59 protein-coding genes, 11 tRNA genes and 1 other annotated feature (1 of these 71 running past the window's edge) are annotated in these 57,671 nt (G+C 29.4%); of the genes, 51 read left to right on the top strand and 19 right to left on the bottom strand.

Going from position 1 to position 57,671, the window contains the following annotated elements:
* Window positions 1-400: 400 nt before the first annotated feature.
* The 7 genes from gyrA to dnaA all read right to left on the bottom strand — a co-directional run bounded on the left by gyrA (window position 401) and on the right by dnaA (window position 9,359).
* Complete coding sequence (gene gyrA / locus TY07_RS06825; RefSeq protein ID WP_042397177.1) at window positions 401-2,947, bottom strand: DNA gyrase subunit A; 2,547 nt, start codon at window positions 2,945-2,947, stop codon at window positions 401-403.
* A gap of 33 nt (window positions 2,948-2,980) precedes the next feature.
* Complete coding sequence (gene gyrB, locus TY07_RS06830; protein ID WP_172676195.1) at window positions 2,981-4,897, bottom strand: DNA topoisomerase (ATP-hydrolyzing) subunit B; 1,917 nt, start codon at window positions 4,895-4,897, stop codon at window positions 2,981-2,983.
* A gap of 53 nt (window positions 4,898-4,950) precedes the next feature.
* Window positions 4,951-5,211, bottom strand: a complete 261-nt coding sequence (remB, locus tag TY07_RS06835) for an extracellular matrix regulator RemB (protein WP_042397179.1) — start codon at window positions 5,209-5,211, stop codon at window positions 4,951-4,953.
* Between the two features lie 13 nt (window positions 5,212-5,224).
* Window positions 5,225-6,310 (bottom strand): DNA replication/repair protein RecF, encoded by a 1,086-nt coding sequence (recF, locus tag TY07_RS06840; RefSeq protein ID WP_042397181.1) that lies wholly within the window; start codon window positions 6,308-6,310, stop codon window positions 5,225-5,227.
* Between the two features lie 65 nt (window positions 6,311-6,375).
* Window positions 6,376-6,582 (bottom strand): RNA-binding S4 domain-containing protein, encoded by a 207-nt coding sequence (locus TY07_RS06845; RefSeq protein WP_042397456.1) that lies wholly within the window; start codon window positions 6,580-6,582, stop codon window positions 6,376-6,378.
* Between the two features lie 42 nt (window positions 6,583-6,624).
* A complete protein-coding gene (gene dnaN, locus TY07_RS06850; RefSeq protein WP_042397184.1) occupies window positions 6,625-7,725 on the bottom strand; it encodes a DNA polymerase III subunit beta in 1,101 nt (366 codons plus the stop codon).
* A 272-nt stretch (window positions 7,726-7,997) separates the two neighbouring features.
* Entirely contained in the window at window positions 7,998-9,359 is a 1,362-nt protein-coding gene (gene dnaA / locus TY07_RS06855; RefSeq protein ID WP_042397186.1) for a chromosomal replication initiator protein DnaA, read from the bottom strand.
* A gap of 523 nt (window positions 9,360-9,882) precedes the next feature.
* On the opposite strand from dnaA, the gene rpmH reads away from it, so the two are divergent.
* The 12 genes from rpmH to TY07_RS06915 all read left to right on the top strand — a co-directional run bounded on the left by rpmH (window position 9,883) and on the right by TY07_RS06915 (window position 19,561).
* A complete protein-coding gene (rpmH, locus tag TY07_RS06860) occupies window positions 9,883-10,017 on the top strand; it encodes a 50S ribosomal protein L34 (RefSeq protein ID WP_032116814.1) in 135 nt (44 codons plus the stop codon).
* A 64-nt stretch (window positions 10,018-10,081) separates the two neighbouring features.
* A complete protein-coding gene (gene rnpA, locus TY07_RS06865) occupies window positions 10,082-10,435 on the top strand; it encodes a ribonuclease P protein component (protein ID WP_042397193.1) in 354 nt (117 codons plus the stop codon).
* Window positions 10,432-10,644, top strand: a complete 213-nt coding sequence (gene yidD, locus TY07_RS06870; protein WP_042397196.1) for a membrane protein insertion efficiency factor YidD — start codon at window positions 10,432-10,434, stop codon at window positions 10,642-10,644. The genes rnpA and yidD overlap by 4 nt, the downstream gene beginning before the upstream one ends.
* Window positions 10,645-10,657: 13 nt before the next feature.
* Window positions 10,658-11,425, top strand: coding sequence for a membrane protein insertase YidC (gene yidC / locus TY07_RS06875; protein ID WP_042397200.1), 768 nt, complete (start codon window positions 10,658-10,660; stop codon window positions 11,423-11,425).
* 30 nt (window positions 11,426-11,455) lie between these two features.
* Window positions 11,456-12,079, top strand: coding sequence for an RNA-binding cell elongation regulator Jag/EloR (gene jag, locus TY07_RS06880; protein WP_042397204.1), 624 nt, complete (start codon window positions 11,456-11,458; stop codon window positions 12,077-12,079).
* A 132-nt stretch (window positions 12,080-12,211) separates the two neighbouring features.
* Window positions 12,212-13,591 carry a tRNA uridine-5-carboxymethylaminomethyl(34) synthesis GTPase MnmE gene (gene mnmE, locus TY07_RS06885; RefSeq protein WP_042397208.1) on the top strand — a complete coding sequence of 460 codons (1,380 nt, stop codon included), beginning with the start codon at window positions 12,212-12,214 and terminating at the stop codon, window positions 13,589-13,591.
* A 10-nt stretch (window positions 13,592-13,601) separates the two neighbouring features.
* Window positions 13,602-15,491 (top strand): tRNA uridine-5-carboxymethylaminomethyl(34) synthesis enzyme MnmG, encoded by a 1,890-nt coding sequence (mnmG, locus tag TY07_RS06890; RefSeq protein ID WP_172676196.1) that lies wholly within the window; start codon window positions 13,602-13,604, stop codon window positions 15,489-15,491.
* A gap of 1 nt (window position 15,492) precedes the next feature.
* Complete coding sequence (gene rsmG, locus TY07_RS06895) at window positions 15,493-16,209, top strand: 16S rRNA (guanine(527)-N(7))-methyltransferase RsmG (protein ID WP_042397213.1); 717 nt, start codon at window positions 15,493-15,495, stop codon at window positions 16,207-16,209.
* 168 nt (window positions 16,210-16,377) lie between these two features.
* Window positions 16,378-17,148: a nucleoid occlusion protein gene (noc, locus tag TY07_RS06900; protein WP_042397216.1), complete on the top strand. Its 771-nt coding sequence runs from the start codon at window positions 16,378-16,380 to the stop codon at window positions 17,146-17,148.
* A gap of 216 nt (window positions 17,149-17,364) precedes the next feature.
* Complete coding sequence (locus TY07_RS06905; protein ID WP_042397219.1) at window positions 17,365-18,126, top strand: ParA family protein; 762 nt, start codon at window positions 17,365-17,367, stop codon at window positions 18,124-18,126.
* A 14-nt stretch (window positions 18,127-18,140) separates the two neighbouring features.
* Window positions 18,141-19,019, top strand: coding sequence for a ParB/RepB/Spo0J family partition protein (locus TY07_RS06910; protein WP_042397221.1), 879 nt, complete (start codon window positions 18,141-18,143; stop codon window positions 19,017-19,019).
* 38 nt (window positions 19,020-19,057) lie between these two features.
* Window positions 19,058-19,561, top strand: coding sequence for a DUF4446 family protein (locus tag TY07_RS06915; protein WP_042397225.1), 504 nt, complete (start codon window positions 19,058-19,060; stop codon window positions 19,559-19,561).
* A 66-nt stretch (window positions 19,562-19,627) separates the two neighbouring features.
* Here the strand turns inward: TY07_RS06915 and yyaC are convergent, their stop codons facing one another.
* On the bottom strand, window positions 19,628-20,200 hold the full coding sequence (gene yyaC, locus TY07_RS06920) for a spore protease YyaC (RefSeq protein ID WP_042397229.1): 573 nt from the start codon (window positions 20,198-20,200) through the stop codon (window positions 19,628-19,630).
* A 63-nt stretch (window positions 20,201-20,263) separates the two neighbouring features.
* Window positions 20,264-21,421, bottom strand: a complete 1,158-nt coding sequence (locus TY07_RS06925) for an aminotransferase class V-fold PLP-dependent enzyme (protein ID WP_042397232.1) — start codon at window positions 21,419-21,421, stop codon at window positions 20,264-20,266.
* Window positions 21,422-21,626: 205 nt separating this feature from the next.
* Between TY07_RS06925 and TY07_RS06930 the strand changes: the two genes are divergently transcribed.
* The 13 genes from TY07_RS06930 (at window position 21,627) to argS (ending at window position 33,646) form a co-directional block, all read left to right on the top strand.
* Window positions 21,627-21,866 carry a putative Se/S carrier protein gene (locus TY07_RS06930; protein ID WP_042397234.1) on the top strand — a complete coding sequence of 80 codons (240 nt, stop codon included), beginning with the start codon at window positions 21,627-21,629 and terminating at the stop codon, window positions 21,864-21,866.
* Between the two features lie 18 nt (window positions 21,867-21,884).
* The gene (locus TY07_RS06935) at window positions 21,885-22,754 is read left to right on the top strand and encodes a mechanosensitive ion channel family protein (RefSeq protein WP_052330634.1); all 870 of its coding nucleotides are present in this window, start codon (window positions 21,885-21,887) and stop codon (window positions 22,752-22,754) included.
* 166 nt (window positions 22,755-22,920) lie between these two features.
* Window positions 22,921-23,112: a DUF951 domain-containing protein gene (locus TY07_RS06940; RefSeq protein WP_042397236.1), complete on the top strand. Its 192-nt coding sequence runs from the start codon at window positions 22,921-22,923 to the stop codon at window positions 23,110-23,112.
* Window positions 23,113-23,215: 103 nt separating this feature from the next.
* Complete coding sequence (gene rpsF, locus TY07_RS06945) at window positions 23,216-23,503, top strand: 30S ribosomal protein S6 (protein WP_042397239.1); 288 nt, start codon at window positions 23,216-23,218, stop codon at window positions 23,501-23,503.
* 13 nt (window positions 23,504-23,516) lie between these two features.
* Window positions 23,517-23,948 carry a single-stranded DNA-binding protein gene (locus TY07_RS06950; protein ID WP_042397243.1) on the top strand — a complete coding sequence of 144 codons (432 nt, stop codon included), beginning with the start codon at window positions 23,517-23,519 and terminating at the stop codon, window positions 23,946-23,948.
* A 34-nt stretch (window positions 23,949-23,982) separates the two neighbouring features.
* The gene (gene rpsR / locus TY07_RS06955) at window positions 23,983-24,225 is read left to right on the top strand and encodes a 30S ribosomal protein S18 (RefSeq protein ID WP_005209834.1); all 243 of its coding nucleotides are present in this window, start codon (window positions 23,983-23,985) and stop codon (window positions 24,223-24,225) included.
* Window positions 24,226-24,405: 180 nt separating this feature from the next.
* Window positions 24,406-24,699 carry a MazG-like family protein gene (locus tag TY07_RS06960; RefSeq protein WP_042397463.1) on the top strand — a complete coding sequence of 98 codons (294 nt, stop codon included), beginning with the start codon at window positions 24,406-24,408 and terminating at the stop codon, window positions 24,697-24,699.
* 21 nt (window positions 24,700-24,720) lie between these two features.
* Window positions 24,721-26,673: a DHH family phosphoesterase gene (locus tag TY07_RS06965; protein ID WP_042397248.1), complete on the top strand. Its 1,953-nt coding sequence runs from the start codon at window positions 24,721-24,723 to the stop codon at window positions 26,671-26,673.
* A gap of 24 nt (window positions 26,674-26,697) precedes the next feature.
* Window positions 26,698-27,144, top strand: coding sequence for a 50S ribosomal protein L9 (gene rplI / locus TY07_RS06970; protein WP_042397251.1), 447 nt, complete (start codon window positions 26,698-26,700; stop codon window positions 27,142-27,144).
* 12 nt (window positions 27,145-27,156) lie between these two features.
* Window positions 27,157-29,055 (top strand): Lon family ATP-dependent protease, encoded by a 1,899-nt coding sequence (gene lonC / locus TY07_RS06975; protein WP_042397255.1) that lies wholly within the window; start codon window positions 27,157-27,159, stop codon window positions 29,053-29,055.
* Window positions 29,056-29,215: 160 nt separating this feature from the next.
* A complete protein-coding gene (locus TY07_RS06980; RefSeq protein ID WP_042397260.1) occupies window positions 29,216-30,553 on the top strand; it encodes a replicative DNA helicase in 1,338 nt (445 codons plus the stop codon).
* A gap of 156 nt (window positions 30,554-30,709) precedes the next feature.
* The gene (proC, locus tag TY07_RS06985; RefSeq protein WP_042397264.1) at window positions 30,710-31,510 is read left to right on the top strand and encodes a pyrroline-5-carboxylate reductase; all 801 of its coding nucleotides are present in this window, start codon (window positions 30,710-30,712) and stop codon (window positions 31,508-31,510) included.
* A 102-nt stretch (window positions 31,511-31,612) separates the two neighbouring features.
* Window positions 31,613-31,836: a binding site (T-box leader), on the top strand.
* A gap of 52 nt (window positions 31,837-31,888) precedes the next feature.
* Window positions 31,889-33,646: an arginine--tRNA ligase gene (gene argS / locus TY07_RS06990; protein WP_042397267.1), complete on the top strand. Its 1,758-nt coding sequence runs from the start codon at window positions 31,889-31,891 to the stop codon at window positions 33,644-33,646.
* A 162-nt stretch (window positions 33,647-33,808) separates the two neighbouring features.
* On the opposite strand, the gene TY07_RS06995 is transcribed toward argS, so the two are convergent.
* Entirely contained in the window at window positions 33,809-34,981 is a 1,173-nt protein-coding gene (locus TY07_RS06995; RefSeq protein WP_042397270.1) for an NAD(P)-dependent malic enzyme, read from the bottom strand.
* A gap of 172 nt (window positions 34,982-35,153) precedes the next feature.
* Between TY07_RS06995 and TY07_RS07000 the strand changes: the two genes are divergently transcribed.
* From TY07_RS07000 to TY07_RS07015, 4 genes are all read left to right on the top strand, one after another.
* Window positions 35,154-36,440: an adenylosuccinate synthase gene (locus tag TY07_RS07000; RefSeq protein ID WP_042397273.1), complete on the top strand. Its 1,287-nt coding sequence runs from the start codon at window positions 35,154-35,156 to the stop codon at window positions 36,438-36,440.
* A gap of 113 nt (window positions 36,441-36,553) precedes the next feature.
* Window positions 36,554-36,754 (top strand): hypothetical protein, encoded by a 201-nt coding sequence (locus tag TY07_RS07005; protein ID WP_042397276.1) that lies wholly within the window; start codon window positions 36,554-36,556, stop codon window positions 36,752-36,754.
* 79 nt (window positions 36,755-36,833) lie between these two features.
* The gene (locus tag TY07_RS07010) at window positions 36,834-37,016 is read left to right on the top strand and encodes a DUF1858 domain-containing protein (RefSeq protein ID WP_042397278.1); all 183 of its coding nucleotides are present in this window, start codon (window positions 36,834-36,836) and stop codon (window positions 37,014-37,016) included.
* Window positions 37,017-37,095: 79 nt separating this feature from the next.
* A complete protein-coding gene (locus TY07_RS07015; protein WP_042397281.1) occupies window positions 37,096-37,848 on the top strand; it encodes an acyl-[acyl-carrier-protein] thioesterase in 753 nt (250 codons plus the stop codon).
* Between the two features lie 13 nt (window positions 37,849-37,861).
* On the opposite strand, the gene TY07_RS07020 is transcribed toward TY07_RS07015, so the two are convergent.
* Window positions 37,862-39,106, bottom strand: coding sequence for a BaiN/RdsA family NAD(P)/FAD-dependent oxidoreductase (locus tag TY07_RS07020; protein WP_042397285.1), 1,245 nt, complete (start codon window positions 39,104-39,106; stop codon window positions 37,862-37,864).
* Window positions 39,107-39,374: 268 nt separating this feature from the next.
* On the opposite strand from TY07_RS07020, the gene TY07_RS07025 reads away from it, so the two are divergent.
* The 12 genes from TY07_RS07025 (at window position 39,375) to TY07_RS07080 (ending at window position 41,054) form a co-directional block, all read left to right on the top strand.
* On the top strand, window positions 39,375-39,956 hold the full coding sequence (locus TY07_RS07025; RefSeq protein ID WP_042397288.1) for a hypothetical protein: 582 nt from the start codon (window positions 39,375-39,377) through the stop codon (window positions 39,954-39,956).
* Between the two features lie 125 nt (window positions 39,957-40,081).
* Window positions 40,082-40,156, top strand: a tRNA-Glu gene (locus TY07_RS07030).
* Window positions 40,157-40,163: 7 nt separating this feature from the next.
* A tRNA-Val gene (locus TY07_RS07035) sits at window positions 40,164-40,239 on the top strand.
* Between the two features lie 5 nt (window positions 40,240-40,244).
* Window positions 40,245-40,321: transfer RNA gene (locus TY07_RS07040), tRNA-Asp, on the top strand.
* A gap of 32 nt (window positions 40,322-40,353) precedes the next feature.
* Window positions 40,354-40,428 (top strand) — tRNA-Thr (locus tag TY07_RS07045).
* 6 nt (window positions 40,429-40,434) lie between these two features.
* Window positions 40,435-40,509, top strand: a tRNA-Glu gene (locus tag TY07_RS07050).
* A gap of 6 nt (window positions 40,510-40,515) precedes the next feature.
* Window positions 40,516-40,591, top strand: a tRNA-Val gene (locus TY07_RS07055).
* A gap of 5 nt (window positions 40,592-40,596) precedes the next feature.
* Window positions 40,597-40,673, top strand: a tRNA-Asp gene (locus tag TY07_RS07060).
* A 56-nt stretch (window positions 40,674-40,729) separates the two neighbouring features.
* Window positions 40,730-40,804: transfer RNA gene (locus TY07_RS07065), tRNA-Glu, on the top strand.
* A gap of 7 nt (window positions 40,805-40,811) precedes the next feature.
* A tRNA-Val gene (locus TY07_RS07070) sits at window positions 40,812-40,887 on the top strand.
* Window positions 40,888-40,893: 6 nt separating this feature from the next.
* A tRNA-Asp gene (locus TY07_RS07075) sits at window positions 40,894-40,970 on the top strand.
* 9 nt (window positions 40,971-40,979) lie between these two features.
* Window positions 40,980-41,054: transfer RNA gene (locus TY07_RS07080), tRNA-Thr, on the top strand.
* A gap of 172 nt (window positions 41,055-41,226) precedes the next feature.
* Here the strand turns inward: TY07_RS07080 and TY07_RS07085 are convergent.
* Window positions 41,227-42,207: an ATP-binding protein gene (locus TY07_RS07085; RefSeq protein ID WP_042397291.1), complete on the bottom strand. Its 981-nt coding sequence runs from the start codon at window positions 42,205-42,207 to the stop codon at window positions 41,227-41,229.
* Window positions 42,200-43,198, bottom strand: coding sequence for a DnaD domain protein (locus TY07_RS07090; protein WP_042397293.1), 999 nt, complete (start codon window positions 43,196-43,198; stop codon window positions 42,200-42,202). The genes TY07_RS07085 and TY07_RS07090 overlap by 8 nt, the downstream gene beginning before the upstream one ends.
* Before the next feature lie 244 nt (window positions 43,199-43,442).
* Between TY07_RS07090 and TY07_RS07095 the strand changes: the two genes are divergently transcribed.
* The gene (locus TY07_RS07095; protein WP_042397296.1) at window positions 43,443-44,570 is read left to right on the top strand and encodes a peptidoglycan DD-metalloendopeptidase family protein; all 1,128 of its coding nucleotides are present in this window, start codon (window positions 43,443-43,445) and stop codon (window positions 44,568-44,570) included.
* Window positions 44,571-44,600: 30 nt separating this feature from the next.
* Here TY07_RS07095 and TY07_RS07100 read toward each other — a convergent pair whose 3' ends face one another.
* The 4 genes from TY07_RS07100 to TY07_RS07115 form a co-directional block, all read right to left on the bottom strand.
* Window positions 44,601-45,800: a S8 family serine peptidase gene (locus TY07_RS07100; protein ID WP_042397299.1), complete on the bottom strand. Its 1,200-nt coding sequence runs from the start codon at window positions 45,798-45,800 to the stop codon at window positions 44,601-44,603.
* Between the two features lie 69 nt (window positions 45,801-45,869).
* Window positions 45,870-46,301 carry a DMT family transporter gene (locus tag TY07_RS07105; protein ID WP_042397300.1) on the bottom strand — a complete coding sequence of 144 codons (432 nt, stop codon included), beginning with the start codon at window positions 46,299-46,301 and terminating at the stop codon, window positions 45,870-45,872.
* Between the two features lie 111 nt (window positions 46,302-46,412).
* A complete protein-coding gene (locus tag TY07_RS07110) occupies window positions 46,413-46,865 on the bottom strand; it encodes a dUTP diphosphatase (RefSeq protein WP_042397303.1) in 453 nt (150 codons plus the stop codon).
* A gap of 175 nt (window positions 46,866-47,040) precedes the next feature.
* Entirely contained in the window at window positions 47,041-47,568 is a 528-nt protein-coding gene (locus tag TY07_RS07115) for a hypothetical protein (protein ID WP_042397308.1), read from the bottom strand.
* Between the two features lie 294 nt (window positions 47,569-47,862).
* Here TY07_RS07115 and TY07_RS07120 point away from each other — a divergent pair, with 294 nt between their 5' ends.
* From TY07_RS07120 to rlmH, 6 genes are all read left to right on the top strand, one after another.
* The gene (locus TY07_RS07120) at window positions 47,863-49,122 is read left to right on the top strand and encodes a UDP-N-acetylglucosamine 1-carboxyvinyltransferase (RefSeq protein ID WP_042397311.1); all 1,260 of its coding nucleotides are present in this window, start codon (window positions 47,863-47,865) and stop codon (window positions 49,120-49,122) included.
* Between the two features lie 17 nt (window positions 49,123-49,139).
* Window positions 49,140-49,931 (top strand): MBL fold metallo-hydrolase, encoded by a 792-nt coding sequence (locus TY07_RS07125; protein ID WP_042397313.1) that lies wholly within the window; start codon window positions 49,140-49,142, stop codon window positions 49,929-49,931.
* Between the two features lie 33 nt (window positions 49,932-49,964).
* Window positions 49,965-50,117, top strand: a complete 153-nt coding sequence (locus TY07_RS17590; RefSeq protein WP_070098843.1) for a CxxH/CxxC protein — start codon at window positions 49,965-49,967, stop codon at window positions 50,115-50,117.
* A gap of 78 nt (window positions 50,118-50,195) precedes the next feature.
* Window positions 50,196-50,693 (top strand): SEC-C metal-binding domain-containing protein, encoded by a 498-nt coding sequence (locus TY07_RS07130; protein ID WP_042397318.1) that lies wholly within the window; start codon window positions 50,196-50,198, stop codon window positions 50,691-50,693.
* Window positions 50,694-50,823: 130 nt separating this feature from the next.
* The gene (locus tag TY07_RS07135) at window positions 50,824-51,309 is read left to right on the top strand and encodes an Hsp20 family protein (protein WP_042397321.1); all 486 of its coding nucleotides are present in this window, start codon (window positions 50,824-50,826) and stop codon (window positions 51,307-51,309) included.
* Between the two features lie 40 nt (window positions 51,310-51,349).
* The gene (rlmH, locus tag TY07_RS07140; protein ID WP_042397323.1) at window positions 51,350-51,829 is read left to right on the top strand and encodes a 23S rRNA (pseudouridine(1915)-N(3))-methyltransferase RlmH; all 480 of its coding nucleotides are present in this window, start codon (window positions 51,350-51,352) and stop codon (window positions 51,827-51,829) included.
* A gap of 137 nt (window positions 51,830-51,966) precedes the next feature.
* Here the strand turns inward: rlmH and TY07_RS07145 are convergent, their stop codons facing one another.
* Window positions 51,967-53,913 carry an NAD(P)/FAD-dependent oxidoreductase gene (locus TY07_RS07145; RefSeq protein WP_042397328.1) on the bottom strand — a complete coding sequence of 649 codons (1,947 nt, stop codon included), beginning with the start codon at window positions 53,911-53,913 and terminating at the stop codon, window positions 51,967-51,969.
* 180 nt (window positions 53,914-54,093) lie between these two features.
* Window positions 54,094-55,161: a helix-turn-helix transcriptional regulator gene (locus TY07_RS07150; RefSeq protein ID WP_042397331.1), complete on the bottom strand. Its 1,068-nt coding sequence runs from the start codon at window positions 55,159-55,161 to the stop codon at window positions 54,094-54,096.
* A gap of 126 nt (window positions 55,162-55,287) precedes the next feature.
* Between TY07_RS07150 and TY07_RS17805 the strand changes: the two genes are divergently transcribed.
* The 3 genes from TY07_RS17805 to TY07_RS07160 all read left to right on the top strand — a co-directional run.
* Window positions 55,288-55,461 carry a DNA/RNA helicase domain-containing protein gene (locus TY07_RS17805; RefSeq protein WP_078061306.1) on the top strand — a complete coding sequence of 58 codons (174 nt, stop codon included), beginning with the start codon at window positions 55,288-55,290 and terminating at the stop codon, window positions 55,459-55,461.
* Window positions 55,462-55,817: 356 nt separating this feature from the next.
* A complete protein-coding gene (locus tag TY07_RS07155; protein ID WP_042397335.1) occupies window positions 55,818-56,483 on the top strand; it encodes a response regulator transcription factor in 666 nt (221 codons plus the stop codon).
* Window positions 56,480-57,671: the 5' portion of a sensor histidine kinase gene (locus tag TY07_RS07160; protein ID WP_005211996.1), read on the top strand. 254 nt of this gene lie beyond the right edge of the window; the window shows 1,192 of its 1,446 coding nt (coding positions 1-1,192); the start codon lies at window positions 56,480-56,482; its stop codon lies off the right edge, out of view. Before TY07_RS07155 ends, TY07_RS07160 begins: the two co-directional genes overlap by 4 nt.

Raw genomic sequence — 57,671 nt, forward strand, 5'->3', positions numbered from 1 at the left:
CCTCAAGCGACTTCTTTATCTTATCACTACTCTTTTTCCTTGTCAACAACTTTTTTTAAAAAAGTTTTTTTGACATTTTATTGGGTAATGAATTATTTATTGTCACTTCAAAATAAACTCATTCAACAACTTTCGTTTGTTTTGTTCATTTGTCATCAGCGACGTGTTTTATCTTAACATTAACATAAATATTAATCTTTTATTTTTTTTGATTTAAATTAAATTATATTTATTTTTCTCTTATTTTATTTATTTTACTTTATTTTTCTACTATTGATACACTAGGCACAGAGTACATATATTTTTTTGCATTATGTTCTACTTTATATAAAAAAAGTGATAAATTACAAATCTATTATTTGTAATTTATCACTTAACATAATTAAATATATTTAATATTTTATTCTTCTATATCTTCTTTTTGAGCTTCTTCTACTAATCTATCTAAACTAGTATCATTGTTTTCTTCAATCACTTCATTATCTGCACATGCTTCTAATGTTAATTGTTCATCACTTTCTTCTTCTCCATTACTTGCTATCTTAGCAACAGCAACTACTTTTTCTTCTTCAGTAGTTCTCATTAAAGTAACTCCCATAGCAGATCTACTGGTTACTGATATATCAGATACATTTATTCTAATTGCAATTCCACTTGTATTTATAAGCATTAATTCATCTTCTGGCTTACAAACAGTAGCACCTACAACCTTACCTGTCTTTTCACTTATCTTATAAGTAATAAGACCTACTCCACCTCTATTTTGTCTCTTATATTCAGTTAATGGAGTTCTCTTACCAAATCCATTCTCACTAATTACTAATAAATCTTCTTCATCAACTGCTATATCCATACAAACAGCTATATCATTTTCTCTTAAGTTCATAGACTTAACTCCTGATGCTGTTCTTCCCATAGGTCTTACATCTTGTTCATTGAACTTAATTGCATTACCCTCTTGAGAAACTATTATAATATCAGCATCTCCTCTTGTAACCTTAACCTTAAGAAGTTCATCACCTTCTCTTAAGTTAATAGCTATTAGTCCACTCTTTCTTAAGTTCTTAAATTCTGATAAAGGTGTTTTCTTAACTAATCCATGCTTAGTTGCCATGAATAAATATCCTTCATCAATATTATCTCTAACAGTTAATACAGTTTCTATTTTTTCATCTTGTTCTATTTGAATAAGATTTATTATATTAGTTCCTTTTGCTGTTCTTCCAGCATCAGGAATTTCATATGCTCTCTTCTTATATACTCTACCTCTATTAGTAAAGAATAATACATCTGAATGAGTCGAAGTAACTAAAACATGTTCTACGAAATCATCTTCTTTTGTAGACATTGCTTGAATACCTCTTCCCCCTCTTCTTTGAGCAGAATATGTATCAGCTGATATTCTCTTAATATATCCTGAGTTAGTTAGTGTAATAACAGTTTCTTCTTCTTGAATTAAATCTTCTATATCAATGTCATTAACAACTTTTTCTATTTGAGTTCTTCTTTCATCGTTATATCTTGCCTTTATTTCAAGTAATTCTTCTTTAATTACACCTAATAATTTTTCTTCACTTGCAAGAATTGAATTTAAATAGCCAATAAGTTTCATTAACTCAGCATACTCTTCTTCAATTTTATCTCTTTCTAAGCCTGTTAATCTTCTTAATCTCATTTCTAAGATAGCAACAGCTTGTTTTTCAGATAATCCAAATCTTTCGATTAATGTATTCTTAGCTATTTCACTAGTTTTTGATCCTCTAATAATATTAATTACTTCATCAATATTATCTAAAGCTATTCTTAATCCTTCAAGAATATGAGCTCTCGCTTGTGCTTTTTCTAATTCAAATATTGTTCTTCTAGTAACAACTTCTTTTTGGAAACTAATATAGTTACTTAATATTTCTTTTAAATTTAAGACTTGAGGCTCATTATTTACTAAAGCTAACATAATGATACCAAAAGTATCCTGCATCTTTGTATGCTTAAATAATAGATTTAAAACAACATTTGGATTTGCATCCTTCTTTAATTCTATTACTATTCTCATACCGTCTCTGTCAGATTCATCTCTTAAATCTGAAATTCCAACAATCTTTTTATCTTTAACTAAGTCAGCAATGCTTTCTATAAGTTTAGCCTTATTAACTTGGTATGGAATTTCTGTAACTATTATTCTATGTCTTCCATTTTCCTCTTCAATTTCAGTTTTAGATCTAACTACAATTTTCCCTTTTCCAGTTTCATATGCAGCTCTTATACCTGATTTACCCATTATTATTCCACCTGTTGGGAAGTCAGGTCCCTTTATACATGTCATAATATCTAATCCTGTAGCTTCAGGATTATCTATTAACATTATAGTTCCATCAATAACTTCACCTAAGTTATGAGGAGGAATATTTGTTGCCATACCAACTGCTATACCTGAAGATCCATTAACTAAAAGGTTTGGATATCTTGAAGGTAACACTACTGGTTCTTGTTCCTCACCATCAAAGTTTGGCATGAAATCAACAGTATTCTTATTAATATCTCTAAGCATTTCAATTGCAATTTTATTCATTTTAGCTTCTGTATATCTCATTGCCGCTGCACTGTCTCCATCAACAGAACCGAAGTTACCGTGACCGTCAACAAGCATATATCTCATTGAGAAATCTTGAGCCATTCTTACTAATGCATCATAAACTGATGAATCACCATGTGGATGATATTTACCTAAAACTTCACCAACTATTCTGGCACATTTTCTGTATCCCTTATTAGGCTCTAAGCCCAACTCTTGCATTGCATAAAGAATTCTTCTATGAACTGGTTTAAGACCATCTCTTACGTCTGGAAGAGCACGCCCAACAATTACGCTCATCGCATAATCAATGTAGCATCTTTTCATTTCTTTATTTATATCTACATGTATAAATTTTCCCTCGTTTAAGTTCATGTACTCACCTCAACTAATACTAAATATTTAGTACTATATATCTAAATTGCTAACTTTATTAGCATTCTTTTGAATAAATTCTCTTCTTGGTTCAACCTTATCTCCCATTAATATAGTGAATATTTCATCAGCAGCAATAGCATCTTCTACAGTTGCTTTTAAAAGAATTCTATGTTCTGGGTCCATTGTTGTATCCCATAATTGATTAGCATTCATTTCTCCAAGACCTTTGTATCTTTGAATGTTTATTGAGTTATCTTTTCCACCAAACTCTTCTAAAATCTTATCAAGATCTTCATCCGTATATGCATACTCTTCTCTCTTACCTTTGCTAACTTTATATAATGGTGGTTGTGCTATATAAACATGACCTCCATCTATAAGTGGTCTCATATATCTATAGAAGAATGTTAATAATAAAGTTCTTATATGAGCACCATCAACATCGGCATCGGTCATTATTATTATTCTATTGTATCTTAATTTTGCTTCATCAAAATCTTTTCCTATTCCTGCACCAAATGCAGTAATCATAGATCTGATTGTGTCTGAATTAAGTATTCTATCTAATCTTTGTTTTTCAACATTTAATATTTTACCTCTTAAAGGTAAAATAGCTTGGAATTTTCTATTTCTTCCTTGCTTTGCTGAACCCCCGGCTGAATCCCCTTCGACTATATAAATTTCACATTCCATTGGATCCTTAGATGAACAATCTGCTAATTTACCTGGAAGTGTAGATCTTTCAAGAACTGATTTTCTTGTAAGTTCTCTAGCTTTTCTAGCTGCATCTCTAGCTCTTGCTGCCATTAATGCTTTATCTATTATAATCTTACCTACTGCAGGATTTTCTTCTAAGAAAATACTTACACCTTCAGCAACTATTGAATCAACAACACCTCTAACTTCTGAATTTCCTAACTTAGTTTTAGTTTGACCTTCAAATTGAGGCTCAGATATCTTAACAGAAACAACAGCTGTAAGACCTTCTCTTGCATCATCACCAGATAGATTCTTATCATTATCTTTAATATGACCAAATCTCTTAGCATAATCGTTTATTGCTCTTGTTAAAGCACTTTTAAATCCAGCTAAATGAGTTCCCCCTTCAATAGTATCTATATTGTTAGCAAAAGAATATAGATTTTCATTATATCCATCGTTATATTGAAGGGCAATTTCAGCTATTATTCCATCTTTTTCACCTTCAACATAAATAGGAGACTCATGTAAAACTTCTTTATTTCTATTTAAGTAAGAAACGAATTCTTTTATCCCACCTTCATAGTGGAATTTTTCAACTCTTTCTTCACCTTCTCTTTTATCAGTTAAAGTAATTGCAATTCCTTTGTTAAGAAATGCTAATTCTCTTAATCTACTTGCTAATACTTCAAAATCAAATACAGTGTCTTCAAAAATTTCATGATCTGGTTTAAATAATACCTTAGTTCCATGTTCATCAGATTCACCAATCTTCGTTAAATCACATAAAACATTTCCTCTTGAGTATTTTTGTTGCCATATGAAACCTTCTCTTTTAACTGTAACTTCGCAGTATTCAGATAATGCATTAACTACTGAAGCACCAACTCCATGAAGACCACCAGATACTTTATATCCACCGCCTCCAAATTTTCCTCCAGCATGTAAAACAGTCATTATAACTTCAACTGTAGCTTTACCCATTTTAGGGTGAATTCCAACTGGCATACCTCTACCATCATCAACTACAGTAATTGAATTATCTTCATTTATTGCAACTTCTATATTTTTACAGAATCCAGCTAATGCCTCATCTATACTGTTATCAACTATTTCATATACTAAATGATGAAGACCCCTAGAACTCGTGCTACCTATGTACATACCAGGTCTTTTTCTTACAGCCTCTAAGCCTTCTAAAACCTGAATCTGACTTTCATCATAACTTTGCTTATTCTCTTCCAACATAAATTCCTCCTTATACTTTTAATTTTTTTAACTATGAAGGCTAAATATTGGACTTATGGATTATAATCAATATTTGTTCTCTTAGTTAAAGTAGATGATGAAATAGGTGATAAATACACCTTACTCATTTTATTAACTTCCGCTATAACAAATGATTTAGGACTTTCCTTTGAAATTCTTTCAACAAATCCGTCTTCTTCAGCCATTCTCAAAAATGATATTGTATCTGAACTATACATTGATGTTTGTAAGTCAAATATACCAATTACATCTTTTATTGGTACTACTACATTTTCCCCTAAGTGTAAAAACATAAGAACTCCTCCTTTAGTTAAGAATTTCTCCATCCTTAACTTTAAAAACTTTAGATTTATCATCCAAATACTCATATAAATCTTCAATTCCAGTACATGTAATAATTGTTTGGATATCTCCTATTGTACTTAATATATATCTCTTCCTACTAAAATCTAATTCAGAAAGTACATCATCTAAAAGTAAAACTGGGTGTTCTCCTGTAAGCTCCTTAATGATTTTTAAAGATGCAAATTTAATAGTTAAAACAGCAGTTCTTTGTTGTCCTTGAGACCCATAGCTTTTTGTGTCAATATCATTAATTAAGACTATAAAATCGTCTCTATGTGGTCCTACAGAGGTAATTCCTCTCTCGCTATCTCTAACTCTATTTTTTTCTAATAGTGCATAAAAATTATCTTTTATATTTTCTAAATCTTTAATAGTACTAGTATATCTAAATTCAATTTTTTCTTTTCCTGAAGTTATGTCTGAATGTATTTTTTCAGAATACTTATTTAGCTTTTTAATGTATTCTAATCTCTCCATTATTATATTATATCCAAATTCAACCAATTGCATATCATATACCTCTAAAATATCTTTATTTATATTTCGATTTCTTAATATGCTGTTTCTTTCATTCAAAACTTTATTGTATTGAACAAGATTATAATAATATTTAGGATTTAATTGACACAACTCCATATCTATGAATTTTCTTCTTACACCGGGAGAATCCTTAATTATCTTTAAATCTTCCGGAGAAAACATAACAACATTAAAATTTCCGAATAATTCACCGATCTTTTTAATTTTAATCTTGTTAATTTGTATTGCTTTTTTTCCGTCCTTAAGAATGCTTATATCTATTCTCTTATCCAATCTCTCTCTACCAACAGAAACACTTAAAAGTGCATTATCAGCATTCCAATTAATAAGTTCCCTGTCTTTTGATGTCCTATGAGACCTTGCAAAAGCACAATAGTATATACCCTCTAATATATTAGTTTTTCCTTGAGCATTATCGCCCATAAAAACATTAACATGTGGACCTAAGCTTATATCCAATACATTATAATTTCTGTAATTAAGCATTTGCAATCTTTTAATAAACATCTTAAACACCTTTAATTATAACATATTAAACTTAATAAGGTTAAGCACTCTGGGAAAAATAGTCTTTAGACTACTTCGTAACTTTCCCCATTAAATTCAACTATGTCACCTTTATATAATTTTTTTCCTCTTTGAGTGCAAATTTCATTATTAACTTTAACAAGCTCATCTAAAATTAACATTTTAGCTTCTGAACCCATAGATACTGCACCTGAAAATTTTAAAAATGAATCTAATTTAATAAACTCTGTTGTAATTTCTATTTTATTCATAACGCTTCTTGTATAATTATTCAAGTTTTATACAAGTTCCTCCTATCTTACTAGTCTTACTGGTAAAACTAAGTATTTAGCATTATTGCTATTTTTTCCTTTTATTACACATGGACTAACACTTGAAGTCATTTCAATAACCACATCATCTTCTTCCATATTCTTCAATACATCTAATAAGTATCTTGAATTAAATGCAATTTGTATTCCTTCACCTTGCAGATTTATGTTAACTTCTTCTCTTACCTTTCCCAATTGAGAATTAGAAGTGATAACTAAAGTATCTTCTTGTACATCTAATCTTATTAAATTGCTATTTCCGTCTTTCGCCATTAGTGATGCTCTTTCAATACCTTGTTGAAGTTCTTGTTTTTTAACATTCACTAATAATTTATATTCTTGAGGTAAAAGAGAAATATAATTTACAAATTTACCATCTAATAATCTAGATATAATTTTTGTATTATTAATATTAAATAAAATATGATTGTTAGTAAAAGTGATTTTTACAATATCAGCATTATCTTCTAATATTTTTGAAACTTCATTTAAAGTTTTTCCTGGTATAACAACTTCGATGTTATCATCAACATCTAGCAATTCACTTCTAACAGCTAATCTATATCCATCTAATGCAACTAAATTAAGCTCTTTATTTTTAACTTCAAAAAGTATCCCTTGTAATATTGGTCTAGCTTCATCTAGAGCTATTGCAAAAGAAGTTCCTTTTATCATATTTTTTAATAAGTTTTGTGGTACTTCTACATTAAGGTCTTCATTGATGCTTGGTAACGCTGGATAATCAGTTGCATTCATATAAACAACATTGAAAACAGACTTTTCACAAGTAATTTGAACTAAATCATTTTCAGCTATTTCTATTTTTACATCTGAATTTGGTAATTTTCTTATTATTTCAGAGAAAATCTTAGAATCAATTACAATACTACCTTCTGTTAATACTTCAGCTTCTACTTTTGTTTCGATACTAACATCCATATCAGATCCTATTAATGTTAGACCTTCTTTAGTGGCTTGAATGTAAATACCTTCTAATACAGGCATAGTAGTTTTTCCTGTTATAGCTTTTGTAACGATAGAAATTCCATCTTGTAATTTTTGCTTTGAGCATATTATGTTCATAATCTTACCTCCTAAGTTATACACAGTTATGCACATAGAATTATGCAATTTAAATAGATAATATATATATAATAAATATAATAATAGTAGTAGTAAGGGATGTGGATATGTGGATAAGTACCTCCAGCCCTTATTTTTCAATAAAATTCATGCAAAAAATACTGTGGATAAGTCGGTAACAAAATCATACTCTTATCCACAGTATTCACAGCCAAAGACGAATAAATGACTTATCCACAAACTATTCACTAGTTATTATGTACAGTTGTTGATTATTTTTGAGTTAACTTTTTTGTTATATCATTTATTGTGTGTTCTAAGCTCTCGTCTTTATTTAGGCTTTCTGATATTTTTTCATAAGCATGAATTACAGTAGTATGGTCACGTCCACCAAATTCCTCGCCAATTTTAGGTAATGACATGTCTGTAAGTTTTCTGCTTAAATACATAGCTATCTGTCTTGGATATGCTACGTTTCTTGTTCTTCTCTGTGATTTCAAGTCCTCAACTCTTAAATTAAAGTAAGCAGCTACAACATCTTGAATAAGATCTATAGTAATGCTTTTATTTTGTTTATTTGAAATTATATCTTTTAAAGCTTCAGTAGCTAAATCAACAGTAATTTCACGATTTGTTAAAGATGAATATGCTACAATTCTAATTAATGCACCTTCAAGTTCTCTAATGTTAGACTTTATCTTAGTAGCTATGTATACCATAACTTCATTAGGAACATTTAGCTTTTCTACATCAGCCTTTTTCTTTAAAATAGCCATTCTTGTTTCAAAGTCAGGTGCTTGAATATCAGCAATAAGACCCCATTCAAATCTTGAACGTAATCTATCCTCTAAAGTAGGAATTTCTTTAGGGGGCCTATCTGATGATAGAATTATTTGTTTATTTGCTTCATGCAATGTATTAAAAGTGTGGAAAAACTCTTCTTGAGTTCTTTCCTTGCCAGCGATAAATTGAATATCGTCTATTAATAAGACATCAACGCTTCTGTATTTAGTTCTAAATTCTTCATTTTTATCATCTTTTATTGCATTTATCAGTTCGTTAGTAAATTTCTCAGATGAAACATAAACAACTTTTGCATTTGGATTATTTTGAAGAATATAATGTCCAATTGCATGCATTAAGTGTGTTTTCCCTAGTCCCACGCCTCCATAAATGAAAAGAGGATTATAAGCTTTAGCTGGAGATTCAGCAACAGCAAGAGATGCAGCATGAGCAAATCTATTACTATTACCTATTACAAATGAATCAAAAGTATATTTTGGATTTAATGTACTAGACATTTCGTCATTTACAGTAACAGCAATTCCATCATTTTTATTAGTATTTTTATTTGTTTCATTTTTTTCTTCCGCTTCTTGTATTTCAGATGCTATAACAAAATCTAAATTATATGTTTTTGAACAAGCAGCTTCGATTGAATTTATAACTAAATCTTTATACCTTTTTTCTAATATATCTTGAGTGAAGGAATTCGGAACACTGATTATGATAGTATTTGATGACATGGATATTGGCTCGCAACTTTTAATCCAAGTGTTAAAACTAACCTCAGTTAACTCGCCTTTTATTATGTTTAGGGTTTTTTCCCACAATTCTTTAAGCTCAGTTTCCATTTAAGCTATCCTCCAAAAAAAGAAATTTTAAAAAATTATTAACAAGATATCAACAAAGTTATTAACAAAAAAATGATTATGTTGATAAAGTTGATAAAATTAATAACATGTTAACAATTTATGTAGATAATATAATTACATTATAGTTATCCACAATTTTAGATATTATAAACATAGATATTATTAACAGCGAATAAAAGCCCTAGTTTTGATAATAATAACTACGTAATTATAGAGTTAATAAGAAAGATTGAACAAGTTATACACAGATTAATCCACAATTGTGGATAAGTTAAGTTATTCACATTTTTATTCACACTTATACTTAATAATATCATATAGTTACATAAGTTATCAATAAGTTATCCACAAATTTTAACCTGTGAATAAAATTATCAACAGTTTTGCGGAATTTAATTCATATTGACAGTAAAAAGGTAAATATATATAATGATAAGGTAACTTTAAATTGAGAAATATAGTTTTTACTATAAATAAATCACTCAAAGGGGGTGTATTTCGAATGTTCATGACATACCAACCAAAAAAGAGACAAAGAAAAAAAGAACATGGTTTCAGAAAGAGAATGAGCACTGCTTCAGGAAGAACTGTTCTTAAGAGAAGAAGACAAAAAGGTAGAAAAAAATTAACAGCATAAGGGCCGCACTTTGTGGCCTTTTTTCTGCACATGCAGGTATTTTAAGGAGAGTTTATTAAAACTTATGATATACAAATTAAGAAAGAATACAGAATTTAGACTTGTTTACAGAAGAGGAAAGTCTTATGCTAATAAATTATTAGTTCTATATGTTTTTAATAATAAGAAGAATATTAATGAAGAAAATGAATTATATAATAAGGTAGGAATTTCTGTAAGTAAAAAAGTTGGAAATAGTGTAGTAAGAAGTAGAAGTAAAAGATTAATATATGAAAGCTATAGGTTAAATGTTAAAGACATTAAGACTGGATATGATTTTGTTTTTGTAGCTAGAAGTGCTATTAATGAAAAAAAATATAGCGATGTAGAAGCAGCTATGATAAACTTATTGAAAAAGGCAGGAATATATTTAAAATGAAAAAATTGCTTTTAAATATTATAAAGCTATATCAAAAATATTATTCTCCTATGAGACCTAGAAGATGTATATTTGTTCCTACATGCTCACAGTATGCAGTTGAGGCAATTACTAAATATGGTGTACTTAAAGGAGGATTTTTATCTATAATGAGAATTTTAAGGTGTAATCCTTTTAACAAAAATGGGGGATATGATCCGGTAAAATAAGGAGGCTATTAGAATGTGGAATGCAATTGTAAATGTAATGACGAAAATGTTCGATGCTTTACATAATATGATTATTGCATTAGGGGTACCAGAACATGCAGAAGGGATTTCGTATGTATTAGCAATCGTGCTTTTTACAGCAATTATAAGATTATTAATATTACCTCTTAATATTAAAGCAACAAAATCGAATGCAAAAATGCAAGAAATACAACCAGAAATGCAAAAACTTCAAAAGAAGTATGCAAATGACCCACAGAAGTTACAATTAGAAACTTCTAAATTAATGAAAGAAAACAATGTTAGTATGTTCGGTGGATGTCTACCAACATTATTACCATTACCTATATTATTTGCTTTATATGGGGTATTTAGAACTATAACAGCAACACCTGGGGCTGATACATCGTTCTTATTCATACCAGATATATTCGCTTATCCAAAAGGGATTGGATTTGTTTCTATAATACTAGCTATATTAGCAGCATTAAGTACTTATATACCATCATTATTATTAAGTAAATCAATGCCTCAGCAAGAAGGCGGAATGAATATGAGTACTATGAATATTGTTATGTCAGGTATGATGGGATTCATGTCTCTTCAATTCCAACCAATATTAATAATTTATTGGATAACTGGTGGGATAATTCAATTAATTCAAACATATTTCTTAAATTATCGTCCAGCAATGAAAAAGAAAAAAGTTGAAGAAGAAAAGGCGGCGCAAGCTAAAATTCAAAAAGCTAAAAAATCTACACCAAAAACTAAAAAGAGATAATTATCATATTTTATAGGTGGTGAATAGGGTATGAAAACAATAGAAATGACTGGTAAAACGGTTGATGAAGCTTTAAAAAATGCATTAGATGAATTAAAGCTTACAAAAGAAAATGTAGATGTTGAGATAATTGATGAGGGTAGTAAGGGTTTATTTAACCTAATAGGAGCTAAGCCAGCAAAGGTTAGGGTAACTAAAAAGCCTGATAGTATAGATAATGCAAAAAAGTTTTTAACTGATGTATTAAATTCTATGAATATAAAGGCTGATATTAATATTAAAGAAGAAAATGATGTTGTAAATATTAATTTATGTGGCGATAAGATGGGATTAGTAATAGGGTATAGAGGTGAAACATTAGATTCGCTTCAATATTTAGTTTCTTTAGTAATAAATAAGAATCATGAAAATCCTTACAAGAGAGTCGTATTAGATGCAGAAAATTATAGAAGCAAAAGGGAAGAAACTCTAGTAAGAGTTGCTCAAAAAGCTGCTTATAAAGTAAGAAAATCTAAAAGACCTTACAAATTAGAACCTATGAACCCATATGAAAGAAGAATTATTCATTCAGCGTTACAAGAATATAATGATATTAACACATATAGTGAAGGTGAAGAGCCTTTTAGAAGAATAGTAATAAGTTTCAAAAAATAATAAGAGAAGACTTTTTTAAGTCTTCTCTTATTATTTTTTTAGAATTTTGACTTATATAAAATAGTTATGTAAAATGAATAATAGCGAAAATAGGGCATAATAATTAAAAACGGAAAATCCGGAGGATTAAGAATGAAAGAATTTGATACAATATGTGCTATAGCTACTGCTTTAGGTGAAGGTGGTATTGCAATTATTAGAATATCAGGAGATAAAGCATTAGATATAGCATCAAAGATATTTAAGCCTAAAAGCAATGATGATATTAGAAATATGAAATCTTATACAATGAAGTATGGACATATTTATGATGGAGAAACTAATGAGCTTATTGATGAAGTGATAATTAGTTTTATGAAAGGACCTAAGAGTTTTACAGCAGAAGATACAATAGAAATAAATTGTCATGGTGGAGTTGTTTCAACTAATAAAGTTTTAGAAACAGTAATAAAGGCTGGAGCAAGACTTGCAGAACCAGGAGAATTTACAAAAAGAGCATTTTTAAACGGTAGAATTGATTTATCTCAAGCTGAAGCTGTTATGGATATAATAACTGCTAAAACTGATTTAGCAATGAAATCAGCATTAATGCAGAGTAATGGATATTTATCGAAAGAAATTAATAGATTAAGAGAGTATATGTTAAATATATTAGCTTTAGTTGAGTTTGCAGTTGACTTTACAGAAGATGATGAAGAAATAGATCCAAGTATACCATTAAAGGTTGGAGAAAGTTTAGAAAAGGCTATAAGTGAAATGAATGGACTTTTAAAGAGTGCAGATGAAGGAAAGCTAATAAGAGAAGGATTAAGCTTAGCGATTGTAGGTAAGCCTAATGTAGGTAAATCATCACTATTAAATGCCTTATTAAGACAAAAAAGAGCAATAGTAACTGATATTGCTGGAACAACAAGAGATATTATAGAAGAGTACATAAATTTAGATGGAATTCCTGTCAAAATAATAGATACAGCAGGGATTAGAGAAACTGAAGATGTTGTAGAAAAAATTGGAGTTGAAAGATCAAGAGAAAAAATTCAAGAAGCTGATTTAGTATTATTAGTACTTGATTCTTCAAGAGAATTAGATGATGAGGACAAAGAAATTATTGATTCTGTTGGAGATAAGAAGTGTGTTGTTATATTAAATAAGATAGACTTAGAATGTAAGATAGATGAAAATGTAATAAGCAACTTTGAGAACATAATCAAGATATCAGCTAAGGAAGAAATAGGATTAAGTGATTTAAAAGAAACCATAAAAGAACTATTCTTTAGTGGAAAAATTGATACAGAAAGTCTAATTATATCTAATTCAAGACATAAGCAAGCTTTATTTAGAGCATTAGAAAATGCTGAAATGGCATTAAGTAAAGTAAGAATGAACGAATATTTAGATTTAATATCTATTTTTGTTACTTCAGCACTAAGAGCTTTAAATGAAATCACTGGTGATGAATTAGAAGAAGACTTAGTAAATAAAATATTTGGAGATTTCTGTGTAGGAAAGTAGGAGTATAGAAATGAGATATAATGCAGGAGAATACGACGTAGTTGTAGTTGGTGCTGGTCATGCAGGATGTGAGGCAGGACTTGCGTCAGCTAGAATGGGATTAAAGACATTAGTATGCACAATAAATCTTGATGCAATCGGATTAATGCCATGTAATCCTAATATAGGAGGTACAGCTAAAGGACATTTAGTAAGAGAAATTGATGCACTTGGTGGAGAAATGGGAGTTAATATAGATGAAACATTTATTCAATCAAGAATGCTAAATACTTCTAAAGGACCGGCAGTACACTCATTAAGAGCACAAGCAGATAGAAAAAAATATCAAAACAGAATGAAAAGTGTATTAGAAAATCAAGAGAATCTTGAGGTTAGACAACTTGAAGTTATTGATATTGATATAGAAGATGGTAAAGTTGTTGGTGTTTTAACTAAAAATGGAGCATTTTTTAAATGTAAAGCAATAATTTTAACAACAGGTACATATTTAAGAGCAAAAGTAATAATTGGTGATGTTATTTATAATAGTGGACCAAATGGTTTAGCACCAGCTAATGAATTAACTCAACATTTAATGGATCTTGGAATCGAAATGAGAAGATTTAAGACTGGTACACCAGCAAGAATAAATAGAAAGTCCGTAGATTTTTCTAAGATGATAGAACAACCAGGTGATGAAAAGATAGTACCATTTTCATTCATGAATGATAATATTGAAAGAGAACAAATTTCTTGTTGGTTAACTTACACTAATGAGGAAACTCATAATATTATAAGAGAAAATATAGGTAGATCACCTTTATATAACGGAAGTATTGAAGGGGTAGGACCAAGATATTGCCCATCTATAGAAGATAAGGTTATGAAATTCCCTGATAAGAATAGACATCAAATATTCATAGAACCTGAAGGTGAAGATACATTAGAGATGTATGTAGGTGGAATGTCTTCATCATTACCAGAAGATGTTCAAATTAAGATGTATAGAACATTAGATGGACTTGAAAATGTTGAATTTTTAAGAACTGCATATGCAATTGAATATGATTCAATTAATCCTATGCAATTAAAGCCAACATTAGAGTTTAAAACAATAGAAGGATTATATGGAGCAGGGCAATTAAATGGTAGTTCAGGATATGAAGAGGCTGCTGCACAAGGGATAGTAGCAGGTATTAATGCGGCTTTAAAGATTAAAGGTGAAGAGCCAATGATATTAACTCGTTCTGATGCATATGCAGGAGTTTTAATAGATGATTTAGTTACAAAAGGTACAAACGAACCTTATAGAATGATGACTTCTAGGGCTGAATATAGATTGTTATTAAGACAAGACAATGCAGATTTTAGATTAACTGAAATAGGAAGAAGAGTAGGGTTAGTAACAGACGAAAGATATAATAGATTCTTAAATAGAAAAGCTAATATAGAAAGTGAAGTTGAAAGATTAAAGAATTTACAAATAACTAATAAGAGAGAAAATAATGAATTCTTAGTTAGTCTTAATTCTACAGAATTAAAGAAACCTATTAGCATGTATGAATTAATCAAGAGACCTGAATTAGATTATTTCATGTTAGCACCATTAGATTTAGAAAGACCTAATTATACAGATGATATTGGGGAACAAGTAAATATAATAGCAAAATATGAAGGATATATAGCTAGTCAATTGGATCAAGTTAAGCAATTTAAGAAGTTCGAAAAGAAGCTATTACCAGAAAATATAGATTATAATGATATAAAGGGATTAAGAGTTGAAGCTATTCAAAAATTAAGTTCAATAAGACCTGTAAGTATAGGTCAGGCTTCAAGAATATCAGGAGTTTCTCCAGCAGATATATCTGTATTACTTATTTATTTAGAACATCAATATAAGAAGAATAAAGTGGAGGAATAAAATGAAATTTTTTGACTTAATGAAAGAAGCTGCTAATGAAGTAGGATTAGAATTAACAGAAGTACAATATGAGCAATTCATTAAATATATGAGACTTCTTCAAGAATGGAATGAGAAAATTAACTTAACAGCTATAACTGAAGATGAGGAAGTTATAAAAAAGCATTTTATAGACTGTATTAAAGCATTTAAGTCTGATGCAATTAAGAATGCTAGGAATATAATTGATGTTGGAACAGGAGCTGGTTTTCCAGGATTACCAATAGCAATAATGAATCCAAATGTAGAAGTAACTCTTTTAGATTCATTAAATAAGAGAATTAATTATTTAAATATAGTAGTAAGAGAACTTGGGTTAAAAAATGTTACAACTATTCACTCAAGGGCTGAAGATGGGGCTAGAAAACAAGAATTAAGAGAGAAATTTGATGTTGCAACTTCAAGAGCTGTAGCTAATATGGCTGTTTTATCTGAATTCTGTATGCCATATGTAAGAAAAGGTGGATATTTTGTAGCCTTAAAAGGGCCTTCTATAGATGAAGAACTTAAAAATGCTGGTAATGCAATAAAAACTTTAGGTGGAGAGTTAAAGGGAATAATAGAAGTTTCTATTGAAGAAACTGACTTAAAACATAATATTGTAGAGGTTGAAAAAATAAAACCATGTCCTAAGACTTATCCAAGAAAAGCAGGAACAATTACTAAAAAGCCATTATAGAATAAAACAAATTATATATAGTAGGGTACCATATGAAATAAAAAATAATATAATGATTTGTCTTACAAAACTATAAGAATATAGAAGGAAATAAAAAAGAAAAAGCGGAATTGTTAAAATATGGAACTAAATGTTGATTAACAAATTGTGAGGGATGGTCGTACAAATATGAATAAAGAAATAATGAACATAAAGGTAGAGAGTATTTTTCCAAATACATATCAACCAAGAAAGTTTTTTAATGAAGAAGCACTAAATGAATTAAGCCAATCGATTATAGAACATGGTATAATTCAACCTATTACAGTTAGAAGAATGGGAGATAAATTTGAATTAGTAGCAGGGGAAAGAAGATGGAGAGCCGCTAGAATGGCAGAACTTGAATTTGTACCGTGTAATGTAATTGATATTACAGATACAGAATCAGCAGAATTAGCATTATTAGAAAACCTGCAAAGAGAAGATTTAAATTTCATGGAAGAAGCTGAAGCATATTACAATTTAATTAATGACCATAAGTTTACTCAAGAAGAATTAGCAAAAAGAATGGGTAAAAAACAATCAACAATAGCTAATAAATTGAGATTATTAAAGCTAAGCGATAAAGTAAGAATTTTATGTCTTGAAAATAATCTAACGGAAAGACATGCAAGAGCGTTATTAAGTTTACCAAATGAAGAATTACAATTAAAGGTTGTGAAAAAAGTAATAGCAAATTCTTTAAATGTAAAGAAAACTGAAGAGCTAATTAATACTGAGTTATTAAAATTAGCTGGTGAACAAATGAAAAAGAGAAAAGGTAAAGGGGTTTTACCTGGGAAGTTATATGTTAATACTATAAAGCAAGTATTAAATAAGTTTAATATTCCCGCTGAATACAAACTTCAAGATAAGGAAGAATGTATTGAGATAACAGTTTCTATACCTAAAAACAAATAAGATTTTCAAGGCACTCAAGCTTTATTTTGAGTGCCTTTTTATAATATGTTTCACGTGAAACATTTACTAAGAAAAATTTTTTATTAAATATTTCACGTGAAATAATAATTAACTTAAATTTCATCTTATTTTTAATAACACTATCTTTAACTATTACAAGAAAATATATATAATATACATATGGGAAGGGGGTGAAGTCCTTAATAAGGACTTTTTATGAAAAAAATTTGTATTTTTAATCAAAAGGGTGGAGTTGGAAAAACTACTACTAATATAAATTTATGTGCTTTTCTAGCAATGGAGGGCTATAGAGTATTAACAATAGATATTGATCCTCAGGGAAATACAACTAGCGGTTTAGGATTAGACAAGAGAAACTTAGAATATTCTATGTATGATGTATTAACTGCTGATACTTCTTTAGAAAATGTTATTATTAAGAGTGAATTAATTCCTAATTTATACATAGCACCATCAACTATGGAATTAGCAGGTGCAGAAGTTGAAATTATAGGAGTAAAGGATAGGGAAACTATTCTTTTAAGAGAAATATCTAAGATACAAGATCAATATGATTTTATATTCATAGATTGCCCACCATCATTAGGTGTTTTAACAATAAATGCATTAACTGCTGTTGATTCAGTACTGATTCCAATACAATGTGAATTCTATGCATTAGAGGGTGTAGGTCAATTAATTAATACAGTTCAATTAGTTAAAAAATCATTAAATAAGTCTCTTGATATAGAAGGTGTAGTAATGACTATGTATGACTATAGAACTAATTTGAGTAATGAAGTATATGAGGAAGCAAAAAAATTCTTCAATGATAAGGTATATGAAACGACTATTGCTAGAAATATAAGATTGGCAGAGGCACCAAGTTTTGGATTACCTATTATGCTTTATGATGAAAAGTGCAAAGGCGCTGCAGCATATAAAAAATTTGCGAAAGAGTTTTTAAGTAAGCAATAAAGGGGTTGAGAAACATGAGCAAAAAATTTGGGTTGGGTAAAGGTCTAAATGCTCTTATACCTGAAGATACTATGATTTTAGATAAAAAAGAACCTAAAACAGAAGTTAAAAATGAAGGATATACATTAATTGATATTAATTTAATTAAAAATAATGATAGTCAACCAAGAAAAAGATTTGATGACGAAAGAATTATGGAATTAGCGGAATCTATAAAAAGCAATGGAATAATACAGCCTTTAATATTAAAAAAAGATAAGGGTGAATATGTAATTGTTGCTGGGGAAAGAAGATGGAGAGCTGCTAAAACAATAGGAGTAAAAGAAGTTCCTGCTGTAGTAATGGAATTAACTGAAAAGCAAGTATTAGAAATATCTTTAATTGAAAATATTCAAAGAGAAGACTTAAACTCTATAGAAGAAGCTACTGCATATAAAAAATTGATAAATGACTTTAGTTTGACTCAAGAGCAATTAAGTAAAAGAATTGGAAAATCACGTGTTGCTATAACTAATACATTAAGATTATTAAATTTAAGTGATGATGTTCAGCAATATATTATTGAAGGGGTTATATCTGAAGGGCATGGAAGAGCTTTATTAGCTATTACTGATAGTAAGCTTCAATGTGAATTAGCTCAAAATGTTATTGATGATAAGCTATCAGTAAGAGAATTAGAAATGCAGATTAGAAAGTTAAAAGATAATTCTGGTCGATCTAAAAGTAAATCTCGAAAAGAAAATAATCCTTATTATAAAGATTTAACTGAAAGACTAGAAAATTATTTTGGAACTAAGGTTAATATAACTAATAAAAATAATAAAGGGAAAATTGAGATTGAATACTATTCTGAAGAGGATTTGCAAAGAATACTAGAGATAATTAATTTATAAATGTTTCACGTGAAACATTTGAAGGGAAGATGCAGAAGATGGACAGCATAATAAATATAATTAATCAATATTCAATCTTTATAATAATAGGATTATCAATAATCACATTATTATTATTTATAATGACAATGATATTATTATCATCTGTAAATAAACTTGAAAAAAAGTATAGAAAGATGATGCGTGGTGTCAATAATAAAAATTTAGAAGAAGCTTTAAATGATAACTTAGATAATATTGGAAAAGCACTTGAACAATCAGAGCTAGCTATTAATGAATGTAAAGCAATTTCTGAAGAAATGAAAGGTTGCGTAAATAAAATTGCTATTATGAGATATAAAGCTTTTGAGGATGTTGGAAGTGACTTAAGTTTCTCAGTAGCGATATTAGATTCATTTAATGATGGTGTTATTATAACAGGAATATATTCTAGACATGATAGTACAACTTATGCAAAGCCTATAGATAAGGGAATATCAAGATATGATTTATCAGAGGAAGAAATTCATGTATTAAATGAAGCTATTAATAGTAAAAATTAAAATAACATGGTTATAATAAATTTCTTTATTATAACCATGTTATTTTTTATATCTATATTAATGGAATTAATCATATGATAACAAGGTATTATTAGAAAGGGCTTTATTAATGAAATGTCTAATTCCATTAGATATACAATCTGCTAAAGACATAACCACAAATAATCTAGTATTTTGAAGCATCATAAAATCTAAATTACCAGATATATTTACAACACCTTTTATACTCATTTCTCCTACCGTAGGCAAATCCTTATCTAATGCTAAACCAGGATGTAATGGTAGGTCTTCAATAAATATTTTGCCAATTTGTTGCACATTGCCTAGGGAGGCATCTATTCCAATAATAAAAGGATTTTTAAAACTAGAATCAATTTTATTTAAAACATCTACTAAATTAACGGAATGGACAGGATATTCCAAAGAACCGTATATATAAATATTTTTTTGTGATAAATTTTTAAGTTTATAACCAATTAAAGGCCCTAATGAGTCTCCTGTTGCACGATCTGTACCTATACATAAAAAAATTATAGGACGATTTTCTGCAATAATATTTTTTAATTTTATATACAAATATTCACCTAGTTCATGATGTGAATTAGGTAATAGTGAATCTAATTCGAAACAATTATCCATATCATAAACCCTCCTATTGAAAGTATCGACAGGAATAATATAACCTATTCACTTAATATAAAATTATTTATAGATATTATTAATTTCATTTAAACAATCTAAAGTATATTTTATTTCCTCAACTGTATTAAAGTATCCAATACTTAATCTAACAGTACCATTAGGGAAAGTACCAATAGTTTTATGTGCTAAAGGAGCACAATGTAATCCGCTTCTATTACTAATGTTAAAGTCTGAATCTAAGATATAGGATAATTCGCTTACATCTAATTTTGAATGAGTTATAGAAACACAAGATGTAGCAAGTCCTCTATCTAAAGCACCGCTAATATTATAATTAGGAATATTTAACAATCCGGAAATTAGAAATGATCTTAAATAACTGTTATGTTCATAAATAGTATTTAGGCCTTCTTTATTTATAAATTCGATTGCTTCAGATAATCCAATTATTCCAGGAATATTTAATGTACCAGACTCAAATTTATCAGGTAAAAAATCAGGTTGAGATAAAGAATGTGATAAGCTTCCTGTACCACCTAAAATGGTAGGAGTACAAATCTCATTTAGTTTATCATCTATGATAAATCCACCTATTCCTTGAGGACCAAGAAGGCTTTTATGTCCAGTAAAAGCTAATGCATTTAATGAGAATTCATTAAAATCAATATTAAGTACACCAGCACTTTGAGCACTATCTAATATGAAATAAATATTATTTTCTTTACAGAGCTGTCCTATTTGCTTTATTGGTTGAATAGAACCAGTTACATTCGAAGCATGTGTAATTACTATTAGTTTTGTATTAGGTTTAATAAGTTTTCTTATAGTTTCTACATCGGTTATTCCTTGTGAGTTTGCTTGGGCTATATCTAATTCAATATTAGAGTTTTGAGATAGATTATATAAAGGTCTAATTACAGAATTATGTTCCATAGAGGAAGTAATAACATGATCTCCAGGTTTAATGATTCCGTTAAGTAAGATATTTAATGATGATGTAATATTGTTAGTAAAAATTACATTTTCGGCTTTGTTAAAATTAAAAAAATTACAGATTTTTTCTCTTGTATCATATAATACTCTATTTGCTGCTAATGATTTGGGATGATTAGATCGACCAGGATTACCACCAACGTTAGTTAAGTAATTATATATTGAATCAGCAACAACTTTTGGTTTAGGAAAAGAGGTACTACCATTATCTAAATAAACTTTCATATGCTACTCCTTTAAACTTTTATTATTGTAAATTATAAGAAAATTTATAATAAATGTATCTACATATTATAATAGAATAAATAAATAAAAATGCAACAACAGTTAGAAAATTATGTAAGAAATAAATGGAATATTAAATATTTATAAAAATAAAAAAAACGTTATAATATAATTAAATGTATTTTAATATAAGGAGGAAAAGATAATGAATTATTATATTATAGTATTTAAAAATACTCATGATGCAATGACTGCTGAGAAAAAATTAAGTGAGTTAAATTATAAATTTAGAATTATGCCAACACCTACATTAATAACTCAAAGCTGTGGAATTTGTGTAAGAGTTGAAAGTGAAGAAGATGTAAATAATATAATTGAAAATAATATAGTTGAGTTTAAAAATGTATATAAAAGAGAAGAGTCTCAATATGCTTTAGTAAAATAGAGTAAAAGGGGTGACGTAATGTATGCAGTTGTAGAGTGGGCTAATTACGGAAATAAAATCGTTAATTTTTTTGTTAAAAGAATAGATTTGGATTTGATAATAGAAAAAATTATATCAATTATTTTTATAGCTGTTCTAATGTATTTTTCTATTAGAATAGGAAATAAGTTAATTAACAAATTTGTTGATAGGCAAGTAAGAAGTAAAACTAGTTTTTCATTAGAGCCACAGAAAGCTATAACTATAGGAGAAGTTCTTAAAAGTGTATTGAAATATACAGTATATATTATTGGTGTAGGATCAATGTTATATGATATTTTAACCAAAATACCAGTAGCATTAGTAAGTGCTGGTGGATTTGCAATTGGTATTGGAGCTCAAAGTTTAGTTAAAGATTTAATTAATGGATTTTTTATTTTATTTGAAGATCAATATGGAATAGGTGATCATGTAACAATTGGACAATTTGAAGGGATAGTTGAAAGTATAGGAATAAGAACAACAGTTCTTAGAGATTTCACGGGAGATTTACATTTAATCCCAAATGGTACTGTTTTAGAGGTTACGAATCACTCTAGAGGTGATATTAGATTTATTGTCGATGTTGAAATTGCTTATGAAGAAAATATAGATGAAACTATAGAATTAATTAAAAAGGTTAATACAAGATTTCAGGAAAAGCATTCAGATAAGCTTAGAGGCGATATACAAGTATTAGGAGTACTTTCTTTAAATGCATCAGGAGTTACAATTAGAGTAATTGGAAGAGCGGTTCCTTTAAGTCAATGGGAAATGGAAAGAGAATTAAGAAAAGAAATAAAAATGGCATTAGATGAAGCAGGTATAGAAATTCCATATCCTAAAACTGCTATAGTAAACAAGAAATAATTAATAGTTAATAGTTAATAGTTAATAGTTAATAGTTTGTGGTTAAGGAATAAATTCACAAAATTGAATTAAAAAATATATTATTAAAAAACTCATAGGAGTTTTATTAATAATTATTAACTCTCAACTCAAAACTATTAACTAAATAAAACTGGGGGTATAAAAAATGATAGAAACATTTGATTTAGGCGATATTGTTGAAATGAAAAAGCAACATCCTTGCGGAAGTAAAGAGTTTGAGGTAATAAGATTAGGAGCAGATATTAAAATTAAGTGTGTAGGATGTGGAAGAATAGTTATGATTCCGCGCCTTAAATTCCAAAAAGATGCAAAAAAGGTTGTTAAAACTAATAATTGAAATAAAAACACTTGAAAAGTATAAAATAAAGTGTTAAAATTTAAAATTGTAAATCCCTGCTACATAAAGAATGTAGCCGTTAAGTCCAAAGGAGGTGAAAATGATGAGAAAGTACGAAACTATATTTATATTACACCCATCATTTGATGAAGAAGCTGTTAAGGCTAACATTGAAAAATTCCAAGGTGTTATAGAAAACGGTGGAGGAAAAGTTGAAAATGTTGATTTCTGGGGTAAGAGAAAACTTGCTTACGAAATAAACAAAGTTAACGAAGGTTACTATACTTTAATTAACTTCGAAGCTAATCCTGAATTACCAAAAGAATTAGACAGAGTTTTCAGAATTACTGATGGTGTTATAAGACACATAATCGTTAAAAACGAAGCGTAAGAGGTGTATTGGAATGAATAAAGTTATACTTATTGGTAGACTTACAAAAGATCCAGAATTAAGATATGCGGCTGGTAGCGGTACTGCAGTTTGTAGATTTACTGTTGCTATAAATAGACAATTTAAAAAAGATGAAACAGATTTTATAAATTGTGTAGCATTTGGCAAAACTGGAGAAACAATTACACAATATCTTACAAAGGGTAGACAAATAGCTGTTACTGGAAGCATAAGAACAGGTAGTTATGATGCTCAAGATGGAACTAAAAGATACACTACTGATGTAGCTGTAGAAAGTTTCGAGTTCATAGGTTCTGCTGGTGAAGGTGGCAACAATTCATACTCAAGAAATTCTGATAATTCAACATGGGGTGCTCCAGCTGAAAGTCCTGATATGGGATTTGGAGATATGACTCCAGTAGATGATGGCGATATGCCATTTTAAAAAAAGTCTAATTATTTTATAAGGAGGGAACATCATGAGAGAAATGAAAAGATCTGGAAAGATGAGAAGATCTAAGAGAAAAGTATGCGCTTTCTGTGTAGATAAAGCTGAATCAATAGATTACAAAGATATCAACAAATTAAGAAAATTTGTTACAGAAAGAGGTAAGATTCTTCCAAGAAGAATCTCTGGTACTTGCGCTAAGCATCAAAGACAATTAACTGATGCTATAAAGAGATCAAGAAACATAGCTTTATTACCATTCACAACTGAATAGTAATTAGTTTATTAGCCCCTGGTTGTCAGGGGCTTTTATTTTTATATAAGAAAAAAATTACATAATTTGTAATAAACACCCCTATTTAGTTGCAATAATATAGAAAAATAATTAAAATATAAATACAAGGTATTGAATAGGGGTGAGAATTTAGTGAAGAAAAAAGAAGAATTGAATATTATGGCAAATATAAAAATAATAGAAGAGCTTAAAGCTAACTTATTATGTATTATAGGAGAATTCTTTTTACTATTAACAAGAGGAACAAATGTTGCAAAAGATTCTATCTTAAATTGTATAGCAGGAGCTATTTTAATTTTATATGTTTTAGCTCAAAAATTAGGATATAGTTGTAATGAAGTAGATGATGAATTAAGAAAAAAATTAAAATTAGGTATAGCGGAAGAACATGAATATGAGAAAGAAGGTAAAAGTTTAACAAAACTTCAAAATCATATTAAAGGACGTTATTAATATAAAATTTAGGAGGCTTTTATGAAACAAAAGCTCAAAATGTATAGATCTTTATTAATAGCAATTATAGTTATTATTTTTGCAATAATACTTTATTATTTTGGATATTTTTATATAGCTACTATTATATTAGCTATATATGTAGCCTTTAAAGAGTATTTAAATATTGATAGAGAACTAAACAATAATAAGTTTAATAGTTTAACTGATAAAATTAAGGCTAATATAAATGATAATATTTCTAATATGTCGTATCCAATAGCTTTAATTGATAATGAGGGAAATATACTTTGGGCTAATAAAAGATTAAAAGAAGAATTAAATTTGTTAGATTTACAGGAGCAAAATATACTTAGTATAGGTAGAAATCTTGATTTACATAAGTTATTAAAGTGTGATAAGGATTTAAGCCAAAGAATAAAGATAAAGGATTCTTTTTATAGTATATACGCTAACAATATAGGTGATGAAAATATTAAGTATAATGAATCAAAATATTTAGTTTATTTTAATGAAGTAAGTAATTTGAGAGACTTATATTCAACAAGAGAAAGTATAATGTTAATTGAGGTAGATAATCTATCAGAAGCTCTAGAGAGAACAGATGAGACAAATAGACCTATGCTTGCTGCTGAAGTTGAAAAAGAAATAAATTCTTATAGCAAAAAATTAAAAGCTATGATTGTTAAGTACGAATATAATAAGTATTGTTTATCAGTGCAAGATAAATATATAAATGATGAAATTAATTGTAAGTTTAATATTTTAGATAAGATTTCTAGCATAGATAGAGGTAATAAGTTAGAAGTTACTTTAAGTATTGGAATAGGTAGGGGTGGAGATAACCCACAAGAAAACTATAATAACGCCATGACAGCTAGGGAATTAGCATTAGGTAGAGGTGGAGATCAAGTAGTTATTAAAAATAATGAAAAAATAAGTTTCTTTGGCGGAAATACTCGTGAATTAGAAAAAAGAACTAGAGTAAGAGCAAGAGTAATTGCACAAGCTGTAAGAGAACTAATATTTGAAAGCAGTAATATATTTATTATGGGTCATAAAAATCCTGATATGGATTCATTAGGTGCATCTGTTGGATTATGGTCAGCTATAAGACAATTAGGGAAAAATTGTAATATTATAATTGATAATGATACAACTGCAATTGATTATTATATGACAAAGCTTAAAAAAGGTGACAAATATGATAATTTATTCATATCTAGTGATGAAGCAGAAAAAAATATTAATGAAAAAACGTTATTAATTATAGTAGATGTGCATAATAAAGGATACGTGAATAATTTTGGTATTACTGAAAAGATTAATAGAAAGATAATTATAGATCATCATAGAAGAAGCCCTGACATAATAGAAGGAGCATTATTAAATTATATAGAAGTATATGCATCGTCTACTTCAGAGATGGTAACAGAATTAATTCAATATATGCTACAAAAGCCAAGAATACCTAAAATAGTAGCAGAAGGCCTTTTAGGTGGAATTTTTATGGATACAAAAGGATTCCAATTTAAATCAGGGGTTAGAACATTCGATGCAGCTGCCTTTTTAAGATCTTTAGGTGCAGATACTATTGAAGTTAAAAAAATGTTTACTGATAGTTTAGAAGACTACTTACTTATATCTGATACTATAAAAAGTGCAGAAGTGCATGAAAATTTAGCTATTGCAGTTTGCCCTGAGAATGTAAATAATACTGTTATAGTAGCAAGGGCTGCAGATGAGCTATTAGGAATATCAGGAATAGATGTGTGTTTTGTTTTATGTAAAATAAATGATTCAGTTAATATTAGTGGTAGATCTACTGGTGAGGTTAATGTTCAAGTTATATTAGAAGAGCTTGGAGGAGGAGGCCATATGAATATGGCTGGAGCTAAGGTAGATGGTACAATAGATGAAGCAATTAATGTGTTAAAAGAGGCAATTAATAAGCATTTAGAGCTTAAGGAATAAAACATTAAAGGATAGGTGTATAATATGAAAGTAATTTTACTACAAGATGTTAAAAAAATGGGTAAGAAAGGTGATGTTATAGAAGCATCAGATGGATATGCAAGAAATTATTTATTTCCAAGGAAATTAGCAGAAGAAGCAACTGCTAATGCATTACATGTTGTAAATGCTAAAAAAGAAAATGAAAGAAAGAAAAAACTTGCTGAATTAGAAGCAGCACAAAAATTAGCTGCTGAATTAAAGGGTAAGGAAGTAACTATAAATGCTAAAGCAGGCGATAATGGAAGATTATTTGGAGCAATAACTAACAAAGATGTGGCTGAAGTAATTAATAGCCAATTCAATTTATCAATAGATAAAAAGAAGATTGTTGTAAATACTATAAAAGTTGCTGGAACATACGAAGTTGAAGTTAAACTATATCCAGAAGTATCTACAAAAATGAAGGTTAATATTGTTCCGAAACAATAAGGAGGATTAACATTGGATTTATATAACAAAGGAGCAAGGTTAGAAGAGATTTTAGAAGAAAACTTGCCAATAGAAGTAAAGGTTAATGTACTATTTGATGTGCTTAAAAATGTTTTAGATGAAGGTGCAATTAGAGCTAGAACTATAAGATTTAAATTACAAAAGTATGTTAATTCAACAAATATAAATGAAAGAGTATATGCATTAGATGTTATAGCATCTGATGGAAATGGAGCTAAAGTTGTACCTTCTGATGAAGATTTAGAAAAGTCTTTAGAAGATGTTGTTTATTGGATATCAGAAAATATAGCTAAGAAATATGTACAAAATAAAATAGAAGCTGATGTTGAAAAAGCTTTAGTCGAAAGACAAGATAAGTTTATGGATGAACTTAGGGTTTCGATAATAAAGAAGCAAAAGGGAAAAGAAAACACTAAAACTACAGCTAAGTTAGAGAGATTAGAAAAGTTAGACGCAAAGCATATTAATAAAAATGTTATGTCACTTTTAAGACCTGAAAATTTTGAAGAAGTAGTAGGGCAAGAGAGAGCTGTAAGATCATTAATTTCAAAAATGTCTTCACCATATCCTCAGCACATAATTCTTTATGGGCCACCAGGGGTTGGTAAGACTTCTGCAGCAAGACTTGCATTAGAAGCTGCTAAAAAATTAAAGTTTACTCCATTTGATGAAGATTCAAAATTTGTTGAAGTTGATGGAACTACATTAAGATGGGATCCAAGAGAAATAACAAATCCTTTATTAGGATCTGTACATGATCCTATTTATCAAGGAAGTAAAAGAGATTTAGCTGAAGTAGGTGTTCCAGAGCCAAAGACTGGATTAGTTACTGAGGCACATGGAGGAGTATTATTCATTGATGAAATTGGTGAATTAGATGAGATACTTCAAAATAAATTATTAAAAGTTTTAGAAGATAAGAGAGTTGAGTTTTCATCTTCTTACTATGATCCAGATGATGAAAATATCCCGGCATATATAAAATATTTATTTGATAAGGGAGCACCTGCTGACTTTGTATTAATTGGTGCAACTACAAAGGATCCAAGTCAAATAAATCCAGCTTTAAGATCAAGATGTACAGAGGTTTATTTTGAACCTTTATCATCTAAGGATATTGAAGGAATAGTGAACAATGCATCTGAAAAGCTAAATGTAGAGCTTGAAGATGGTGTTGGTAGACTAATTAGTCAATATACTATTGAAGGTAGAAAGGCTGTAAATATATTAGCTGATGCATATGGATATTCTTTATTTAATGAAAATGGAGAAGAATCAAAAAATAAAATAACATTAAAAGATGTTGAAGAAGTTATTTCAATTGGAAGATACTCTCCGTTTGAAAGAATAGATAATCTAGATAAAGGTGAAGTTGGGCATGTATATGGATTAGGCGTAAGCGGATTCTTAGGTTCTACGATAGAAATAGAATCAACTGTATTCCCAGCTAAGAAAAAAGGGCATGGAACTATCAAATTTAATGATACAGCAGGTTCTATGGCTAAAGATTCTGTATTTAATGCGGCATCAGTAATAAGAAAGATAACTAATATGGATATTAATGATTATGATATTCATGTAAATGTAATTGGTGGAGGAAAGATTGACGGACCTTCAGCTGGAGCTGCTATTACAGTTTGTATAATAAGTGCTCTTACAGATAGACCTATACGTCAAGACATTGCTATCACTGGGGAAATTTCTTTAAGAGGAAATGTAAAACCTGTTGGCGGTATATTTGAAAAAATATATGGTGCTAGAAGAAAAGGAATTAAACTTGTTGCTATCCCTAAGGATAATGAAAAGGAAGTTCCTCTAGGACTTGAAGATATAGAAGTTAAATCTATAAATCATATAGAGGAACTTATGGAGATAGTATTTGAGAAGTAATGTAGATTAAGCTTCCTGTAGTGGGAAGCTTAATTTTATTATGTGAAGAAATATACTTATTATTCAAATTGATAGGGAAATTAACTTTTTGTATAATAAGCTTATAAGAAATAAAAAGTAATTAAATTTATCTAATTACAAATTTGGAGGTAGGTTACTTATGGAATCACCTATGATGAGAAGTTTACCGCAAAGTATTGAGGCAGAACAATCTGTTATAGGGGCAATGATAATAGATAAAAGTGCCATTGCTCAAGTTTTAGAAAAGCTTAATGAAGATGATTTCTATAGGGACGGTCATAAGGCTATATATAAAGCTATTAAAGAGATGTATGCTAAGGATATGGCTGTAGACTTAGTTACTATATTAGAATATTTAAAAACTACTGATATGCTTGATAAAGCAGGGGGAGTTACATACATATCTGAATTAAGTGCATCTGTACCAACAACAGCCAACTTAAGTTCGTATATAAAGATAGTAGAAGAAAAATCTACATTAAGAAAGCTAATAAAGGCTTCAACATCCATTATTGAAGAGAGTTACAATAGTGGTGGAGATGTAGAAAAGGTAATTGATCTAGCTCAAAAAAAAGTTTTTGATATAGCGGAAAAGAAGGACTCTAAAGAATATGAATCACTTTCGAATGTACTTGAAAGAGGATTTTTAGAAATAGAAAGATTATTCAATAATAGAGGAGCAATAACAGGAGTTGGATCAGGAATAAAGGATTTAGATGCAAAAACATCAGGATTCCAAAAAGGTGATATGGTTCTAATTGCAGCTAGACCTTCTATGGGAAAAACTACTTTCTCTTTAAATATTGCAGAAAATGCAGCGTTAAAAGAAGGAAAAAGTGTAGTAATATTCTCACTGGAAATGTCTAAGGAGCAATTAGCATATAAGTTATTATGTTCTCAGGCTAATGTTGATATGTTAAAGCTTAGAACAGGTAACTTAGAGGATGATGATTGGGAAAGGATAGCAAGGGCAACTGGACCTTTAGCTAATGCAAGAATTTATATTGATGATACTGCTGGTATAAGTGTCATGGATATGAGATCTAAATGTAGAAAGATAAAGATGGAACATGGAATTGATATGATTCTTATTGACTACTTGCAGCTTATGTCTGGTAGTGCTGGCAGTGATAATAGACAACAAGAAGTATCTGAAATTTCAAGATCTATTAAAGCACTAGCAAAGGAAATGGAATGTCCAGTAATAGCATTATCTCAGTTATCTCGTGCTCCAGAGCAAAGAGCTGACCATAGACCAATGCTATCTGACTTAAGAGAATCTGGATCAATTGAGCAGGACGCCGACGTTGTTATGTTCTTATATAGAGATGAATACTATAATAAAGAAACAGAAGAAAAAGGTATTGGTGAATGTATTATAGCTAAGCAAAGAAACGGCCCAGTTGGAACTGTTAAGATGGCATGGATTGGTGCTCACTCTAAGTTTGCTGATTTAGAACTAGTACACAAAGAATAGTTAATAGTCTTAAAATAGTTAATAGTTAATAGTTTTGAGTTAATAGTTAGGGATGAAACTCCTAAGGAGTTTCTAGATAATATATTTTTTAATTCAGCCTAAGCTGAATTTATTCATTAATTATTAACTATTAACTAAAATAAAGGTTGGTGTTGTATGAATAGAAAAATTGGATTTATAGGTTGTGGAAACATGGGTAAAGCTATGTTAGGGGCTCTAGTTAAGGCTGATAATATTAGCAATGATAATATTATAGTTTCTACAAAAAGCAAAGCATCTGCAGAAAAGATTAATGACGAGTATGGTGTAAAATCAACTACTGTTAATAGTGAAGTTGCTAAGGAAGCAGATGTGCTATTTCTAGCTGTTAAGCCTTATTTCTTCAAAGAGGTTATTGAAGAGATAAAGGATCTAGTTAAGGATGAGGCAATTATTATTTCAATTGCTGCAGGAGTTACAGTAAATCAAATTGAAGAATGGTTTGGCAAAGAAATTAAATTAGTTAGAACAATGCCAAATACACCAGCTTCAGTTGGTGAAGGGATGTCTGCTATTTGTCCAAATGGAAATATAACAGAAAATGAATTAAATTATGTAGGTAGTTTATACAATTTATTTGGTAAGTATGAAGTGCTTGAGGAAAAGGATTTTCATGCTTTTATTGCATTATGTGGTTCTTCACCAGCTTATGTTTTTATGTTTATTGAAGCAATGGCTGATGCTGGAGTTAAACTTGGCTTACCAAGAGCAAAGGCTTATAAATTAGCAGAACAAGCAATATTAGGTTCAGCAAAATTAGCTTTAGAAACAGGTAAGCATCCAGGAGTACTTAAAGATGAGGTTTGTTCACCTGGTGGAACTACTATTGAAGCTGTAATAGATCTTGAAAAAAACGGATTTAGAAATACTGTAATAAGTGCAGTTGAAAAATGTGCAGATAAATCTAAAAACATGTAATGAATTTATTATTTAAAAAATTTATTGTGGCAATGTATTAATTAAACATATATAATATTAAATAATGAATAAATTTTTATTATAATGAAATAATTAAGAATATAAAATTCTATGAAAAGAAGAGTACTTATTCAGATGTATTTTACAGCGAGTAGGGGTAGAGTGTAAGCCCTATAAAATATAGAATAGGGAAGAGGAACTTGGAGAAGCTGCTTGAGTATAAGTTAATACTATATGAGGGTAAGCCGTTAACTGCGTTAAAGTTTTGAGTGAACTAAATTTTTTAGTTAAATTGAGTGGTACCGCGGAAATATTCCGTCTCTTTGTATGAAAAGAGACGGATTTTTTATATGTTTAAGACAATAAGGAGGTAAAGTTATGAAAATATTTATTGAAAAAATAAATGATGTAGTAAAAAATGCTTTTGAAGAGCTTGGATATGAAAGAGAAACAGGTAGGGTAAATGTATCTAATAGACCTGACCTATGCCAATATCAATGTAATGGAGCTTTAGCAAATGCTAAAAAGCATAAAAAAGCACCAATGATAATAGCACAAGAGGTTGTTGAAAAGTTAAATGATAATAAGATGTTTTCAAAATTAGAAGCTGTAGCTCCAGGGTTTATTAACATGAATATTAATGATGAATTCTTAATAGATTATGTTAATGAAATGAAGAAAGATGAAAACTATGGTGTTTCAAAAGCTACAGAAGTAAAAAAGATAGTTGTTGATTACGGTGGAGCTAATGTTGCTAAGCCATTACACATAGGACATTTAAGATCAGCAATAATAGGTGAAAGTATAAAAAGAATTGCAAAGTTCTTAGGCCATGATGTTATTGGTGACGTTCATTTAGGAGATTGGGGACTTCAAATGGGAATGGTAATATCAGAAGTTGAAAGAAGAAATCCTTCTTTACCATACTTTGATGAAAGTTTTACTGGAGAATATCCTGAAGAAGCACCATTTACAATAGATGAACTTGAAGATATATATCCATATGCAAGTAAGCTAGCTAAGAGTGATGAAAAAGTAATGGAAGCTGCAAAGCAAGCTACTGTTGAGCTTCAACAAGGTAGAAGAGGATATGTGGCTTTATGGAAGCATATATTAAATGTTTCAGTTGCTGACTTAAAGAAGAACTATGGAGCATTAGATGTAAGCTTTGAATTATGGAATGGTGAAAGTGATGCACAAAAATTAATTCCAGAAATGATAGAAGATTTAAAGCAAAAAGGATTTGCACAAGAAAGTGAAGGGGCTTTAGTATTTGACGTAAGTGAAGAAACAGATAAGAGTCCAGTTCCACCACTATTATTATTAAAATCTGATGGAGCATCTCTATACGGCACTACTGACTTAGCTACAGTTGTAGAAAGAGTTAGAGATATGAAGGCTGATGAAATAATATACTTAGCAGATAAAAGACAAGGACTTCATTATGAACAATTCTTTAGAGCTGCTAAAAAATCAGGAATAGCACATGAAGATACTGTTTTAGATTTCATAGGTTTTGGTACAATGAACGGAAAAGATGGTAAGCCATTTAAGACTCGTGAAGGTGGAGTAATGAGACTTGCTGATTTAATAAGCATGATTAAAGAAGCTGGTAAAGAAAAACTTAAGGATAATAAAAATATAGCAGAAGAAGACGTTGAAGAAATATCTTCAAAAGTAGGATTAGCTGCATTAAAATATGGAGATTTATCAAATCAAGCATCTAAGGACTATGTATTTGATATAGATAGATTTGCTTCATTTGAAGGTAATACTGGACCATATATTTTATATACAATAGTAAGAATTAAATCTATATTAAATAAAGCAGAAGGCTTTAATGCAGAAAATAGCATTTTAGTACCTCAAAGCGAATCAGAAAGAGCTTTAATGCTTCAATTAGCTAAATTTAATGAAGTTATAGAATTAAGCTTTAGAGATAGAGCGCCTCATAAGATATGTGAATTCATATATGAACTATCTAACAACTTCAACAAGTTCTATAATGATACAAGAATATTATCTGAAGAAGATGAAGCTAAAAAAGCATCTTGGTTAAGCTTAATAAACCTAGTTAAAAACGTATTAGAACAAGGTTTAGACCTATTAGGTATGGAAAGCGTAGAAAGAATGTAGTTAGCATACTAACATGAAATTAGTTGTATTATCATAAGTGATAAAAAATAGTTTTACTGTATAAGTGAATAAGTATAAATAGAAAAAACAAATGTTGTATTCAAGGTGAGATTTCATTAATTCACGTAAGGATAACATTTGTTTTTTCGTTATTATCATGATTTATATAGTTGCAACTCCACTTTTTATAGCAGCATCTTTAACTGCTTCAGCAACTCTTTTTTGAACTTCTAAATTAAAGGCTTTAGGAATAATATAATTTGGATTAAGTTCTTCATCAGAAACAGAATTAGCAATTGCATGAGCAGCAGCAATTTTCATTTCTTCATTAATTTCAGTAGCTCTAACATCTAAAGCACCTCTGAATATTCCAGGGAAAGCTAATACATTATTAATTTGGTTAGGGAAGTCAGAACGTCCTGTACCTATTACTTTAGCACCAGCTTCTTTAGCATCTTCAGGGAAGATTTCTGGTGTAGGATTAGCCATAGCAAATAAAATAGCATCAGTATTCATTGAAGCGACCATTTCTTTTGATACTATATTAGGAGCAGAAACACCTATGAATACATCAGCATTTTTAATAACATCTTTTAATATTCCAGATTCATTATTTGGATTTGTTATATTAGAAAGCTCAGTAAAATAGCTATTAGTATAAGTAGTATCTCTATTTAAAGCACCATCTCTATCACATACAATTATATTCTTTGCTCCGTAAGATAGTAAAAGTTTAGTTATGGCAGTACCAGCAGAACCAGCTCCATTAACAACTATTTTTAAATCTTCTATATTTTTATTAACTATTTTTAATGCATTTATTAGTCCTGATAAAACAATAATGGCTGTTCCGTGTTGATCATCATGGAAAACAGGTATATTTAATTTTTCTTTTAGCTTCTTTTCAATTTCAAAACATCTAGGTGCAGATATATCTTCTAAATTTATTCCACCTAAAGTAGGAGCAATTCTAACTACTGTTTCAACAATTTCATCTACTTCTTTAGTATCTAGAACTATAGGAAAAGCATCAACTCCAGCAAATTCTTTAAATAATATAGATTTACCCTCCATAACAGGTAATGAAGCTAATGGTCCAATATCACCCAGTCCTAAAACTGCAGTACCATCAGAAATAACAGCAACTGTATTCCATTTTCTAGTGTATAGGTATGCTGTTGATGGATCCTTATGTATTTCTCTACAAGGTTCAGCAACACCTGGAGTATAAGCAAGAGATAAATCTTTTTCGTTTTCTATTTTTACTCTTGAAGATATTTCCAACTTGCCTTTTAAATCTTTGTGAAACTTTAATGATTCTTCATAAATATTCATAACAAAACTCCTTTTAAATATACTTATAATACCATTATACGAATTATAGTTTTATAAAGCAAAAAAATATTCGTAATAATATTGAAATTTTGCAATTACTTTGATACCATGATATATGGGATTATAATGCAATATAATCTATTAGTAAGTCTTAAAAGGAGGCAATGTATAAATGTCAGCATTTATTGTTTTAGGAGCTCAATGGGGAGATGAAGGTAAAGGAAAAATGACAGACTACCTAGCTGAAGAGGCAAATGTAGTTGTTAGATATCAAGGTGGTAACAATGCAGGTCATACAGTCGAGGTTGGAGATAAGCAATATAAACTTCACTTAATACCATCAGGTATATTACACGATGAAAAGCTTAATGTAATAGGAAATGGTGTAGTTGTAGATCCTATAGCTTTCTTTTCAGAAATTGATTATTTAAAAGAAGAGGGAGTTAAAGTAACTCCAGAAAAGTTAATAGTAAGTGATAGAGCACACATCATTATGCCATATCATAAGGTTCTAGATAAGTTAAAAGAAAAAGCAAGAGGAAAAAATGATATCGGAACTACTGGTAAAGGGATTGGACCTTGCTATACAGACAAATTTGAAAGATGTGGGATAAGAGTTTGTGATCTTATAGATAAAGAAGTCTTTAAAGAAAAGCTTAAAGAAAACATAGAAATGAAGAATAAATATATAGTTAATGTTCTTGGGGGAGAGGCATTAAGCTTTGACGAAATATACGAAGAGTATTCTAAGTATGGTGAAAAATTAAAGCCGTTTGTAAAGGATACATCAGTAAGAGTTTATAATGAAATTAAGGATGATAAAACAGTTTTATTTGAAGGTGCACAAGGAATGCTATTAGACATTGACTATGGTACATATCCATATGTAACATCATCAAATACTACTGCAGGGGGAGTAGCTAATGGTGTTGGTATAGGACCAAACATGATTACTAATGCTGTAGGTATAGCTAAGGCTTATACAACAAGAGTTGGTAAAGGACCTTTCCCAACAGAATTAGAAAATGAAACTGGTGAATGGATTAGAGAAAAAGGACACGAGTATGGAGTAACTACAGGTAGATCAAGAAGATGTGGTTGGCTTGATATAGTTATTTTAAAGACTTCAGTTAGAGTAAGTGGATTAACTTCATTAGCAGTAACAAAAATAGATACATTAGCTGGATTAGAAAAGGTTATGATGTGTGTAGGATATAAGTTTAATGATGAGATTATTGATTACTTCCCAGCTAGCTTAGAAGACTTAGCAAAATGTGAACCTATATATGAAGAATTTGATGGATGGGATGAAAGCGTAGCAGAAGCTAGAAGCTATGAAGAGTTACATCCAAATGCAAGAAAGTACTTAGAAAGAATAGAAGAATTAACAGACACTAGAATTTCTATAGTATCAGTTGGTCCAAGAAGAGATCAAACAATGAGAGTAAAACCATTATAATTGGTTAAGATTAAAGAACTATATTAACTTTTAATATAGTTCTTTTTTATTTGAATAATATTCATTATCTAAGAGCAGAATAATAATAAGTCAAATTTTAAGAGGTGAATATTATGATTGATCAATATACAACTTTAAGTGATATAATGTGTGAAAATCCAGTTGCTGCAAATATATTAATGAGTTATGGAGTTCCTACATATGCTATTACAGAAAATCAATTTTCTACTTTATCAGAGGTTGCTACAAAGTATGGAATAGATATTAATTCGGTTGTAAATCAAATCAATAGTGGCCTAACTAGTTTATATTAAAAGATATATTTGAAAATTACATTTATTTCATATAAAATAGTTTTAGTAGCTATTTTATAAAAGAGGATAGGTGATATCTATGATAACTAAAGATATGACAATTGGTGAAGTAATTAAAATAAATGAAAGTAAGGCTGAAGTTTTAATGAGTTTTGGCATGGGATGCGTTGGTTGTCCATCAGCTCAAGCAGAAACAATTGAAGAAGCAGCTTATGTTCATGGAATAAAACTAGAAGAATTGTTAGAGGCTTTAAATAAATAATAATATAAAAGAACCCATTTTAAATGGGTTCTTTTTAAATAAAATTTTTATTTTTGAAATTAATTAAGGGGTGTGTGAAGTGGGAATTAAAACAGAAAAAGAATATGAAGTTCATTATTATGAAGTAAATTATAAATTAGAGTGCAAAATATCATCTATAATTAATTATTTTTGTGACATAGGAACATTTCAATCGGAGAGTTTAGGAGTTGGAATTGATTATTTAACAGAAAGAAGACTAGCATGGGTTTTCTATAGATATGACATAAATATAAAAAGATATCCTAAGTTTGGTGAAAAAATTAAAGTAGTTACTAAGGCTAAAAGTTTTAAAAAGTTTTATGCTTCAAGAGAATATGAAATATATGATGAAAATAATGAAAAAATAGTAGATGGAGAAGGAATTTTCCTGTTAATTAATATAGATAAAAGAAGAGCTGTAAGAATACCTGATGATCAATATACTGCATATGGTGTAGAATTAGATGAAAAATCAGATATTAAAATTGAAAAATTAGAAAAATTACAAGAAGTAACTAGTAAAAATTTCTTTAAGGTTAGATATGGGGATATAGATTCAAATATGCATGTAAATAACGTTAGATATGTTGAGTGGGCAGTTGAATCACTTCCTTTAGAAATTGTATTGAACTATGAATTAAAAGATCTTAGTGTAGTTTTTGAAAAAGAATGTAAATATGGAGCTGAAATAATAGCATCATATGAATTAAGAGAAGATAATGACGAATTAATAGTACTACACAAAATAGAAAATGATGAAGGTACAGAACTTTCAATACTAAAAAGTAGATGGATAAAATTAAAAAACTAAACTGCTTAGCAGTTTAGTTTTTTTGTGCAATTGATTGTGCAACAGTATATCCAGAGCTCCAAGCCCATTGTAAGTTAAATCCACCACAATCACCATGAACATCTAAAATTTCACCACAAAAGTAAAGATTTGAAACAAGGTTAGATTCTAAGGTATTACAATTAATATCCTTAGTATTAACTCCACCAACAGTAACTTGAGCTTGATTAAAATCGTTAGTACCAGTACAAGTAAACTTCCATCCTTTTAATGTACTAATTAACTTTTTCTTTTCTTGCCAAGATAGTTCATAGCAAGGAATTTGAAGATTTGTAATTCCACATTCCTTTAGCAATATAGGAATTAATTTTTTATTAACTACACCAATTAATGCATTTATTACAGGTCTATGAGCAAGCAATGCAAAATGACATTCTATAAAGTCTTCTAATTCTTCTAATGTATAACTAGGCATTAAATCTACTAAAACTTCAGTTTTATTTTTATTAAATACACTTTGAGAAGCTAAAGCAGAAATTTGAAGAATAGGTGGTCCTGATATTCCATAGTCAGTAAATAATATTTCACCAAAATCCTTTTTTATAGGTTCATCATTAACTAGAAGAGTTGCATATCCATCAAATTTTATACCTGATAATGCTTTTAAGTGATTATAATCTAGTTTTAATTGAACTATGCCAGGTACTAATTCAGTAATTGAATGACCAAGAGATTTTGCTAGTTTATATCCAGTACCATCAGATCCAGTCTTTGGAGCAGTTTTTCCTCCACAAGCTAAAATAACTTTATTAGCTGTGAATAATTTATATGTTTCATTAGTTGTGGATAACTTGAAATTTTTATCCTTGTGGATATCTTTTATTTTACAACCTGTGTATAAAGGTATATTTCTATCCTCTAGTGACATTTTTAAAATATCCACAACAGAAGATGCTTGTAATGATTGTGGATAAAGTTTTCCACTTGGAAGAGCAACTATAGGAAGTCCTAAAGATAAGAAAAGATTTTTTGTATCTTCAAGTGATAATTTTTCTAAGGCACAAAATTGAAAATCTGAATTGGAACTATGATAATTAATGAATGGTGGTTTAATACAATTATTAGATATATTACATCTACCATTACCAGTAGTTAAAATCTTTTTACCAATTCTATCACTACCTTCAACTATAGCTACATCTATTCCAAAATCTTTAGCAGTAATAGCAGCAATCAATCCAGAAGCTCCACCGCCAACAATTATTAAATCATGATGCAATTTAAAACACCCCTTTCGATTAGTTTGGAGTTAGTAGTTAGGAGTCATTAGTTAATAAATAAATTCATCTGTGCTGAATTTAAAAAATATATTTTTTTAGAAACTTCATAGAAGTTGCATCATTAAATACTAAATGAAAACAACTAATTACTAACTATATATTAACTATCTTAATGTTTCGCATTATGTTCTGCAATAATAATTATGTAATTGTAGAATAATAATAAATCAATAAATTTTAGGAATACTAAAAATAGAGGTGAAATTAATGAAGGTTAAGATAATAGATTCTAATTTAGAAGATTATAATAAAGAATTTAAATTGAGAAGAATGAATTATGACCAAGTAGTAGTTAATTATCCAGGAAATTCAGGAATAAAAGTTTTTAATAAAGATTCAGTTGAATTTATTACTGAGAGTGAAATAGATGAATTTTTAATTAGCTATAGTGATTTTTTAAAAATTAAATTAAATAGAGGAATTTCAGTTACTTTATATAAAGCTATTTTAGATACTATAGAAAAAGAGTTTGAAATTGAGTTTAAAGACCTTAATTTATTACGTGATAAATATATTGTTAATAAGAGAGGAATTTGGGAAAAGGAAATTTTATGTGTAATTAATGAAATTATACCTTTAAAAATTATGGCAAGTGGACAAAATTTTAAAAAAAGTGGCTTTAACATAAAAGTGGAAGAAATAAATAAGGAAGAATTTTTTGAAATTTGTTCTTTTGAAATAAAAAAAATAAGTAAAGAAATTAAAGAAAAAGAAGAAATTTTAGCGAGATATGGTATGGCAATAGAAAAAATTAAAAAGCCTGAAAACCCAGTAAAAATGTTGGTTTAGAGGAAAAAAGAAATACATAATAAAAAATATATAAAAAAATTTTAAAAAAAGTGTTGACACTATATATATTTTTAGGTATTATAGGTAATGTACTCGGGAGAGCGCAGCAAAACAAAAGAAACCTAGGCCCCTTGGTCAAGCGGTCAAGACACCACCCTTTCACGGTGGTAACAGGGGTTCGATTCCCCTAGGGGTCACCATTTTTACGGAAGCATAGCTCAGCTGGGAGAGCATCTGCCTTACAAGCAGAGGGTCACAGGTTCGATCCCTGTTGTTTCCACCAAATATGGCTCAGTAGCTCAGTTGGTTAGAGTGCCGGCCTGTCACGCCGGAGGTCGAGGGTTCGAGCCCCTTCTGAGTCGCCAATTAAACTTAATATTTTAAGTCATATAAATGTGCTTCATTGGCTCAATGGCAGAGCAGCTGACTTGTAATCAGCAGGTTGTTGGTTCGACTCCGACATGAAGCTCCATTTTATGGCCCCTTGGTCAAGCGGTCAAGACACCACCCTTTCACGGTGGTAACAGGGGTTCGATTCCCCTAGGGGTCACCATTTTACGGAAGCATAGCTCAGCTGGGAGAGCATCTGCCTTACAAGCAGAGGGTCACAGGTTCGATCCCTGTTGTTTCCACCAAATATGGCTCAGTAGCTCAGTTGGTTAGAGTGCCGGCCTGTCACGCCGGAGGTCGAGGGTTCGAGCCCCTTCTGAGTCGCCAATTTTTTAAAGTGCGATGTAACAAATGAATAATACAGTATGATGTACAAAAGCCTAGGCCCCTTGGTCAAGCGGTCAAGACACCACCCTTTCACGGTGGTAACAGGGGTTCGATTCCCCTAGGGGTCACCATTATTATGGAAGCATAGCTCAGCTGGGAGAGCATCTGCCTTACAAGCAGAGGGTCACAGGTTCGATCCCTGTTGTTTCCACCATCATACGGCTCAGTAGCTCAGTTGGTTAGAGTGCCGGCCTGTCACGCCGGAGGTCGAGGGTTCGAGCCCCTTCTGAGTCGCCACTTTAATTTGCTTCATTGGCTCAATGGCAGAGCAGCTGACTTGTAATCAGCAGGTTGTTGGTTCGACTCCGACATGAAGCTCCAAAACTCCACAAAAGTGGAGTTTTTTTGTTTTTAAAATAAAATTGATATTTTAAAATTACATAAAAAAATAATAATTAAAAGGAATCTAAATTTCATAGATTCCTTTTAATTATTTTAGTGTGTAAATTTATTTAGCAGAGTTGAAATTTGAAAATTCATTAAACAGTAGATTTTATTTTTGTCTTTTTAAGTTAAGTTGAATTCTTATATCTTCTGCGAAAAATTTAAATAGCTTAAATTCACCAATTATTCTAGATGATATTCTTTCGCTATATCTTTTTGAAATTAGAGGTAAACTCAAATTTGTAGATATAAGCATTTTTTTATTTTTTAATATTTTTTTATTAATTAATGTAAATAATTCTGTAGATGAAAAATCAGTAATTTGCTCTGAACCTAAATCATCTATAATTAATAAGTCGCAATTAATAAGAAGATTTTCTAAGTCCGTGTCATTATTAAACTTTATATCCTTCAATGCACGTAAAAGGTCATCAGATGTTTTATATACTACTAGAAAACCTCTATCTAATAATTCTTTAGCAATACACCAAGATAAAAATGTTTTACCGGTTCCAGAATTACCATAGAACAAAAGATTAGTATTAGTATTTTTAAAGTTTGGCAAGTATTCGCCAGTTATATACTCTAATATATCTTCTATATTTTTACGAGGTGTATATCTTTCATCATTTAATTTATGATTAGGATATAAATTAATATTAAAGTTTCTAAAATTATTAGTTTTAACTGCTTCTTCTAATTCTGAATCTTTATAATAAAGTTTAATTAATTTAGTTTTAAAACAAGAGCATTTTTCTATTCCTATGAATCCAGTATCTTTACATTTTGGACAATTATAATGTAAATTTAAATAATCAGGACTATATCCGTGAGATACAAGCATTTCATACTTCTTTGCTCTTAAGTCAGTAATTTCATCTCTAATATTATTTAAATCATTTGGATCAGTAATTCCTTTTAATGCAGCCATAGATAAATTTAAACAAAGTTTTTGGATAGTCGTATCTAATTCTAATATTTCAGGGTATTTATTTTTAATTTCTTCACGCCTTTTTGCTAATTTACGGTTTTCTTCAGTACGAGTCTTTTCGTACATATCCATAAGTTCTGCTTGGTAACCTTTAATCATCTTTATCCCATCCTAACAATTTCTTTTCTAATGAATCATAGTCATATTCGCGAGCCTCAAAGTTATTAAATTTAAGAGGATTAACTTCTTGAGACCTAGAGGAGTTAAAGTTCCTATTAGCTTGTGATGATTTATAATTAGCTTCTTTTTTCTCAATATCAGCTAAAGTTTTTAAATTATTTTTATTCCAACTTGATAAAATACCATCAATATATTTAAAGTCAGAACGATTTAATCTTTGGAAACAAATATTACAAGCCTTCTCTATTACCTCTAAAGGAAAAGCATAATCAATTATCCATTTTTCTAACATTTCCTCTTGTGGTTTCATTAATTCAGGATTTTTAATTCCTAAATAGTTTAATATATGACGAATTTTTACCCATTTATCTTCAGTCTTCTTTATATAGTTTTGTGCATCATCAATAGTAGTAATATTCATGTCGTGCCAAGCAATAGCTACTTTTTCTATATATCTATAGTCACTTTTACCACGAGAAACGCAGTATTCTAATAATATGAGAATTAATTCAGACGAAAAATTAAATTCATCTTGCCAACTTAGATAAGTAGTCATTTCTTTAGGGGACAGTGGTCTGCCTAATAAGCGTTCAATATCATTTAGCATATCTTTTGTTGAAGTTTTATTTAATGCTTCAAGTAAATTAATCTCTTTATTTTTTGACTTTGAATCTTCAACTAAATCTATAAATTCAACATTGTAATTCCCCATTTTATCTATTGGTATAAGTCTTAACACACCTTCGTCATGCCAATAGTTTAGAGCATTTAATATATCAGATTCTAGTAAGTTTAATGATGAGGCTAGTATTGTTGAATTTGCACCCATTTCACCAGAGTTATTATATTTTAACATTAGCAGATAAACTTTAATAAATTCCCCACGAGCTTTTGGCATGTATTTTTCAATAAACACATTACTTACTGGAGTAAAATTTGATGAGTTATTTTTTAGCATAAAAGTGCTCATAATTTTTATCGACCTTTCTTAAGATTGATTAGAATTTAAACTTAATCAGTCTATATATTAATTAACGTAATCAACTATAATTATAAACAAAAAAGCTTATTCATAGTACGCATTAAATTTATTATAACAAAGGCGAAGTTAACCCTCAACATAACAATTTATACAGAAAAATGTATAAATTTATAAAAGAGGGGAAAAGTAAGTGATGTGCTTAAAAAAATTAGCAATTAGGAGGAAATAAAAAATGGACTTGAGTAAGCAGAATAACATAAGTATACTGTTGAAAATACTAGTTTTAGTAGCGGTTATACTTATTAGTTTTATGTTTATACTACCAGGTAAAAATATTAATGCAGAAAGCAATGATATATATGAGAAAAATATAGTCAATACTGATGATGAACTTAATGATAATAATAATGAAGAAAAATTAAGTGCGGTAAGCGTATTTAAAAATAATTCAAGCACAATAAAAAATATTAACTTGCAAGGTCATACTATTAAACTATCAGATAGTACAGTTTGTTTTTATTCATCAATAGACGATAAATATTTAGTTCTAGAAGAAATTTGTAATTCTTATGTAAAAGAACTTGGATTAGATGTAAATAATATAAATCACATAGAGGTTTTAGGGGTAATTAGTTCAAATACAGAAAAGAATAGGATATCAAATTTAAGTGAAAGTGGAGAAATTGCTAGAGAAGTATATAATGCAGAAGTTATAAATAATGACTTATCAGGGCTTAAGTTTAAAGTTAGTTTAACAGAAACAGAAACTGTAGAACCTGAAATAGTTACAGAAGAAACTAATGAATTATTAGCTGGGGAATCAGAAACTATTAAGGGGGTAGAGGGTAAGAATTTACTATATAAAGAGATAACGTACTATGGGTTAAATAAAGCAGAGGAAACTACTATAAAGCAGGAGATAATTACTCCTGTAGTAAATACTGTGGTTAAGAAGGGGATTAAAAGTCCTTATGAAGCGGGGATAGCATTTTTATCAAGACCAACTGAGGGCGGTTATATAAGTTCCTTATTTGGAGAAGTTAGAAAGGCTTCTATTCATAAAGGAATAGATATAGCAAAAAGTCTAGGGGCAGATGTTAATGCTTCATTAGAAGGAAAGGTAATTCAAGCTGGATATAATAACGGCGGATATGGAAATTTAATTGTATTAGAGCACAGTAATAATATGAAGACGTATTATGCTCATTTAAGTAACATATATGTTAATGTAGGGGAAATGGTAAAACAAGGAGATATAATTGGAGCGATTGGAAGCACTGGTAATAGTACAGGGCCACACTTGCATTTTGAACTTAGAATAAATAATGAACCTGTTGATCCAAGTAAATATATAAAGTAATAAAAAAAACACCAATCAGCGGTGTTTTTTTTATTGCTGTAATACTTTAGTTATATCTATTTTGCCTTCACCTTGTTGATTTTTAGGAAGGTCTAATGGCACTGCAGCTACTTTGAGTAATGATAAAATATCATCAAATGTAAAATTAGGATTACGTTCAAATAAAAGGGCGCAAAGGCCAGCTACATATGCAGCAGATATTGATGTACCAGTAAAGCTTTTGTATGAAGTATCTAATTTAGGAGCATGTATTCTAGAATTATTTTTATAAGATATATATGCGGTATTTGAATTCAAGGATACTACATCCACACATGCAGCACAAAAATTAGGCTTTGTATCTTTCTTTATTGCACCACAAGATGAATATTCATAGGATCTTATAGTTGATGATGTTGTATCTATTCCAGAAACTGTTATACAATTATTACTTAATGCAATGCCTGTAATTGATCCATCAGCATTTCTGTTACTTCCACTAGGAAGTATGCAAACTATTGATTGAAGTTTTGCTATTTTCAATAGAGAATCAAAAAGTGTAAAAATAAACTTATTATAGTATAAGCTTTCAAAAGGAAGACAAATAACTTTTATATTATATTTATCACTCATAGTAATTAATTCTTCTAGAGAAAATAAAATATCAGAAACATATCCTTTACCCAATTTATCAAATGCCTTAAAGCAATGGATAGTAACTTCAGGAGCAACTCCTGTATATATTTTATTAGAGGCTAATCCATTACCGGCAATTATTCCACAAGTACAAGTTCCATGTCCGTTATCATCATATGGATAAGGTAAATCATTAATTAAATCAACAAAAGTATTGATTCTATTAAATGGGTAAGTTAAGTCACGGTGTGGATATACACCGGAATCAATAACACCTACGCTAACACCACGTCCATATATAGCTAATTTAGAAGATAATCTTATCTTATTTGCAGTTGATATACTCATACCACATAAAGTAAAGTATTGGTCTAAGCAAATATATTTAACCTCTGGATATTCTAATAATAATTGTATTGAGCTTGCTTTTAATTGAGCACATATTATATTACAAGATTCAATTCTTCTTATAACATTGCCATGATATGAGCGTATTTTTTTTGAAATTGAATCTGGAAAGTTTCTATATTGTATTAAAATACGATAATCTTTTATACTACTAGATGCTAAAAGAAATTTAAGATTAGGATCTAGTTTTTTAGTTGAAGAGAACATAAAAAACTCCTAAAATTATTCACATTACTATAGTATATGATTTAGGAGCTTTTTGTTAATATAATAAATTTAAAACTTCCATTTAAATAATACAATTCCAGCTATCATTATGGCTATTCCAAGTATCTCATGAAATGAAAATGGAACTTTTTCTGTGCCAAATAGTCCAAAGGCATCAATTAAGGCAGATGCGGATATTTGAGCTACTAGAATAACAGCTGTTCCGACGGTTACACCTAATGATTTCATACTTAACATAACTGTAAATGTTATTATAACTCCTAGGACTCCGCCAAGTAAGTAGAGTTTATTAGTTGATTTGATTTCCTTAAATGTGCCATCTTTAAAGAAAAAAAGTATTATTAAGGATAAAATAAGTCCAGTAGCCTGAACAAATGTATTTGTTTCCCATGTGCCTATCTTTTCACTTAGTCTAGTATTAAAAACACCCTGAAGACTCATAGAAATACCTGAGATTATAGCACCTATTAATCCAAACAAAATTATCACCTCCAGGTATAGTATTCCTAAATAGACAATAATATATTAAAATTTATTGTAATAAAAAAAGCATTAGATGTAATAAAAAATACATCATAATGCTTTAAAGGATTAATATATAAAAGAGTTGAAAATTTCTTCCTCTGAATATCCTAAAGTTACTCCAAGACTAAGAGAATCTTCTAGTAGGGTAAAGAAGTGATCTGTAGAAGGTGAGATTATTAGATCATTAATATCTATATATAGATTTAAGAATTGATCGCTTAAGCAATAATCGTTAGGTCTAAGTAATACTTCATAATTTTCAATATAATGCTTATCTATACCTAAGTTGATCACATGTGTAAGAAAATCAGCATATTTGATAAATACAGTTTCTTTATTTAAATTTAAGCCGTCATCTATCCAGTATTTATAACACTTAGTTTCTTCTGCAAGTGAGCTTAATTTTACTTGAAGTTCAAGATGCTTCCTTGCCCATAATTTGTATTGTGAGAGATCTTTATTAATTAAAAGTCCATGTTTTTTTTCTTTTTGTAATTCCACAATTGGTAAAATGTTCATAAGTGTCCTCCCTGTCTACTAGGATTAATATAATATATTTTACAGAAATTATTAATTCTTGAAAAGGTCAGTAAACGAATACAAAAAAATAAAATTTCAATTATGATTTTAATACGTTTCAATAAAAAAAGGAGCATTTTAAAGAAAATGCCCCTTAAATTCACAAAAAAATATATTAAATTGTTTTTAAGGGATATGTTTGAATTAAAGTTTCTCTACGATTATTAGAAATTTTCCAAAGTTCAATTCTATTAACCTTTAATGTTGAGATGCTAGGTTTATACTCAACAACTGAATCAAATTTCTTATTATCCTTATTTAGATAATTTATATTAGCTAAAGAAAGATGTAATTCATCATTTCCACCTTTTATATTAAAACCATAAAGTTTTAAGTTATCAGCAATTAATCTATCTATTTTTTTTATATATCCTATGTTTTCAATTTTTAAGTTGAGAGTTTTATTTGAATCGCAAAGTGTTACAGTTGATGACAGCTCTACTTTAAAATTTTTATATGGCTTTAGAATTTTATCCATTACAGTATTTAGTTTATCTATATTAGGATTTTCTATAACCTCTAAGGGTATATATGGGATAGGAGAGTTCCTATTTGCTCTAAATCTTTTTGACAAACTTCTTTGAATCGGACTTAAGTTTTTATAAGATACATCATCAAATAATGCTACCAAATAATATTTCATGTTATAACCTCACAAGTTAAATTTTGTATGATACTTTTATATTAAATTATATCATATATAAACTTAAATTGACAATTTATATATTTGCTAATAACTCATGGTAAAGTTTAAAAATAAGGGATTTTGGAAGAAAAAACCCTATTAACTCATGCATACTTTATGTTATAATCAATAGTGTTGACTAAAAAATATAAGGGAAAATTTTAAAAAATACCTTATAAAACAAAAAATGGATAAATTTTTATATTATAGGATAAATTAATATATATATAAATTTGGATAAGGGTGAATAGGATGGAAACATTAATCATTAATGGAGGCAAAGCATTGCAAGGCGCTGTAGAAATTAACGGAGCTAAGAATGCAGCAGTTGCTATTTTGCCGGCAGCTATTTTAGCTAGCGAAGGAAGATGTATTATTGATAATATACCAGATATAGAAGATGTACATTGTTTAGAAAGAATATTAGCTAGTTTAGGATGTAGAGTAAATAAATTAAATAGTAATACGTTAGAAATTGATGCTTCAGATATTACAACAGTTAATGCATGTACTGAAGATGTAAGAAGAATGAGAGCGTCATATTATTTTATAGGGGCGTTATTAGCAAGATTTAAAAAAGCTAAAGTTGAACTTCCAGGGGGATGTCCTATAGGGGTAAGACCTATAGATCAACATATAAAAGGATTTGAAGCTTTAGGAGCTGAAGTTGTTATAGAACATGGAGCTGTAAGTGTTAACGCTGAAAATTTACATGCAGCAAATATTTTCTTCGATGTAGTTTCAGTTGGAGCTACAATAAATGTAATGATTGCAGCAACTATGGCAGAAGGAACAACTGTATTAGAAAATGTTGCTAAAGAACCACATGTAGTAGATGTGGCTAACTTCTTAAATACTATGGGTGCTGATGTTAAAGGTGCTGGAACAGATGTTATAAGAGTAAGAGGAGTTAAGAAATTAGTAGGATGTAATTATAGTGTTATACCAGACCAAATTGAAGCTGGAACTTTCATGATAGCAGCAGCTGCTACAAAGGGAGATATAACTATAAAGAATGTAATTCCAAAACATTTAGAGTCTATTTCAGCTAAACTTATGGAAATGGGAGCTATAGTTGAAGAAGGTGACGATAGCGTAAGAGTTACTGTTGATAAACCTTTAAAGGGTGTTAGTGTTAAGACTGCACCATATCCAGGGTTCCCAACAGATGTACAACAACCTATGTCAACTTTATTAAGCATTACTGCTGGAAGAAGTTTAATTGCAGAAAGCATTTGGGAAAACAGGCACAAGCATACTGATGAATTAAAGAAAATGGGTGCTGAAATAAAGGTTGAAGGAAGAACTGCTATCATAGATGGTGTTGATTCATTAAATGGAGCTAAAGTTGCAGCTACAGACTTAAGAGCTGGAGCAGCTATGGTTATAGCTGGTTTAGTTGCTAAAGGAGAAACTGAAATTTCTGAAATAGAACATATTGATAGAGGATACCCTCATATTGAAGATAAATTCAGAGCACTAGGCGCAGATATAAGAAGAATAGAAAAATAAGCTTGGGGGAATTTTAAATGAATTTTTGCTCATTATATAGTGGAAGTAGTGGAAATAGTATTTTTGTAGGTTCAGAAAAGGCTAAAATTTTAATTGATGCTGGATTACCTGGAAAGAAAATAGATGAAGCGTTAAAGCAAATTGGGCAAAATCCAAGTGAATTAGATGGAATTTTTATAACTCATGAGCATATCGATCACATTAAAGGTGTAGGAGTTTTATCTAGAAAATATGATATACCTATTTATGCACCACAAGATACTTGGGTCGAAATGGAAAGAACCATTGGAAAGATAAAAGAGCATAATATAAAGGTTATGGATAGAAGATCTGTAGTTTCAATAAAGGATATAGAAGTTAAATCCTTTATTATTCCCCATGATGCGGCAGCACCAGTAGGATATACAATTAATCTTAATGATAAGAGGGCGAGTGTAGCAACTGATTTTGGGACTTTTACAAAGGAGATTGAAGATAATATCAAAGATTCAGATGTTATTTTAATTGAAAGCAATTATAATCCTGGAATGCTAGACTTTGGTCCATACCCTTATAGCTTGAAGCAAAGGATAAAAGAAGCATATGGTCATTTATCTAATGAAGATTGTGGAGAAGCAATTGTTAAGATATTAAAAAATGGCTTAGGAAAAAATATTATATTAGGTCATTTAAGCAATACTAATAATACTCCGGAGTTAGCAGAGCTTACAGTAAGAGATATACTAACTGCTAATGGTATTAAGGTTGGTTCAGATTTAGATTTAAGTTTAGCCAATAGGCATAATCCAAGTGAATTTATTACTTTATAAAAAATTAATTTATTAAAGTAGAAGGTGAAAAGTATGGAAAAATTATATGCATGTGAAGAACATATGGATGAAGCAATGGATGAAGTTATAGATGGCAAAGAAACATATCCTGTAATTAATGAAATTACAGGATACAAATGTACATATTGCGAAAAAGAAGCTAAGTATGAAGTCAAAATGGCTTAATATTATATGTTGAAAAATGTACATAATATTTAGTATAATTTTTATATAATCGTAAGAGAAGAAAGAGGAGAAATGAATATGAGTTTATATAAACAATGGACAGATATGGTCGTAGAATACGTTAAGACTAAAGGTGAAGCAGCTTTCTGGAATGAATATACTAAGATTGAAACTGCTATATATAAGGATTTATTAGCTAATAGCAAAGAAGCTATGAAGATTACAATTGCAGATTTTGCTAAGAAGTATGAAACTTCAGAAGAATTCATAATGGGATTCGTTGATGGAATCAATGATAGTTTAAATAATCAATATGATTTAGAAGCTTTAAACTCAAATGATGAATTAGTATTAGATATAAACTTAGAAAAACTATTCTTTAATATGTTAGAAGCTAAGGCTGAATATTTATATAACTTACCACAATGGGATGCTATATTCTCACCTGAAAAGAGAAAAGAAATTCAAAAGCAATACAGAGAATCTTGCAGCGTAAGAAATGAAAACAAAGTTGGAAGAAACGATGCTTGCCCATGCGGAAGCGGAAAAAAATATAAGAAATGTTGTGGAAAGTAATTTCTACTTAGTTTAAAAGAGCTTTGATATCAAAGCTCTTTTTTGTATTAATGAAAGAATGATTTAGTGTCAAATAGCAAGCTAGATAAATAAATTATAATAGTACAATTATTTATTTGGAGGTGCTTATATGCTTAATATATTTCCATATATATTTTCGACTACATTTAATACTATAGCTAATAATATGGATGTAATTGATAATATTGTAGATAATGTTGTAAATAATATTGTTAATAGTGATTTTATGGATAATTTAGTAAAAAATATAGATAATATGGCCCCGGTTGAGGTACAATTTAAAGAGCATAAGAGGGGGTATACTATTCAATGTTATTTGCCTGGGACTAAGAAAGAGAATATTAACTTGGAGTATGATAATAATTATATTACTTTACAAGTTAAGAGAAATATGTTTTATAGTAATAACCAGAATATAGCTGTAGCTGTAGTTCAAGCTGGTGGAGATATAAATGAGGATTATTATGTAGAAAATGCAGATCCTAGTGGAATTAGGGCTGTTTTTAAAAATGATACTTTGAATGTATTGATACCTAAGAGTACGTATATAAGTAAGGATACTACTATTGTTGATGTTGATACTTTCAAGGAATAATAAATAGGTTTTGAAATATTTTACTTAGGAGGAGAAAGTGATGAATATAACAGTTATTTCTGTAGGAAAGCTAAAGGAAAAGTATTTGAAGCAGGCTATTGATGAATACTCTAAGAGATTAACTAGGTATTGTAAAATTGATATTATAGAACTTCCAGATGAAAAAACTCCTGATAATGCATCTGAAAAGGAAGAGCTTCAAATTAAGGATAAGGAAGGACAGCTTATTTTATCTAAGATAAAGGATAATATGTTTGTTATAGCAATGGATTTAAATGCTAAACAAATGACCTCTGAGGAGTTCTCAAGGTTTATTGAGACTCAAGGGGTTATGGGTAATTCGAACATAACTTTTGTTATAGGTGGTAGTCTTGGATTATCTCAGGATGTAATAAAGAGAGCAAATTATAAGATATGTTTTTCTAAGATGACTTTCCCACATCAGTTGTTTAGGGTAATGTTATTGGAACAAATTTATAGAGCTTTTAGAATAATGAAGAATGAACCGTACCACAAATAAATGATATTTATAAATATATTTTATATATTTAGATTTTAATGAAGCTAGAGGTACAGTAGTTAGATTTATTTTTTACACAAATCAATCTACTGTCCCAAAAGAGTATATGACTCAGTAAAAGTCATATACTCTTTATATTACAATTCTTTAGCAATAGCATATCCTGCATGAATAGCATCTTTTATTGTTCCAACATTGTTTGCGTCTCCTATAGTGTGATAAGGCATTTGAAGTTCCTTTAAAGTATCAGCCAGTGTGGTGTCTGTGCGGTAACCTACGGCGAAGATAAGGGTGTCGGCATCAGCAATGCAGTGGATTTCACCGTCTTTGCTATAGTAGATTTTATCTTCCTCTACCTTTTCAACCTTGGCGCTACAGATTAGCTCTATGCCTTTTTTCATCATACGTTGTACAAGTAAACTTCTACCTGCGCCTGTTTCTGTTGACATGATTTCTGGAGCCATTTCAATTACAGTGACTTTTCTGTCTCTAGGAAGACGGTCATAAACTAGGGGTGCAAGATAATCTGCAGTTTCACAACCTACAGAACCACCTCCAATAATAACGATTTTACGGCCAGGGAAGGCTTTTCCACCTAGAATATCATCAGCAGTTGCCCAATGTTTAAAGGATGTAAATGGTTGGATAACAATAGGGGAGGCACCATTGCTTATAATCACTTCATAATCAGCAAATTCATTTTGTAATAGTTCTTTATTAACAGTACAGTTTAAACGAATTTCAACTCCAGTTTCTTCGAGTTTTCTAACCATGTATTGTGTAACCTTTGAAAGATCTTGCTTAGCAATTGGCACGGAAGCTATACGCATAAGTCCACCTAGTTCTTCATTTTGATCGCAAAGGACTACATGATGACCTCTTTTCTTTGCAACATAGGCTGCTTCCATACCAGCAGGTCCGCCACCAATAACAAGAATTTTTTTCTTTGTGTTAGATAACTTAAGAGTATCCTCATTTTCAATTTCAAGAGAGGGATTGATTGTGCAAGCTACACGCTTTCCAAACATAATACCGTTTAGGCAACGAAGACATCCAATACATGGACGTATATCATTATCCATACCTTTTTCGGCTTTATTAGCAAATTCAGAATCACATAAATTAGCTCTTCCAATCATGCAGATATCTGCTTTACCATTGGCGATTAATTCATCAGCAATCCAAGGCTCTGTAATTCGTCCAACAGTAGCTATTGGGATTGACGTATGTTTTTTGATTTCTTCTGATAACTTAGCGTGAGAACCTTGCTTTGTACCAGGTGCAGGGATTGAGCTACCACGCATGATAGTAGTTCCTCCAGATACGTGAATCATATCAGCACCAGCTTTCTCTAATTGCTTAGCAATGTATATTCCATCGTTAAGATTTAAGCCTCCATCACAGTATTCATCACCAGAAATTCTTACATCAATGATGAAATCTTTTCCGCACGTTTTACGAACTTCTTCAATAACTTCTAGTGTTAATTTCAAACGGCCATTGATATCACCACCATATTCATCAGTTCTTTTATTATATAGAGGAGATAAAAAACCTCCTAGTAGACCGTGGGCATGAGCAGCATGAATTTCAACACCATCTCCTCCAGCGGTTTTAATTCTTAAGGCTGCTTCACCAAACTGCTTGATAATAATCTTTAATTCTGGTATGGTTACTGGTCTTGGGGCTTCCTTCGCATAGGTAGGCCCAACATTTGATGGTGCGATTAAACGAGGTGTTCCCGGAATAGGGAAGGCCATGTAAGCAGGATGGAATAATTGGGGAAGGATTTTTGCTCCATACTTATGGACAGCCTCCGTCAACTTTTTCCAACCAGGAATATAAGAATCATCACTTATGGACATATCTCCAGGTAAATATGTGTAAACAGGTTCAATAGTAGTTACTTCAGTAACAATAAGACCAACACCACCCTTTGCTCTTGCAGCGTAATGCTCAACTAAAGTATCTGTTACATAACCTTTATCTGCTAGGTTTGTAGATATTGGTGGCATAAAAATACGGTTTTTAACTGTGGTTTCACCAATTTTGATAGGTGAAAATAAATGACTATATTTTTTCATATCCTCATCTCCTTTTTCTTTGATGTTACCATATTATTCAATTAGTATCCTTGTCCTAGCTTGATGTTAAAGGTTAAAATATGTCCTCATATTTGAAGATTAAAAGCGAAATGAGATAATATTAAAGCGAAAAATGACTTATAATAGAAAGTTACAAGGTAGATTTTAAGTTCCTCCATTTTAAACTTTAGCAATATCTATAATAATTTCATCATTACAGTGAGTTATAGTGCTTTTTACATCTTTAGATGTTTGAATGGAGCAAAGAGTATGCCCTTCTTTCACTTTGATTTTTATGCTATCATTTTCATAAAGGATGTTTTCTGATTCTTCTAACAGGTGTTGAAGGAGCTGCTTTTGATTATAATCTAGAGACATTATTTGTTCTCTTTTATCTTCATTAAATTTCATGTTATTGACAAACTTTTTGCGATAGTGGCTAGGAACAATTCCATAAAGTTCTTTGAAGGCTGTGGTATAGGCTTTAGAATTTGGCATGCCACAATCAGCAGCAATCTGCTCAATGGATTTTTTCCCCTCTAATAAAGATTCTATGGATTCACGAATTCTTACTAGAGCAACATATTTTACAAATGGAATACCTGTATACTTCTTAAAGAGTTTGGAAGTGTAAGAAACGCTAAACATAAGTGTATCTGCTACATCTGTTAAACGTAGATCCTCTTGATAATGGCTATCTATGTACTGAATAGCTTTAATATAGTTTTCTCTATGAATAGATTGAAGAGGTAAACGTTCAATAGGATACTGCATGTGATTAGAAGTTATATAAACAATTTCCATCATTATTGTATTTAACTCAAATAAATTATTATTACCACGTAATAGAACTCCAACTAATTTACCTATTTGAAGCTTTAATTTTTTCAATAATTTCAAATTATTATTGTCAGTGCAAACAATTGATTCGTAGGAATGCTTTATTTCTCCTATCATTGCTGATGGAAAGAGAGAAAAATCAATATGTATGGTTAAAATCACATTTTCTTCTCTAGAATTTTGACGAATTATATGAATATCATTTGGAGCAATGATTAATAGTTCATGCTCTTTAATTATATGAGAGAAGTTTTCTGTAATAACCTCATATTCTCCCTTTAAAACGTAGGTTATTTCTAGACTACTATGACGATAAAATACTTGTCTGCTAAAGCTGTTAATGCTTAGGCTTAAAGGATAACCGAATTTTTGACCTGAAAAATCATAATAATATTTCATATTTTGCATAAAAAAACCTCCATTTATTGTAGTTGCAGATTTAACGTATTTTTTCTTTAGATATATAAATTAAAATTATATTACTAATAATAGATGCTTTTACAAAAATAAACAAGTTGTTATTCTTGATAATGATTGAATGATAAAAGTCTTAGCGAAATAAAGAAATTATATAGGGAAGATAGACAAGATATATTAGAAAAAGCTGATGAGCTTATTAAGAATACTTATCGAGTTCTCATTACTAGAGGGATGAAAGGATGCTATATTTATTGCGTATTTGAAAAAAAATTTAGTTATAGCAGTTAAATTTGTATTGGTTGCTAATGAATAATATATCACTAATTTAAATAATTAGAATTATGAATAATGAACCGTACCATAAGTAAGTGAGGTTTTTACTGAAATTAGGTTAATAAATAAGGGAATTTGAGAAGGAGAGGGTTGAGAATATTATCATTTAAGTAAGCCTTTATATATAGAACTTTAGTGATAAATTATATGTGGAATTGGTATATAAATAATATTATTAATTTAATGTTAAGAGTGTTAATTTATGAAATTAGCACTTTTATATTTATAATATAATTGAAACTTTATGTTATTATGTATTTATAAAATAAATTCATTTTGATATATATTATATAAAATGGAGGAAAATATAAATGAAAATTAATATATTAATTGTTGAAGATGAAAAAGAAATAAGGGAAGGCGTAAGTGAATATCTAGCAGAGGTTGGATATAGCGTTATAAGTGCAGAAGATGGAATGCAAGCAATAGAATTATTTAAGAATAATAAAATTGATTTAGTAATTTTAGATATAATGCTTCCAAAGGCTAACGGATTTGTTGTTTTAAATAAAATTAGACAAGAAAGCAATGTTCCAGTAATTATGTTAACAGCAATGAGTGATGATTATACCCAAATTATGAGTTTTGATGAAGAGGCAGATGATTATATTACAAAGCCATTTTCAATAATAGTTTTACATAAAAGAATAGAAGCACTTCTTAGAAGAGGAGTAAAAGTTAGTGAAAATAAAAAGTGGTGTTATGGAGATATAGAAATTGATTTTGAAGGATATTCAGCAAGAAAGAATGGCGAAAATATTGATTTAAAACCTAAGGAAATAAAATTAATAGAGTTATTATTAAAGTATGAGGGAAAGGTTTTAACAAGAGCACAAATCTTAGATAATTTATGGAGGATTGAAGAAGCACCAAATGATAGGGTTATTGATGTATATATTAAAAATATAAGAAAAAAGTTGTTATTAGATTGTATAGTAACAGTTAAGGGAATTGGATATAAATTTGAGGAGAAATGATGAATAAGTTAAAGCTATTTTCAAAAACATATATATTTACCATGGGGATAATAAGTGTAATAATTTTAATTTCAAATGTTTTAATTTATTTAGCATTACCCAAGGTATATGTGAATAATAAACAAAAGGAAGCTGATAAAATTATTGAAGATTTAATTGAACAAGTAAATAAATCTGATAATAAGGAATCATTTAAGATAGCAAAGAATTTTGCTGAAAAATATAATATTCAAGTTTTACTTACTATAGGAGATGAAAAAAGGGTATTTCAAGGTTTGCACAAAGTAGATATATATGTTAATGAAGAGGAAATTACAGAAAACTCTTTAATAATTCCTAATTTAAGTGGTGAAAATATTATAGAAAGTTTTGATGATGAAAATGGAGAAATATTCGGTCAATATATTAATATAAATAATTTATCAATAATAAAAAGTAGGGACTTTAAAAAAAGTAATGATGTAAATGGAAGTGCTAAAATAGTAATGGATTTAGAATCATTCACAGAAACAAGAGATATTATATTAAAAATACTTCCATATTCTATTTTTATAAGCTTGCTTATAGCACTTATTGCATCATATATATATGCAAGAAAAATTACAACTCCAATAAAAGAAATTTGTGATGTTACAAAAAAAATGGAGAATTTAAATAAAGAAGCCTTTTGTGAGGTAAAAACTGAAGATGAAATAGGAATATTAGCAGCTAATGTAAATAGTTTATATGAAAATTTATTAAATACAATTGTATCATTGGAAGAGGAAATAAAAAATGTAAGTGAATCTGAAAAAATTAAGGTGGATTTTTTAAGAAGCGCATCACATGAGCTTAAGACACCACTAATGAGTATGTATATAATGATTGAAAATATGCTATATGATATAGGAAAATATAAAAATCATTATATATATTTAGAAAAATGTAAGGATATAGTTAGTGAATTAAGTAAAATGGTTCAGGAAATTTTAGATACTTCAAAACTTAATATAATAAATAATAAAAATGAAAGTGTATTAGATTTAGGTAGTTTAGTTCAAAAGAACATAGAACCATATAAATTAATAGCTAAGTCAAAGAAAATTAATATTAAAATGAATTTAAAAGAGTCTTTTAATATTAAAGTAGATGAAAAATTATTTACTAAAGCAATTTCTAATATTATTTCTAATGCAGTAAATTATACTG

This window comes from Clostridium saudiense (assembly GCF_000577815.1).
Taxonomy (GTDB): Bacteria; Bacillota; Clostridia; order Clostridiales; family Clostridiaceae; genus Clostridium; species Clostridium saudiense.

Excerpts from the sequence above, each read along its gene's own strand:
- jag (WP_042397204.1), top strand. The coding sequence starts at position 11,456 with ATGAAAACAATAGAAATGACTGGTAAAACGGTTGATGAAGCTTTAAAA.
- TY07_RS07100 (WP_042397299.1), bottom strand. The coding sequence starts at position 45,800 with ATGTTCTCTTCAACTAAAAAACTAGATCCTAATCTTAAATTTCTTTTA.
- TY07_RS06950 (WP_042397243.1), top strand. The coding sequence starts at position 23,517 with ATGAATAAAGTTATACTTATTGGTAGACTTACAAAAGATCCAGAATTA.
- recF (WP_042397181.1), bottom strand. The coding sequence starts at position 6,310 with ATGTTTATTAAAAGATTGCAAATGCTTAATTACAGAAATTATAATGTA.
- rpmH (WP_032116814.1), top strand. The coding sequence starts at position 9,883 with ATGTTCATGACATACCAACCAAAAAAGAGACAAAGAAAAAAAGAACAT.
- dnaA (WP_042397186.1), bottom strand. The coding sequence starts at position 9,359 with ATGGAAACTGAGCTTAAAGAATTGTGGGAAAAAACCCTAAACATAATA.
- TY07_RS07010 (WP_042397278.1), top strand. The coding sequence starts at position 36,834 with ATGATAACTAAAGATATGACAATTGGTGAAGTAATTAAAATAAATGAA.
- TY07_RS06845 (WP_042397456.1), bottom strand. The coding sequence starts at position 6,582 with ATGAATAAAATAGAAATTACAACAGAGTTTATTAAATTAGATTCATTT.
- gyrB (WP_172676195.1), bottom strand. The coding sequence starts at position 4,897 with ATGTTGGAAGAGAATAAGCAAAGTTATGATGAAAGTCAGATTCAGGTT.
- rnpA (WP_042397193.1), top strand. The coding sequence starts at position 10,082 with ATGATATACAAATTAAGAAAGAATACAGAATTTAGACTTGTTTACAGA.
- mnmG (WP_172676196.1), top strand. The coding sequence starts at position 13,602 with ATGAGATATAATGCAGGAGAATACGACGTAGTTGTAGTTGGTGCTGGT.
- yidC (WP_042397200.1), top strand. The coding sequence starts at position 10,658 with ATGTGGAATGCAATTGTAAATGTAATGACGAAAATGTTCGATGCTTTA.
- TY07_RS06940 (WP_042397236.1), top strand. The coding sequence starts at position 22,921 with ATGATAGAAACATTTGATTTAGGCGATATTGTTGAAATGAAAAAGCAA.
- yyaC (WP_042397229.1), bottom strand. The coding sequence starts at position 20,200 with ATGGATAATTGTTTCGAATTAGATTCACTATTACCTAATTCACATCAT.
- TY07_RS06980 (WP_042397260.1), top strand. The coding sequence starts at position 29,216 with ATGGAATCACCTATGATGAGAAGTTTACCGCAAAGTATTGAGGCAGAA.
- TY07_RS07130 (WP_042397318.1), top strand. The coding sequence starts at position 50,196 with ATGAGTTTATATAAACAATGGACAGATATGGTCGTAGAATACGTTAAG.
- TY07_RS07110 (WP_042397303.1), bottom strand. The coding sequence starts at position 46,865 with ATGAACATTTTACCAATTGTGGAATTACAAAAAGAAAAAAAACATGGA.
- TY07_RS07090 (WP_042397293.1), bottom strand. The coding sequence starts at position 43,198 with ATGAGCACTTTTATGCTAAAAAATAACTCATCAAATTTTACTCCAGTA.
- TY07_RS07135 (WP_042397321.1), top strand. The coding sequence starts at position 50,824 with ATGCTTAATATATTTCCATATATATTTTCGACTACATTTAATACTATA.
- noc (WP_042397216.1), top strand. The coding sequence starts at position 16,378 with ATGAATAAAGAAATAATGAACATAAAGGTAGAGAGTATTTTTCCAAAT.
- dnaN (WP_042397184.1), bottom strand. The coding sequence starts at position 7,725 with ATGAACATAATATGCTCAAAGCAAAAATTACAAGATGGAATTTCTATC.
- remB (WP_042397179.1), bottom strand. The coding sequence starts at position 5,211 with ATGTTTTTACACTTAGGGGAAAATGTAGTAGTACCAATAAAAGATGTA.
- TY07_RS06910 (WP_042397221.1), top strand. The coding sequence starts at position 18,141 with ATGAGCAAAAAATTTGGGTTGGGTAAAGGTCTAAATGCTCTTATACCT.
- TY07_RS17590 (WP_070098843.1), top strand. The coding sequence starts at position 49,965 with ATGGAAAAATTATATGCATGTGAAGAACATATGGATGAAGCAATGGAT.
- argS (WP_042397267.1), top strand. The coding sequence starts at position 31,889 with ATGAAAATATTTATTGAAAAAATAAATGATGTAGTAAAAAATGCTTTT.
- rsmG (WP_042397213.1), top strand. The coding sequence starts at position 15,493 with ATGAAATTTTTTGACTTAATGAAAGAAGCTGCTAATGAAGTAGGATTA.
- TY07_RS07155 (WP_042397335.1), top strand. The coding sequence starts at position 55,818 with ATGAAAATTAATATATTAATTGTTGAAGATGAAAAAGAAATAAGGGAA.
- TY07_RS06905 (WP_042397219.1), top strand. The coding sequence starts at position 17,365 with ATGAAAAAAATTTGTATTTTTAATCAAAAGGGTGGAGTTGGAAAAACT.
- TY07_RS07085 (WP_042397291.1), bottom strand. The coding sequence starts at position 42,207 with ATGATTAAAGGTTACCAAGCAGAACTTATGGATATGTACGAAAAGACT.
- TY07_RS06925 (WP_042397232.1), bottom strand. The coding sequence starts at position 21,421 with ATGAAAGTTTATTTAGATAATGGTAGTACCTCTTTTCCTAAACCAAAA.
- TY07_RS06995 (WP_042397270.1), bottom strand. The coding sequence starts at position 34,981 with ATGAATATTTATGAAGAATCATTAAAGTTTCACAAAGATTTAAAAGGC.
- rlmH (WP_042397323.1), top strand. The coding sequence starts at position 51,350 with ATGAATATAACAGTTATTTCTGTAGGAAAGCTAAAGGAAAAGTATTTG.
- TY07_RS07125 (WP_042397313.1), top strand. The coding sequence starts at position 49,140 with ATGAATTTTTGCTCATTATATAGTGGAAGTAGTGGAAATAGTATTTTT.
- rpsR (WP_005209834.1), top strand. The coding sequence starts at position 23,983 with ATGAGAGAAATGAAAAGATCTGGAAAGATGAGAAGATCTAAGAGAAAA.
- proC (WP_042397264.1), top strand. The coding sequence starts at position 30,710 with ATGAATAGAAAAATTGGATTTATAGGTTGTGGAAACATGGGTAAAGCT.
- TY07_RS07025 (WP_042397288.1), top strand. The coding sequence starts at position 39,375 with ATGAAGGTTAAGATAATAGATTCTAATTTAGAAGATTATAATAAAGAA.
- yidD (WP_042397196.1), top strand. The coding sequence starts at position 10,432 with ATGAAAAAATTGCTTTTAAATATTATAAAGCTATATCAAAAATATTAT.
- rplI (WP_042397251.1), top strand. The coding sequence starts at position 26,698 with ATGAAAGTAATTTTACTACAAGATGTTAAAAAAATGGGTAAGAAAGGT.
- rpsF (WP_042397239.1), top strand. The coding sequence starts at position 23,216 with ATGAGAAAGTACGAAACTATATTTATATTACACCCATCATTTGATGAA.
- TY07_RS07145 (WP_042397328.1), bottom strand. The coding sequence starts at position 53,913 with ATGAAAAAATATAGTCATTTATTTTCACCTATCAAAATTGGTGAAACC.
- gyrA (WP_042397177.1), bottom strand. The coding sequence starts at position 2,947 with ATGAACTTAAACGAGGGAAAATTTATACATGTAGATATAAATAAAGAA.
- TY07_RS06915 (WP_042397225.1), top strand. The coding sequence starts at position 19,058 with ATGGACAGCATAATAAATATAATTAATCAATATTCAATCTTTATAATA.
- TY07_RS06960 (WP_042397463.1), top strand. The coding sequence starts at position 24,406 with ATGGCAAATATAAAAATAATAGAAGAGCTTAAAGCTAACTTATTATGT.
- TY07_RS07115 (WP_042397308.1), bottom strand. The coding sequence starts at position 47,568 with ATGAAATATTATTTGGTAGCATTATTTGATGATGTATCTTATAAAAAC.
- TY07_RS06935 (WP_052330634.1), top strand. The coding sequence starts at position 21,885 with ATGTATGCAGTTGTAGAGTGGGCTAATTACGGAAATAAAATCGTTAAT.
- TY07_RS07095 (WP_042397296.1), top strand. The coding sequence starts at position 43,443 with ATGGACTTGAGTAAGCAGAATAACATAAGTATACTGTTGAAAATACTA.
- TY07_RS06965 (WP_042397248.1), top strand. The coding sequence starts at position 24,721 with ATGAAACAAAAGCTCAAAATGTATAGATCTTTATTAATAGCAATTATA.
- TY07_RS07005 (WP_042397276.1), top strand. The coding sequence starts at position 36,554 with ATGATTGATCAATATACAACTTTAAGTGATATAATGTGTGAAAATCCA.
- TY07_RS07120 (WP_042397311.1), top strand. The coding sequence starts at position 47,863 with ATGGAAACATTAATCATTAATGGAGGCAAAGCATTGCAAGGCGCTGTA.
- TY07_RS06930 (WP_042397234.1), top strand. The coding sequence starts at position 21,627 with ATGAATTATTATATTATAGTATTTAAAAATACTCATGATGCAATGACT.
- mnmE (WP_042397208.1), top strand. The coding sequence starts at position 12,212 with ATGAAAGAATTTGATACAATATGTGCTATAGCTACTGCTTTAGGTGAA.
- TY07_RS07000 (WP_042397273.1), top strand. The coding sequence starts at position 35,154 with ATGTCAGCATTTATTGTTTTAGGAGCTCAATGGGGAGATGAAGGTAAA.
- TY07_RS07150 (WP_042397331.1), bottom strand. The coding sequence starts at position 55,161 with ATGCAAAATATGAAATATTATTATGATTTTTCAGGTCAAAAATTCGGT.